Raw genomic sequence first — 56498 nt, 5'->3', positions numbered from 1 at the left:
TGCACCGTCCTCACCCAGCACCCGGCGCAGCCCCAACAGCCCGCCCAGCGCCGTGAGATGGGCCTGCCCGGCCGGATCGGTGACCGTCGCCGTACGCCGCTCGCCACTGCGCCCGCGCACATCGATCCGCAAGAGAGCGCTGCCGCCCTCACCCGGCGAGTACAGCATCGACCGCCGCGTGGACTCGAACCGATCCCCACGCCCCCACCGGAAGAACCCGGTCCGCTTGAGCGCCAGCAAGGTGGACGTCGACGAGTTGGCGCTGAAGCCGATCCGCGTGATCGCCGTATCCACCCCGAGCACCAACGGCAGGGTGAACTGCTCCGGCGTATCGATCCGCGCCACCTTGGTCCGATGCCCACCGATGCTGACCGTCCCGGCCCCGCTCAGCGGCATGATCATCCGCCGCTGCCCGCCCTCGGTCACCTCGTAATCGAGCCCGAGCCGGTCCATGAACTCCACCGAGTCCGTGCCCGCCCGGTCCTTGAGGTCATACCGAATGGCGATCTCCACCGCGGCCGCCCCACCGAGCTCACGCGCCAGCGCCGCGGCGACCAGCCCGGTCACCCCACCCATCCAGCTCGACGACAGCAGCACAGGAGCCGTGGGCGGCGTCACGGCCGCCACCGCGGTGGCCCGCTGCAGCCGCGCCGTCCATCGCGTGATGTCCACGTACGGGACACCGCCACGGATCGCGGCCAACAGCACCCGGTCATCAGGGTCGTTCACCGTACTGATCACGGCACGGACCTTCGCCGTGAAGGGCTCCGGATCACTCAGATCCCAGCGCTGGAGCGACGCACCCACCTCATCGGCGAGCGCACGTCCACGCTCCGGGGTACGCCCCGTGAGCAGCAAGGGCCACGAGGGCGCCGCGAGCCGGGTCAGATCTCCGCCGACGGTGCCATAACCGCCCACCACGAGCACCGGGCCTGTCAGATCAAGCTGGATGTCATCGTCCACACGAGGCAGACTAGGTCACGCGACCTAGAAACACAACGCCATCCCTCCCCACCACGTCACCAGCCCCACCCACCACCAACTCACCTGCGAAAACGAGGAATTGCCAGATGCTGATCGAGGCCGTCCTGCCCCCCGGCGCGCTGGGCGAAGACACCTTCGGCGACCCCGCCCCCACACCCGCCCTCTTCCCGACCGAGCAACAGGCCATCGCCCACGCCGGAGCCAAACGCCGCCACGAATTCACCACCACCCGCCACTGCGCCCACCGCGCCCTCGCCCGCCTCGGCCTCCCCCCGACCCCCCTCCCGCCGTCCCCCTCCGGCGCCCCCACCTGGCCCCCCGGCATCACCGGCAGCCTCACCCACTGCGCCGGCTACCGCGCAGCCGCCGTCGCCCACACCACCGACATCCCCCACCTAGGAGTCGACGCCGAACCCCACGCCCCCTTACCCCCCTCCGTACGCAACGGCATCACCTCCCCCACCGAACGCACCCACCTACGCCAACTCCACACCGCCCGCCCGGACATCCACTGGGACCGCCTCCTCTTCAGCGCCAAGGAATCCCTCTACAAGGCCTGCTCCCCCCTGGCCCCCCGCCCCCTTCACTTCGAGGACGCCGAAATCACCTTCACCCCCCACACCCACACCTTCACCGCCCACCTCCTCCCCCACCCCCAAACCCCCACCCCAACAACCACAACCACCCCCCTAACCGGCCACTGGCACACCTCCCACCACATCCTGGTAACCGCCGTAACCATCCCCCACACACCCACAACACGCCCCTTGACCTGGGAGACGCTGACAGCTCAAAGATGAGCCCCCGTGAACCACCTGACCGAAAGCCCCCACGGTGACGACGCACCCGGCATCACCCAAATGCAGCTGACTGCCTGGCTCCCGACCTATCCCAACGAGAAGGCGGAAATCGACGAAGCATGGATCCGCAACCAGCGCGGCACCGTCACCTCCGCCGAGGGAATCACCCAGCGGCAGGAATGCATCGCCGCTGCCGAGCGCCGACCCGATCAGTTCTTCTGCCGCCTTGTGCGCTCCCGGAACGAGATCGTCGGCCTCCTCTGCGGACGCCGCGAGGAACCGGTCCATTCCTACCGGCGCTACGGCTTCGAAGCCACAGGCGAGCGGCGACTATGGCGCGACAAGCTCCCGAACATGCGCATGGCCCGAGCCGGCGAGCCGCCTGGCAAAAACCCCTGAACGCAGAAAAGCCCCGCACCATAAGGTGCGGGGCTTCCCCACAATGATTGTTCGGCGGCGTCCTACTCTCCCACAGGGTCCCCCCTGCAGTACCATCGGCGCTGAAAGGCTTAGCTTCCGGGTTCGGAATGTAACCGGGCGTTTCCCTAACGCTATGACCACCGAAACACTATGAAGTTAACCAACCCGGCAAAGACACAGGTCATTACTTCAGAACCTACACAGTGGACGCGAGCAACTGAGGACAAGCCCTCGGCCTATTAGTACCAGTCAACTCCACACCTTACGGCGCTTCCATATCTGGCCTATCAACCCAGTCGTCTACTGGGAGCCTTAACCCCTCAAGGGGGTGGGAGCCCTCATCTCGAAGCAGGCTTCCCGCTTAGATGCTTTCAGCGGTTATCCTTTCCGAACGTAGCCAACCAGCCATGCCCTTGGCAGGACAACTGGCACACCAGAGGTTCGTCCGTCCCGGTCCTCTCGTACTAGGGACAGCCCTTCTCAAGACTCCTACGCGCACAGCGGATAGGGACCGAACTGTCTCACGACGTTCTAAACCCAGCTCGCGTACCGCTTTAATGGGCGAACAGCCCAACCCTTGGGACCGACTCCAGCCCCAGGATGCGACGAGCCGACATCGAGGTGCCAAACCATCCCGTCGATATGGACTCTTGGGGAAGATCAGCCTGTTATCCCCGGGGTACCTTTTATCCGTTGAGCGACGGCGCTTCCACAAGCCACCGCCGGATCACTAGTCCCTACTTTCGTACCTGCTCGACCCGTCAGTCTCACAGTCAAGCTCCCTTGTGCACTTACACTCAACACCTGATTGCCAACCAGGCTGAGGGAACCTTTGGGCGCCTCCGTTACTCTTTAGGAGGCAACCGCCCCAGTTAAACTACCCACCAGACACTGTCCCTGATCCGGATCACGGACCCAGGTTAGACATCCAGCACGACCAGAGTGGTATTTCAACAATGACTCCCCCTGAACTGGCGTCCAGAGTTCACAGTCTCCCACCTATCCTACACAAGCCGAACCGAACACCAATATCAAGCTATAGTAAAGGTCCCGGGGTCTTTCCGTCCTGCTGCGCGAAACGAGCATCTTTACTCGTAATGCAATTTCACCGGGCCTATGGTTGAGACAGTCGAGAAGTCGTTACGCCATTCGTGCAGGTCGGAACTTACCCGACAAGGAATTTCGCTACCTTAGGATGGTTATAGTTACCACCGCCGTTTACTGGCGCTTAAGTTCTCAGCTTCGCCAACCCGAAGATTGACTAACCGGTCCCCTTAACGTTCCAGCACCGGGCAGGCGTCAGTCCGTATACATCGCCTTACGGCTTCGCACGGACCTGTGTTTTTAGTAAACAGTCGCTTCTCGCTGGTCTCTGCGGCCACCCCCAGCTCAGAGAGCAAGTCTCATCACCGGAAATGGCCCCCCTTCTCCCGAAGTTACGGGGGCATTTTGCCGAGTTCCTTAACCATAGTTCACCCGAACGCCTCGGTATTCTCTACCTGACCACCTGAGTCGGTTTAGGGTACGGGCCGCCATGAAACTCGCTAGAGGCTTTTCTCGACAGCATAGGATCATCCACTTCACCACAATCGGCTCGGCATCAGGTCTCACCCTTAACGAGAGACGGATTTGCCTATCTCTCGGGCTACACCCTTACCCCGGGACAACCACCGCCCGGGCTGGACTACCTTCCTGCGTCACCCCATCGCTTACCTACTACAGATCCGGGTCACCGGCTCCACCACGTCCCTTTGTCCGAAGACTCCAGGCCGGCTTCACGGGCTTAGCATCGTCTGATTCGATATTGGGCGTTTCAAAGCGGGTACCGGAATATCAACCGGTTGTCCATCGACTACGCCTGTCGGCCTCGCCTTAGGTCCCGACTTACCCTGGGCAGATCAGCTTGACCCAGGAACCCTTAGTCAATCGGCGCACACGTTTCCCACGTGTGTATCGCTACTCATGCCTGCATTCTCACTCGTGAACCGTCCACAACTCGTTTCCACGGCTGCTTCACCCGGCACACGACGCTCCCCTACCCATCACAGCCTCCGTTAGGAGTATTGCTGCAATGACACGACTTCGGCGGTGTGCTTGAGCCCCGCTACATTGTCGGCGCGGAATCACTTGACCAGTGAGCTATTACGCACTCTTTCAAGGGTGGCTGCTTCTAAGCCAACCTCCTGGTTGTCTCTGCGACTCCACATCCTTTCCCACTTAGCACACGCTTAGGGGCCTTAGTCGATGCTCTGGGCTGTTTCCCTCTCGACCATGGAGCTTATCCCCCACAGTCTCACTGCCGCGCTCTCACTTACCGGCATTCGGAGTTTGGCTAAGGTCAGTAACCCGGTAGGGCCCATCGCCTATCCAGTGCTCTACCTCCGGCAAGAAACACACGACGCTGCACCTAAATGCATTTCGGGGAGAACCAGCTATCACGGAGTTTGATTGGCCTTTCACCCCTAACCACAGGTCATCCCCCAGGTTTTCAACCCTGGTGGGTTCGGTCCTCCACGAAGTCTTACCTCCGCTTCAACCTGCCCATGGCTAGATCACTCCGCTTCGGGTCTTGGGCACGCTACTCAACGCCCTATTCGGACTCGCTTTCGCTACGGCTTCCCCACACGGGTTAACCTCGCAACATACCGCAAACTCGCAGGCTCATTCTTCAAAAGGCACGCAGTCACGACGCACCGAGTAAACTCGATGCGCGACGCTCCCACGGCTTGTAGGCACACGGTTTCAGGTACTATTTCACTCCGCTCCCGCGGTACTTTTCACCATTCCCTCACGGTACTATCCGCTATCGGTCACCAGGGAATATTTAGGCTTAACGGGTGGTCCCGCCAGATTCACACGGGATTTCTCGGGCCCCGTGCTACTTGGGTGATTCTCAAACGAGCCGTCAATGTTTCAGCTACGGGGGTCTTACCCTCTACGCCGGACCTTTCGCATGTCCTTCGCCTACATCAACGGTTTCTGACTCGTCTCATCGCCGGCAGACGATGAAAGAGAACTCCCACGACCCCGCACTGGCAACCCCTGCCGGGTATCACACCAATACGGTTTAGCCTCATCCGGTTTCGCTCGCCACTACTCCCGGAATCACGGTTGTTTTCTCTTCCTGCGGGTACTGAGATGTTTCACTTCCCCGCGTTCCCTCCACACTGCCTATGTGTTCAGCAGCGGGTGACAGCCCATGACGACTGCCGGGTTTCCCCATTCGGACACCCCCGGATCAAAGCTTGGTTGACAGCTCCCCGGGGCCTATCGTGGCCTCCCACGTCCTTCATCGGTTCCTGGTGCCAAGGCATCCACCGTGCGCCCTTAAAAACTTGGCCACAGATGCTCGCGTCCACTGTGCAGTTCTCAAGCAACGACCAGCCACCCGTCACAACCCACCGAAGCAGATTTTCACCGGGGCCGGCATCGCGAAGGTTCAGACTCGAAAGCCCGCACCCTCAGATACCCAACAGCGTGCCCGACCCACTCAACCCCCAGATGCGTTCCACGCCGAAGCAGTACTAACGTCCAAGAATCAAGTGCGCCGAATAGTCAACGTTCCACCCATGAGCAACCAGCATCAGACATTCGCTGATGTACTGGCCTCTGACCAAGCCAGGCTTGGTAAGAAGTGCTCCTTAGAAAGGAGGTGATCCAGCCGCACCTTCCGGTACGGCTACCTTGTTACGACTTCGTCCCAATCGCCAGTCCCACCTTCGACGATTCCCTCCCACAAGGGGTTGGGCCACCGGCTTCGGGTGTTACCGACTTTCGTGACGTGACGGGCGGTGTGTACAAGGCCCGGGAACGTATTCACCGCAGCAATGCTGATCTGCGATTACTAGCAACTCCGACTTCATGGGGTCGAGTTGCAGACCCCAATCCGAACTGAGACCGGCTTTTTGAGATTCGCTCCACCTCGCGGTATCGCAGCTCATTGTACCGGCCATTGTAGCACGTGTGCAGCCCAAGACATAAGGGGCATGATGACTTGACGTCGTCCCCACCTTCCTCCGAGTTGACCCCGGCAGTCTCCTGTGAGTCCCCATCACCCCGAAGGGCATGCTGGCAACACAGAACAAGGGTTGCGCTCGTTGCGGGACTTAACCCAACATCTCACGACACGAGCTGACGACAGCCATGCACCACCTGTACACCGACCACAAGGGGGACCCTGTCTCCAGGGTTTTCCGGTGTATGTCAAGCCTTGGTAAGGTTCTTCGCGTTGCGTCGAATTAAGCCACATGCTCCGCTGCTTGTGCGGGCCCCCGTCAATTCCTTTGAGTTTTAGCCTTGCGGCCGTACTCCCCAGGCGGGGAACTTAATGCGTTAGCTGCGGCACGGACGACGTGGAATGTCGCCCACACCTAGTTCCCAACGTTTACGGCGTGGACTACCAGGGTATCTAATCCTGTTCGCTCCCCACGCTTTCGCTCCTCAGCGTCAGTATCGGCCCAGAGATCCGCCTTCGCCACCGGTGTTCCTCCTGATATCTGCGCATTTCACCGCTACACCAGGAATTCCGATCTCCCCTACCGAACTCTAGCCTGCCCGTATCGAATGCAGACCCGGGGTTAAGCCCCGGGCTTTCACATCCGACGTGACAAGCCGCCTACGAGCTCTTTACGCCCAATAATTCCGGACAACGCTTGCGCCCTACGTATTACCGCGGCTGCTGGCACGTAGTTAGCCGGCGCTTCTTCTGCAGGTACCGTCACTCTCGCTTCTTCCCTGCTGAAAGAGGTTTACAACCCGAAGGCCGTCATCCCTCACGCGGCGTCGCTGCATCAGGCTTTCGCCCATTGTGCAATATTCCCCACTGCTGCCTCCCGTAGGAGTCTGGGCCGTGTCTCAGTCCCAGTGTGGCCGGTCGCCCTCTCAGGCCGGCTACCCGTCGTCGCCTTGGTAGGCCATCACCCCACCAACAAGCTGATAGGCCGCGGGCTCATCCTTCACCGCCGGAGCTTTCCACACACAGACCATGCGGTCGTGTGTCATATCCGGTATTAGACCCCGTTTCCAGGGCTTGTCCCAGAGTGAAGGGCAGATTGCCCACGTGTTACTCACCCGTTCGCCACTAATCCACCCCGAAAGGCTTCATCGTTCGACTTGCATGTGTTAAGCACGCCGCCAGCGTTCGTCCTGAGCCAGGATCAAACTCTCCGTGAATGTTTTCCCGGCTGCGTTTAATTAAAAACTGCGGGTGACACTCGCGTTGAGCGGAACGAGTGGGCGGAATAAGCCCTCTCGTTCACAGCGTCCTCGCTGTGTGTTGCCTACCGGCACATAGTGTCGATAGGACTTTCAAAGGAACCTCATCCGCCGGATGCTTCCGGCTGGACGGGGTATCAACATATCTGGCGTTGACTTTTGGCACGCTGTTGAGTTCTCAAGGAACGGACGCTTCCTTTGTGCCTGTCTCACCAGGCTCTCCGGGCGCTTCCCTTCGGTCTTGCGTTTCCGACTCTATCAGATCCTTGCGGCTCCGATTTTCGCCGGTGCGATTCGGCCTTTCGGCTTCTTCGCGGTTCCAACCTTACCAGATCCGTTTCCGTCTCCGGCCCCCTGTTGGAGCGGGGTTGGCCGTTCGGCTTTCGCTTTTCGGCCTTTCCGACTGTATCAGATCCGATTTCGTTCCGTTTCCGGTCCGAATTCTTTTCCGATTCCCCGTCGGAGGGGGTTCCGCCGTGGTGCGGCTATTCAATCTGCCGCGCCTTTCGGCGTGATCACTACTTTAGCGGAATTCCTCGTTGACGCATAATCACGTCGCGGTCCGAATTTCGGCATGCCGAAATTGTTCCCGGTGAGGGGTCGTGCGGTAGTGGGGTGCCGCTGTCGCGGCGGGATGGTTGCTGGGGCCTGTCGGCTCCGTGGCAACTCGGAGAACACTACACGAGGGGGTGAGGTGCTTCAAACCCGTGCCGGGGCGGGGTTCTGCGGGTACTTTGGGGCCCATGACTACGCATGCGCCCGTACAGCAGTGGTGGCTCGCCTGACGGCGGCCGACCAGCAGCGCATGCATGACCACGGCCGCCGCTTCGGCGGCCGTTCGCGTATCTCCCTCTCGTAGCCGGCCGGCGAAGTCGGCGGTCTCGACGCGCACTCAACGGCAGTGCGGGAGAGAAGGACGGACGAGATGGCGATGACGGCGAGCGCGCGGACGCGGATCTTCAGCGGGGTGCAGCCGACGGGGCATCTGACGCTGGGGAACTACCTCGGGGCGATGCGGCGGTGGGCCGAGGAGGACCAGCATCGGGCGGAGGCACTGTTCTGTGTGGTGGATCTGCATGCGCTGACCGTGGAGCACGATCCGGCGCGGGTGCGGCGGCTCAGTCGGCAGGCGGCGACGTTGCTGCTGGCCGCGGGGCTGGATCCGGAGCTGTGCACCGTATTTGTGCAGAGTCAGGTGGATGAGCATCTGCGGCTGTCGTATCTGATGGAGTGCACGGCCTCCGACGGGGAGATGCGGCGCATGATCCAGTACAAGGAGAAGGCCGCGCGTGAGCAGGCGCGGGGCGGGAGCGTGCGGCTGTCGCTGCTGACGTATCCGGCGCTGATGGCGGCGGACATCCTGGCGTACGGGACGCATGAGGTGCCGGTCGGGGAGGACCAGGCCCAGCATGTGGAGCTGACGCGGGATCTGGCGGTGCGGTTCAACCAGCGGTACGGGGCGACGTTCGTGGTGCCGAAGGCCACGCATCCGGCGGTGGCGGCTCGGGTGATGGATCTGCAGGAGCCGACGTCGAAGATGGGGAAGTCGCACGTCAGGACGGCGGGGACCGTCTATCTGCTGGACGAGCCGGAGGTGGTGCGGAAGAAGGTGATGCGGGCGGTGACGGATGCGGGGAGCGAGGTGGTCTACGAGCGGGGTGAGCGGCCGGGGGTGGCGAATCTGCTGGATGTGCTGGCCGCTTGCTCGGGGGGCGATCCGGAGCGGCTGGCCGAGGGGTACTCCTCGTACGGGGCGTTGAAGAAGGACACCGCGGAGGCGGTGGTGGAGATGTTGCGGCCGGTGCGGGGGCGGCATGCGGAGCTGGCGGCGGAGCCGGCGTATGTGGATGAAGTGCTTCGGGCGGGGGCGGAGCGGGCGCGCGGGTTGGCCAGGCCGCGGGTGGATGCGGCGTTCCGGGCGATGGGGTTGCTGGGCCCGGGCTGATCCGAAAGACACGCCCTGGACCGGGCCGGGCGGGGGTGGCCGTTGAGGTTGCGGCGCCCCCGCCGTGGCGGGTCCCTGCCGTGGGGCTTGGTCAGCCGTTGCCGGAGGCCAGTTCGCGGCTGCGGTCGCGGGCGGCTTCCAGGGCGGCGATGAGGGCGGCGCGTACGCCGTGGTTTTCGAGTTCGCGGATGGCGTTGATGGTGGTGCCGGCCGGGGAGGTGACGTTCTCGCGGAGTTTGACGGGGTGTTCGCCGCTGTCGCGGAGCATCACGGCGGCGCCGATGGCGGCCTGGACGATGAGGTCGTGGGCCTTGTCGCGGGGCAGGCCGAGGAGGATGCCGGCGTCGGTCATGGCCTCGACGAGGAAGTAGAAGTACGCCGGGCCGGAGCCGGAGAGCGCGGTGCAGGCGTCCTGCTGGGACTCCGGGACGCGGAGGGTCTTGCCGACGCCGGAGAAGATCTCCTCGGCGCGGGTGAGGTGTTCGCCGGTGGCGTGGCTGCCGGCGGAGATGACGGACATCGCCTCGTCGACGAGGGCGGGGGTGTTCGTCATGACCCGTACGACCGGGGTGCCGGCGGCCAGGCGCTCCTCGAAGTAGGACGTGGGGATGCCGGCGGCGCCGCTGATCACCAGGCGGTCGGCGGGGACGTGCGGGGCGAGCTCCCGCAGGAGGGTGCCCATGTCCTGTGGCTTGACGGTGAGGATGAGGGTGTCGGCGGACTTGGCGGCCTCGGCGTTGCTGACCGCTTCGACGCCGTAGCGCTCATGGAGCTGTTCGGCGCGTTCCGGGCGGCGGGCGGTGACCAGGAGGTCGGCGGGTGCCCAGCCGCCTCGGATCATTCCGCTGAGCAGGGCTTCGCCGATTTTTCCGGTGCCGAGTACGGCGACCTTCTGGGTCATGCTGCGGTTCACCTCGCCGGTGGTGCCTGGTCGGTTACGCGGTCATCCTCGCACCTGGGCGGCGCGCGACGCGGGTGCGTTCCGAGGGCCGGGACGGCGTCACGCTGTACGGCGGCGGAGGGTGGCCGCGCCGAGGGCGAGCACGAGCAGGGCGCAGCCGGTGACGACGAGGGTGTCGCGGAGGAAGTTGCCGGTGATGTCGGGGTGTGTGAGGACCTCGTTCATGCCGTCGACGGCGTAGGACATCGGCAGGATGTCGGAGATCGCTTCGAGGGCCGGCTGCATGGTGTCGCGTGGGGTGAACAGGCCGCAGAGCAGGAGCTGGGGCATCAGGACGGCGGGCATGAACTGGACGGCCTGGAATTCGGAGGCGGCGAAGGCCGAGACGAACAGGCCGAGCGCGGTGCCGAGCAGTGCGTCGAGGACGGCCACCAGGAGCAGCAGCCAGGGCGAACCGATGACGTCCAGGCCGAGGAGCCAGACGGACAGGCCGGTGGCGAGGGCCGACTGCGCGATGGCGAGCAGGCCGAAGGCGAGGGCATAGCCGCTGATCAGGTCGGCCTTGCCGAGGGGCATGGCGAGCAGGCGCTCCAGGGTGCCCGAGGTGCGTTCGCGGAGGGTGGCGATGGAGGTCACCAGGAACATCGTGATCATCGGGAAGATGCCGAGGAGGGACGCGCCGATGGTGTTGAAGGTCTCCGGGCGGGCGTCGAAGACGTAGCGGAGCAGGGCGATCATCACGCAGGGGACGACGAGCATCAGCGCGATGGTGCGGGGGTCGTGGCGCAGCTGGCGCAGGACGCGGGCGGCGGTGGCCAGGGTGCGGGACGGGGAGCAGGGCGCGGTGCGGGCGGGCGGCGCGCCGGCGGCGAGCGGTGCGGTGGTCATCGCGCTGACTCCTCGGGGGTGGCGGTGGTGCGCGCCGGTTGCGGGGGTGGGCCGGCGGCCTCGGCCCGGTCGACCAGGTGGAGGAAGGCGGCCTCGACGGTGGTGGAGCCGGTGCGGTCACGGAGCGCGTCCGGGGCGTCGTCGGCGAGGATGCGGCCCTCGCGCATCAGGAGCAGCCGGTGGCAGCGCTCGGCCTCGTCCATGACGTGGGAGGAGACCAGGAGGGTGACGCCGCGGTCGGCGGCGAGGGTGTGGAAGAGGTTCCACAGGTCGCGGCGGAGGACGGGGTCCAGGCCGACGGTGGGTTCGTCGAGGACGAGGAGTTCCGGGGCGCCGAGCAGGGCGACCGCGAGAGAGACGCGGCTGCGCTGGCCGCCGGAGAGGTTGCCGGCGAGGGCGTCGGCGTGGCGGGTGAGGTCGACGTCCTCGATGGCGCGGGTGACGGTTTCGCGGCGTCGGGCGCGGGCGGCCCGGCCGGGGTGCAGGACGGCGGCGAAGTAGTCCAGGTTCTGGCGGACGGTGAGGTCGTCGTATACAGACGGGTCCTGGGTGACGTAGCCGATGCGGGGGCGCAGCCGGGGGTCGCCCGCGGGGTGGCCGAGGACGTCGAGGGTGCCGGTGACCTTGGCCTGGGTGCCGACGATGGCGCGCATCAGGGTGGATTTGCCGCAGCCGGAGGGGCCGAGGAGGCCGGTGATCCGGGCGCGCGGTACGTCGAAGGCGAGGGCGTCGAGGACGGTGCGGCCGCCTCGGGAGACGGTGAGGTCATGGGCGTGGACGGCGGGATCGCGGCCATAATTCATCATGCGATGAATACTGCTCGGGGCGGGGTGGGGCGTCAAGCAGGTGGGATGAGGTGCCTGGGATGAGGCGACTGGAGTGAGGTGGAGTGGCCTGATGGGCCATTGGGGTGACGATGTGGCGCAGTGGGGTGCGGGGCGGCGCGCGATGGAGCGAGGCGCGCGCCAGCGGGCGCCGTAGTGATCGGAACCATACGTTCCTGTTTGATAACTCCGCGTTTACACGGTGGTTACATATCGAGTTGCGGTCAGGCGCGTTCGGCTCGACACAATGGGGGGACCTGTCCAGCCGCGCCGGAAGGGGCGACGATGGCGAAGATCCGGGTCGGCCGCCTCGGCCGTCTCCTGTTGATCGTCGTGGCCGTCGTCCTGGCCCTGCCGACCGCCACCGAGGGCGTGTACGGAGAGATCGCGGCGGCCGCGGCGGCCATGAACCGCGCTTCCGGTACGGGTACTGGTTCCGGTACCGGCTCATCGGGTGTCGCCCCGATGGCGTCGGACGCCTCGGAGCACCCGGAGTCCGGCGCCGATCGCTGCCAGCCGCGCCGTGGCGGAGGTTCCACGGCCACGGTGACCGCGCCGACGCCGCCGGGCACGACCGTCTCGACGGCCGGTCCCGTGCGGACCGAGGGCGGGCTGCGGGTGACCGTCCCGCTGACCGGCCGGCAGGCCGTACCGCTGTCGAGATCAGGCGAACTGCCGGTCCATCACCGCGTTTTCCGCTGCTGAGAGCTGAGAGCTGCCCCCAGGGCCTCCCCCGGCCCGCGCATCCGACGGATCCAGCCGTCACCACTTTTCATGGCGTGCGCCGCACGGCGCTGCGCGGCAGCAGGTGTTCCCGGCTGCCCGCGTCGCTCTGCGTTCGCCCGTGCCCGTGCGTGCGCCACCGCATCTCGCACTCGCTGGAGGCATCCTCATGCGTAGGTTCCGTGTGCCCCGCCGCCGCCCGTCCCGGTCGTCCATACCCGCGCGGTTGTCCCCCTCGTCTCCCTCGTCTCCCTCGTCTCCCTCGTCCGCCTCGTCATCCGGCTCGTCCCGGGCGGGGTCCCCGTCCCGAGGTGCGCTGACGGTCTGGCGCGCCGATTTCACCGCGTCGCTCGTCGTCTTTCTCGTGGCCGTCCCGTTGTGTGTCGGGGTGGCCGTCGCATCCGGGGTGCCGGCCGAGCTGGGGCTGGTCACCGGCGTCGTCGGCGGGCTGCTCACCGGGCTGTTGCCGGGCAGCAGTCTGCAGGTCAGCGGGCCGGCCGCCGGTCTGACCGTGCTGGTCTACGAGGCCGTGGAGGAGTACGGGCTCGGCACGCTGGGTGCGCTGGTGCTGATCGCCGGTGTGCTGCAGCTGGCCATGGGGGCGCTGCGGCTGGGCCGCTGGTTCCGGGCCATCTCCGTGGCGGTCGTACAGGGGATGCTCGCGGGCATCGGGCTGGTGCTGATCGCCGGGCAGTTGTACGCCCTGGTGGACGCCAAGGCACCGGGCAGCGGGCCGGCGAATCTGGCCGGGCTGCCGGACCTCGCGGCGGACACCGCCGGGGCCGGTCCGGCGCTCGCGGCGCTGGCCGTGGGAGCGGGGACCATCGCGGTGCTGGTGCTCTGGCCGCGGTGGCGGCCGGCGGCGCGGGTGCTGCCGGCGCCGCTGGTGGCGGTGGCGCTGGCGACGGCCGTGGTGTCCGTACTGGATCTGCCGCTGGCGCGGGTCGAGGTGCAGGGCCTGCTGGAAGTCGTACAGCCGCCGGGCGGCGCGGACTTCGCGCAGCTGACGGAGGCGGCGGCGGTGGCCGGTGCGCTGGGCACCGTGCTCGCCTTCACCCTGATCGCGTCGGCGGAGTCGCTGTTCAGCGCGGCCGCGGTGGACCGGCTGCACGACGGGCCGCGGACCGATTACGACAAGGAGCTGATGGCCCAGGGCGCCGGCAACACGGTGTGCGGGCTGCTCGGGGCGCTGCCGATGACCGCGGTGATCGTCCGCAGCGCGGCGAATGTGCAGGCCGGGGCGCGAACAAAGGCCTCGCGGGTGCTGCACGGGGTGTGGCTGCTGCTCTTTGCCGCGGCGTTCCCGGCAGCGCTGGGTGTGGTGCCGATCGCGGCGCTGGCGGGCGTACTGGTGCATGCGGGCTGCAAGTTGCTCCCGGTGAAGGAGTGGCGTCCGCTGTGGCGGGAGCACCGGGGCGAGGCCGTGGTGCTGGCAACGACGTCGGTGGCGATCGTGGCCACCAACATGTTCGAGGGGGTCCTGCTGGGGCTGCTGATGGCGATTGCCAAGTCGGCGTGGGAGACCTCGCATGTGCACCTGGAGATCGTGGGGCTGGACGAGCCGGAGGCCGGGCCCGCGGCGAGCGGCGAGGCGGCCGACAGCGAGGCGGGGTGTCCGGGCGCCCGGCCCCCCATCCGCGTACGGGCCGTCGGCCATGCCACCTTCCTGCGCCTGCCGAAGCTGCTCGACCAACTGGAGGCGCTGCCCCGGGACCGGGAGATCGAGCTGGATCTGTCGGGGCTGCGGCATCTCGACCATGCCTGTGCGGCCGCGCTGGGCAGCTGGGAGGAGCAGCGCCGCGGTGGCCCGGACGGCACCGCCCGGCAGAAAGCGCCGTCGATCGCCCCGTAATGCAACCTAAGCGAAAGGGAGGGGCGTTGCGGCGGAAATGACCGTAGGGTCGGGGAACTTGTGATCACCGACCCGAGGAGTGCTGTGACCCGCCGGCCCCTTCGCTGTTGCGGTGCGACCGCCGCCCTGTCCGTCGCCCTGCTGCTGTCCTCCTGCACGAGCGGTGGCAGCGGGGCGGCGGGCAGCGGCGGGGTGGGCGACCCGCTCTTCCCGGCGCTCGGCAACGGCGGCTATCAGGTCCGCCATTACGGGCTCGACCTCGACTACGACGTGAAGAAGCAGCGGCTGGCCGCGACCGCCGAGATCACCGCCGAGGCCAAGCAGGATCTGCGGTCCTTCCAACTGGATCTGCAGGGGCTGCAGGTGTCCGGCGTCCAGGTCGACGGTAAGGACGCCGCCTTTACCCGTAAGGGACACAAGCTGACGGTCCTGCCGGCCGACGGGCTCAAGAAGGGCGCGGACTTCCGTACCACCGTCGACTACGGCGGGACCCCCGAGGAGATGACGGATCCGGACGGCTCGACGGAGGGGTGGGTCAGGACCGCCGACGGGGCGTTCGTGGCGGGTGAGCCCGCCGGGTCCATGACATGGTTCCCCGGGAACAACCACCCCGACGACAAGGCGACCTACGACTTCACGATCACGGTGCCGAAGCGCTATACGGCCGTCGCCAACGGGGAGCTGCGGTCGGAGAAGATCTCCAAGGGCAAGGCCACGTTCGTGTGGCACAACAGTCAGCCGATGGCGACGTATCTCGCCACCGCCACCATCGGGAAGTTCGATGTCCACACGTCCCGTACGTCCGACGGGCTGCCGCTGTATGTCGCGGTGGACCCGGCGGAGGCCGCGGCGAGCCGGAAGCCGCTGGAGCGGCTGCCGGAGATCCTGAAGTGGGAGAGCGGGCTGTTCGGCAGGTACCCCTTCTCGTCCGCGGGTGCGATCGTCGACGACACGCCGAAGAAGATCGACTGGGAGGCCCTGGAGACCCAGACCAAGCCGATCTACGCCGGCGCGCCGAAAACCGTGACCGTGGTGCACGAGATGGCCCACCAGTGGTTCGGCGACTCGGTGACGCCGAAGACCTGGCGGGACACCTGGCTCAACGAGGGCTTTGCGACCTACGCCGAGTGGCTGTGGGAGGAGCACGAGGGCGGCAAGACGCCTCAGCAGCAGTTCGACGCGCTTTACAAGGACGATGAGGACAACGAGCGCTGGGCCTTCCCGCCGGGCGACCCGGGCAAGGCGCAGAACGTCACCGGGACGCCCGTCTACGAGCGGGGCGCGATGGTGCTCCAGCAGCTGCGGAAGGCCGTCGGCGACAAGACGTTCTTCAAGATCCTCAAGGAGTGGCCCGCCAAGTACCGCTACTCCAACGCCGATTCGAAGGAATTCATCGCCTTCTGCCAGGAGCGCACGGACGAGGATCTGACCGACCTCTTCGACGACTGGCTGTACGGGAAGGGGAAGCCGGAGTGGGAGTACTGAGCGGGGCGTGGGCGTAAAGGCGACGGGCACGCGCTAGCCGACGCCGGGGATGAGGCGGATCGCGTCGGGGCGGCGGGCCGCCAGCTTCAGGAAGCGGACGGTGGAGCGGACCACCTGTTCCTTGACGCGGGCGGCCGGACGGCCGGTCAGCACCCGCTCGCGCGGCGTGTCGTCGGCCCGTACCGGCTGGATCAGACCGTCGTGCCGCCCCAGGCTCACGCACTGCACGAAGAAGCCGAACGACAGCGGCTCGGGCTCGGCGCCACGCGATTCGGCGATGATCGCGCCGGCCGCGTGGGCGCCGGTGGGCAGGGCGGTGGCGCAGGCCATCCGCAGGGCACCGGCGCGGGGCGCGCGGGCCGCGGCCGCATCGCCGGCGACATAGATGTCGGGGTGGCTGACCGAGCGGAGGGCCGCGTCGACCCGGATCCGGCCGGATGGGGGCACCCCCGTGCCCTTAAGGCATGGGGGAGGATCGGTGTCCAGGCCCGCGTCCCGGGCGAGCCCGTCGGTGGCCCGCAGGGCGGTCGTCCACACCACGGCGTCGGCGTCGACGCTGTCCGCGTCGGCGATCCGGCGGCCCTCCTCGACGCGTACGTGCAGCCGGTCGAGAACGGTACGGACATGGGCGCGGCCGCGGGCCGACAGTCCGCCGCCGATCTCGCCGCCGGTGAGCAGCCGGACCTCCCACTCCGGGTGGGATTCGGCGAGTTCAGCGGCCATCTCGATGCCGGTCAGGCCGCCGCCGACCACCGCCAGCGCACCCGGGCCGTCCAGCAGTCGCTTGTGGAGGGCGGGGGCGCTCTCGGCGGTGAAGGCCCTTCCCCATGCGGTGGGGGTGGGCCCGGCGGTCGCTGCGGGAGTGGCTCCGGGTGCGGCGCCGCGCGGGTCGGTGTGGCTGCCGAGGGCGTAGACGAGACGGTCGTAGAGGAGGGTGCGGCCGCAGTCGGTGTGGACGGCGCGGGCGGCCGGGTCGAGGGCGGTGGCGCGGGCGGCCAGATGCTCGATGCCGGTGCCGCGCAGCATCTGGGCCCGGGAGTGGCTCACTTCGGGGCGGCCAGCGGCGAGTTCGTGCAGCCGGACGCGCTCGGTGAACCGGTCGCTGGGATCGACCAGGGTCACCCGGGCGTACGGGGCCAGCCGGAGCGCCGCCATCATCCCCGCGTAGCCACCGCCGAGGACCACGACCTTCTGCCGCAACCGCTGCTTCGCCACGATCTTCATGCTGCCCTCCTGGAGGTTGGGCGCCGCGTCTGGTGTGCGGCGTCGGAAGGGGGACGAGACAGCGCGCCGGAGTGTGACAGCGTGCCCGCCCCTCCTTCCTGCCTGCCGGGTTACAGCCGGCCGAGGTCGAGATGGCCGAGCTTGTCCGGGTTGAGGACGGCGTCCACCTCCGTGATCCGCCCCTCGTGCACGGTAAACGCGAACACGCCCGCCTGACGGCCCGTCGCGTCGGTGAAGGCGAGCCCGGTGGCGCCGTTGACGTCCACCATCGCGACCCGCAGGTTCTGCTGCTCGGCGCCCCGGGCCACCAGGCCCCGCACAAAGCGGGCGACCTTCTCGCGGCCCAGCACCGGCCGGCGGGCCGCGCTCACCTTGCCGCCGCCGTCCGAACGCCAGACGACCTCGGGGTCGAGGACGGACAGCAGCGCGTCGAAATCGCCGCCCATGACGGCGCCGAGGAAGGCCTCGACGGTACGGCGGTGCTCCGCGCGGTCGACGGTGCGGCGCGGGGCCTCGGCCCGTACCCGTTTGCGGGCGCGGGAGGCCAACTGCCGTACGGAGTCGGGGGTTCGGCCGACCGCCTCGGCGATCTCCGGGAAGGGGACCGCGAAGACGTCGTGGAGGATGAAGGCGGTGCGCTCGGCCGGGGTGAGCCGTTCCAGGACGGTGAGCAGCGCCATCCCCACGGATTCGTCGAGGGTGACGCGGTCCTCGGGGCCGGAGCCGTCGGGCGCGACGGGCACGACGGGCAAAGTGCCCACGGCCCCGCCGAGCAGCGGCTCGGGCAGCCACGGCCCGACATACCTCTCGCGACGGGCCCGGGCCGAGCCCAGCAGGTCGTAACAGATGCGGCTCACGACGGTGGTCAGAAAGCCGCGCGGGCTGGCCACCGGTGGCTCGTCGGGCAGCGCCTGCCAGCGCAGCCAGGCCTCCTGTACGGCGTCGTCGGCGTCGGCGACCGTGCCCATGATCCGGTACGCGATGCCCCACAGCCGGCCGCGGTGCTCCTCGAACTGGGCCAGTCGGCCGTGGTCCTGCGCGCTTCCCGTGTCCGCCACCTGCTGGCTCCTCTGCTCCACTACATCCGCCGGCCCGCTGTCGGGCAGGTCTGTCCCCCTTAGGACGGCGTGGCCGGGCGGAGTGTGACAGTCAGGTCGAGTGCGTAGGCCTCCTCGACCACGCCGTCCGGGAAGACGTCCAGCAGGGCCGCCCGTTCGTCCTCCAGTACGGGGGCGGCGGCAGCGGGACCGATGGAGGCCAAGTAGGAGCGGCTGCCGAGCATGGCGAGATGGGTGTCGAGGGGGACTTTCCGGGTCCAGTGCAGGACGCGGGGGGCGGGGTGCAGGCCGAGGCCGAGGGCGCGGATCAGGTCGGGGGCTTCCGGTGCGACACCGTGGGCGTGGTAGCCGGGGAGCCGGCGGGCGAGGCGGGCCTCCTGTTCGGCGGCCCAGGCGACGTCCGGGTCGGGGATGTTCCACCACAGGGCGAGCGCGCCGCCGGGCCGCAGCACCCGCATCGCCTCCGGGACCGAGCGGGCGGGGTCGGTCCAGTGCCAGGCCTGGGCGTAGCCGACGAGGTCGAAGCCCGCGTCGTCGGAGAAGGGCAGCGCATCACCGAGGGCGCGGACGAGCGGGGTGCCGGGGAGCGCTGCGTGCGCTTCGGCGGCCATCGCGGCGCCCGGCTCCACGGCGGTGACGTGTGCGCCGCGTGCGGCGAGCAGTGCGGTGGCGATGCCGGTACCGGCTCCGACGTCCAGCACCCGCGCGCCGGCCAGCGGCCGGCCGGCCAGTTCTTCGATCGCGTCGAAGAGGGCCGGCGGATAGCCGGGGCGGGCCGCGGCGTACTGGGCGGCCACGGCGTCGAAGGAGCGGGCGAGGGTGGCGTGGGCCGGTGGCTGTGACGGGTGGGGCGGCGGCGTCTGCGGGGAGTGGGAGTGCGGGGGCATGGCGGTCATGGTGCCCAAGTTGGGGAGGGCGCGGCGGGACTCCCCAGAAATACGGACTCGGTTTTTTTTGGTCCGGGTTTGTTTTCAGCCTTGGTCTGGCACCCCGGACGGAGTCTGGGGGAGTGTTCCACACGAGGGCGGGCCGGTACGCGAAGCGCTGAACCGGGCCGCCATCCCGTCATGTCAAGCACGGTTGCCGTACTAGGGGGCCATGACCCCCGCGTGGGCGGTGGAGGCCAGCAGGGTGCCCGTGCCCGCGAACTTCGCGTCGTAGCCGCCGTTGGCGAGGACCAGGGGAAAGGTCAGGGTCTCGTCCAGCCGGGCGGTTCCCTGGGCGTTGGTGATCGCCGTGCCCAGGACCTGGCTGCCGGTGCTGAACGTGATGGTCTGGCCGGACACGGGCAGGCCGGTGACCAGGTCTTTCAGCGTGGCGGTCAGGAACGGGAAGTACACGTGCGGCGGGAACAGTTTCGCCAGTGCCGGGGTGGCGGTCAGCGAGGTGGCGTGGACGGGGAGGACGTAGGTGAAGCCGTTCACCAGGCTGGCGCAGCCGCCGTCGGTGGTGACGGTGACGGTCGCCGGGCCGAGCGCGCCGGCGGGGGTGGTGGCGGTGATCTGGGTGCCGGCGGGGTTGACGCTGATGCCGGTGGCGGGGTTGCCGCCGATGGTGACGGCGGCGCCGGTGAGGTTGGTGCCGGTGAGGGTCACCGGAGTTCCGCCGGTGGTGGGCCCCTGGTTGGGGCTGATGCTGGTCAGCGTGGGGAACGGCGGGATGACGCTCACGTCGTCCGACGTCTGGTTGGTGACGTAGATCTTGCCGTTGGGTGCGACCGCCACCCCGAACGGCTGGGAGCCGACGGGGATGGGGGTGCATACGACGGTGTTGGTGGCGGTGTCGATCACCGCAACGTCGTTCGACCCGAAGTTGACCACGTAGGCCTTGCCGTTGGGGGCGACCGCCACACCGGTCGGCTGAGTGGCGACGGGGATGGGGGCGCCCACGACGGTATTGGTGGTGGTGTTGATCACCGTCACGTTGTTCGACGCGATGGCGGACACATAGGCGTTGCCGTTGGGGGCGATCGCCACCCCGAATGGGCCGGCGCCGACGGGGATGCTGGGGACGAGGACGGTATTGCTGGCGGTGTCGATCACCGTCACGTTGCCGGAGCTAGAGTTGGCGACGTAGGCGTTGCCGTTGGGAGCGACCGCCACCGCGGCAGGGCCGGCGCCGACGAGGATGGGCACGCCCACGACGGTGTCCGTGGCGGTGCTGATCACCGTCACGGTGTTGGAATTCTGGTTGGTGACGTAGGCGTTGCCAATGGGGGCGACCGCCACGCTGGCCGGGGTGAGGCCGACGGGGATGCTGGGGACGAGGACGGTGTTGCTGGCGGTGTCGATCACCGTCACGTCGTTCGAGCCACCGTTGACGACGTAGGCCTTGCCATTGGGGGCGACCGCCACCCCGTTCGGGCCGGTGCCGACGGGGAGGCTGGGGACGAGGACGGTGTCCGTGGCGGTGTTGATCACGGTCACATCGTTGGAGTTCGCGTTGGCCACGTAGGCGTTGCCATTGGCGGCGACCGCCACTGCGACCGGCTGACTGCCCACCAGGATCGTCGTCAGTGCCAGCAGCCTGATCGGCGCTGCCGTCCGAGTCGCGGGGAGGGCGGTGGCCGAAAGCAGCCCCGGCAGCCCCGGCTGAATGTTCGTACTCATGCTGACCCCTTCAAGTAGGGGCCACCCTTGGCCTGCCAGGCCGGCCGGGGCGTCGGCACAGGCCCGCAGATCCTCTCCGGGGCATCACGGCAGCAGAACACGCCGTCAAACACAGCGGGCTGTCCACCCCGAGGAGGGTTGGGCAGCCCGTCGGTTTCGTTCACCCCTGCGATGCCCGCCCCGCACGCCGACGAAACACCCACCGCATTTGCCGTACTAGCGGCGCTTCTTGGGCCTGGGCTTCTTCGCGGCCGGGTTGCCGGTGCGGGCGCCGCGGCGGCGCTCGTACCGCTCGCGGGCGGCGGCGTACTCGGCGCGGTGCAGCTTCTCGCCGGGGGCCTCGATCAGGCTGCGGCAGAAGTAGGCGAGCAGCGAGCCGATGAAGCCGATGAGCATCAGGCTCTGTGCGGACTTGTCGGCGGCGCTCTGCGCGGAAGCGTCGGGGCGCCGCACGAAGCCGTCCCAGGTGCGGCGGAAGGCCAGGGCACTGCAGATGGCGAAGCCGGCGACGACGAGGATGGAGACGAACGAGCCGACCGCGGCGATCTCCAGGCCCTGGAAGGCGAAGCGCAGGACGGCCGCGCCGGCCGCGGCGAGCGCGAGCGAGCCCACCGCGACGCCGGCCCGGCGCAGGCCGTAGCCGCCGTCGTGGTGGAGCCAGGTGGTGCCGAAGAACCGGATCTCCTCCGGCTGCGGGCCGCCGGACGGGCTTCCGGGTTCCGCGCTCCCGGGGGGCGTCTGCTCATCGCTCATGGCATCGATTATCCCCGCGGCGGGCCCGTGGCACCGCGGTCTGCGGCGCGGCGGCTCAGCCCATGCAGGGCGGTGCGACCATGCCGCTGCTGCCCGTCCGGACATACGTGTCGGAGACGTACTGGCCGGGAGCGATGTTGTCCCAGATGTCCGAGGTGCCGTACGGGCCGCTGACCTGCTGGCCGTGCCGCTGGCAACGGATCTCGATCCGTGCGCCCTCCGCGAGCTGGCGGACGACCGAGAAGTCGGTGCCGGGGCCGCTGCGGACCTTGACGCGGTAGCCGGGCGCGACCGGGAAGGTGAGGCCGCCGGTGGCGGCGAGCGTCTGGTCGCCGGCCGGTTCCAGGGAGGCCTGATGGTCCTGTGTGGTCATTTCGTGTTCCCCCGTTGATCGTGTTCGTTTCGGTTCTGCCACGCGCACGCTAGCAAGCCTCATTCATCTCGTACGTGCTATCGACTAGGCTCCGCGCGTCGCACCTGCGACCGAATGGCAGGGGAAAGACACGGGGGTGGAACCATGCCGTCGCTGCGCGATTCCGGGGTCGGCCCGGAAGCGGAGCATCCGGAATACGCCGGCCAATACCGCCTTGAGGCACGGCTCGGCGCCGGCGGCATGGGCGTGGTCCACCTCGCCCGTTCGTCCTCCGGACTGCTGCTGGCGGTCAAGGTCATCCATGCCGAATTCGCCCAGGACCCGGAATTCCGGGGGCGGTTCCGGCAGGAGGTGGCGGCCGCGCGGCGGGTCAGCGGGGCCTTCACGGCGCCCGTCGTGGACGCCGATCCGGATGCCGAGCGGCCCTGGATGGCGACCCTGCACATTCCCGGCCCGACCCTCTCCGAACATGTGAAGCGGAACGGCCCGCTGGCGCCCGGCGAGGTGCGGCGGCTGGCGGCGGGACTGGCCGAGGCGCTGCGTGACATCCATCGCGCGGGGGTGGTGCACCGCGATCTCAAGCCGGGAAATGTGCTGCTGGCCGCCGATGGCGCGAAAGTCATCGACTTCGGGATCTCACGCCCTTCCGACAGCGAAATGCGGACCGAGACCGGAAAATTGATCGGTACGCCGCCGTTCATGGCGCCGGAGCAGTTCCAGCGCCCGCGCGAGGTGGGGCCCGCGGCGGATGTCTTCGCGCTGGGTTCGGTGCTGGTGCATGCCGCCACCGGGCGCGGGCCGTTCGACTCGGAGAGTCCGTACATCGTCGCGTACCAGGTGGTGCACGACGATGCCGATCTGGCGGGCGTACCCGAGGAGTTGGCGCCGCTGATCGAGAGCTGTCTGGCGAAGGATCCGGCGGACCGGCCGACGCCGGATGCGCTGATGGAGCTGCTGCGGACGGATGCGCCGGCGGAGGTGCCCACGGAGGTGCCGCAGGGCTGCACGGCGTCGGCGGTGCGGATACCGGAGCAGCGGCAGCCGGTACGGGCCGAGGCCGCGCCGCCGCGGGCCGAGACGACGCATGTGCGGGCGCCCGCGCCCGTCGAGACCCCCGCCGGCCCCTCTCGCCCCGCCCGCCCGCGCTCCCGCCGCCGGCCGCTCTGGGCCGCCCTCGCCCTGGTGGTGGCCGGAGCCGGGACGTTCGCCGGCGTCCGGGCGCTGTCCGGCGGGGAGGACGGTCAGGACCCGGCGCTGCAGACGCATCCGTCGCGCGCCGGCCAGGCCGACTTCCACCCCTGGCGCACCACGCTCCTCCAGCGTCCCAAGGGCTACGCCGCGGAGATGCCGTACTGCACGGCCGGCTCCGACGCCGTCTTCTGCGGTCAGCCCGGCGTCCTTGCCGCCCGGCTCGATCCGGACAGCGGCCATGTGGCGTGGCGGCGTACGGGCGCTTCCGCCGGCAAGGACGCCTCGTCGCCGACCGCGCCGGTGCTGTCGGGCGGGCTGCTGTACGTCTTCTCCGCCGACGGCAAGCGGCTGATGGCGCTCGACCCGTCGGCCGACGGCAAGGGCGCCACCCGTTGGAGCAAGGACGTCTCCGGGTACGAGGGCGGGGCCCGGGTCGTCGGGGACCGCGTACTGCTGACGGCCGGGGACGGCACGGTCACCGCGCTGGACAGTGCGAGCCACCGGCAGCGGTGGCACAAGCGCTTCCCGGGGCATGCGCTCCCGAGCTTCGCCACGTTCGGCGACGCGGGTACCGCCTATGCGGCCGAGGGCACCGCCGACGGGACGGGCACCCAGGTCACCGCCATCGATCCGGCCGACGGCTCGGTCCGCTGGTCCCGGCAGCTGCCCGGGATACTCACCGTGGCCGGGACAGGAACGTCCGGGGCGCTCTATCTCACCGTCGGCGACCCGGAGTTGTCGTACCGCACCACCGCCGTCGTCCGCTACGACCCGGCCACCGGGCACAGCCGGCGGCTGCCGCTGGCCGCACCGTTGAACCAGGCGGCCGCGGTGGTGGGCGGTGAGACGGTGTATCTGCTGGCCGAGGGCGGTGCGCTACAGGCCGTCGGCGAGCGGAAGTGGAGCACCGAGACGTCGGTCAGCCGGGGTTCGGCGCCGGTGGTGAGCGGCGACCGGCTGTATTTCAGCGCGGCGGACGGGCGGCTGATCGCGGTCGACGCCCGGTCCGGCGGGCTGCTCGGGCAGACTGCGCCGCAGCTGGCGGCCGGCCGGCGCAACGGCTTTCTGGAGATGCTGCCGGCTCCGCGGGCGGACGGCCCCCGGGGCCGGATCTACGCGGCCGCCCCGAACGGGACGGTCTTCGCCGCGGCAACCGAAGACCCGGCAGGCTGGTGACGGCCGGGCCCGCCGCCCTCGTGGCAGGGACAGGCGCAGCCTTCGCGCCGGACGCCAGGGACCGTCGTCGTCTCGATGGTGCCCTTGTCGCACCTCGCGTGCTCCCCGATGTGGCACGCCGGGGAGATGTACGTGGGCTGTCGGGCGGGCATCTCAGGCCACCGCCGAGCGGACCCAACGGGGTGCTGCCGTTGTTGCCCGGTACCGCGGGTTGTCCGGGCGCGTACGGGACCGGCTGAGCACGTAGGGGCGTACGGAGTTCAGCGGGTCCACGAACGGCCGGTGCTCGGCTGCGTCGTGGGCGTAGCGGCTCTTGTGCCGCGGCAGCGGAGTGTGAGAGAGAGGCGGGCCCGGGGCGGGGGACGGTTGCGGCGTGGCGGCGGCGCGGTGCTTCCCGTATGCGGGGAAGAGCAGCGCGAGGAGCCGCATGAGCGCCGCAATCACCGGGCCGCCCTGTTGAGCGCGGCGATGAGCCGGTGCGTCGTCTCAAGGTTGCAGCGCCCCAACTCGACCAGGGGGCGCGGCTGTGCGTAGCCGTACGACACCGGGTCCACACCGAGCGACGGCAGCACGATGCCCGTCCGCTTGAGCGCGGCGGCCAGCTCGTCGCAGGCCGCTTCGGCCTCTGCCCTCGTGTCGGCCGCCGCCGGTCGTTCGTCCGTCGTCATGGGTGCCGCTCCGATCTGCCGTTTCCCTGTCTGGAGGACCGGAGCGCAACTACCGTGTGTGTTCCGGTCATTACGAGAATGGACCCGGAAACGGGCGCGAACGCCGCTTGCGGGCCGTACTTCGCCGCCCCGCACCGTTAGTTCCACACCTTCCACAAAGGAGGGCGCCATGCCGCCGAGACGAGCGGTCACCGGACGGAGTCAGGAGCCGCGCCAACGGTTCGTGGAGGAACTGCGATTACTGCGCTCGCAGAAGGGCGACAGCCTGCGGCAGCTGGGCGAGGTACTGGGCTGGGACTGGTCCCTGTTCGGCAAGATGGAGAGCGGTCAGACGCTGGGGAGCCCGGAGGTGGTACAGGCGCTGGACCAGCATTACGGGACGCCTGGGCTGCTGCTGACGCTTTGGGAGTTGGCGGCGGGGGATCCCACGCAGTTCCGCGAGCGGTACCGGCGGTACATGACGCTCGAAGCGGAAGCGTTGAGCATGTGGCACTACGGGGTCAGCACTATTCACGGGCTGCTCCAGACGGCGAGTTACGCACACGAACTGCTATCGGCCGGTGGCCTCAGTGGCGAACAACTGACGCGGCAGGTCGAAGCACGCAAAGGACGTCGGATACTGCTGGAAGGTGATGACACGCCACGGTTCCGCACGATCCTTTCCGAGGCTGTGCTACGCACACCGTTGGAAGATGCTGCGGAGTGGCGGAAGCAGCTTGAACTCCTCCTGGACATGGGCGAGCGACCGAACGTCATGGTTCAGGTCGTTCGCCACGCAGTCGGACTCCATGCCCTGTCGAACACCGACACCACGTTCCTACGACTCCCGGACGGACGCACCGTGGCATGGGTGGAGACCGGATATTCGGGCGAACTTGTCGAGGAAACGGCAGCAACCGAACGACTTCAGCTCAGCTACGATCTGGTCCGTGACTTAGCCCTATCCCCGGTTGAATCACGGAAGTTCATCAGGCTGATGTTGGAGGAAGTCTCGTGCGAGTCATCGACCTGAGCGCCCTCACCTGGCGCAAGAGCTCATACAGCAACCAGGACGGCGGCGAGTGCATTGAAGTTTCCGACGACCTCCTGACCGCCGTCACCTGGCGCAAGTCCAGCTACAGCAACTCCGACGGCGGTCAGTGCATCGAGGTCTCCGACGACCTCCTGAGCGCTGCCGCATGGCGCAAGAGCTCATACAGCAACCAGGACGGCGGCGCCTGCATCGAGGTCTCCGACGACTTCCCCGCCGTCGTCCCCGTACGCGACAGCAAGCACCCCCACGGCCCCGCGCTCACCTTCGATGCGGCGGCCTGGTCGTCGTTCGTCACCGCCGTGAAGGGTGGAGCGCTGTCCGGCATCTGACGTCCGGACAGGCGCATCACAGGACGGCCCCCGTCGCATACGACGGGGGCCGCTGCCGTGGTGAGGCCGCCCCGTAGTAAGACCGCTTGATAACGTTTCGCGCAGACTTACGGGGAGGAAACGTTCGATGTCCAGCAAAATGTCGGTCCAGCCCGGCGAATTACGCGCGTCGGCGCACGCCCAGAGCGGTATCGCCGACGACATCAAGAAACCCAGCGACAAGGCCATATCCGAGACCGGCACGGCTGCGGATTCCGCCAAGGGGTGGACCGTTGCCCCGGCGCTGCACATGATCAGTGAGACCTGGAAGCCTGCTCTCGACGGCCTGCACAAACGCCTGTTGCAGGGCGCCGGCAACCTCCGCGAAACCGCCGACAACCATGGGTGGAACGAGGACATGGTTGATCAGAACTTCGAGGACTTCAACGGGGACGGTGTGGGCGTGATCGCGTCGGCCCCCGCCTATGGGGGCGGGCCCGACTCCACGGGGTACGCCGGACTGCCGCACACCGGTGCGCCCGGCACCGACCCGGTACGCGAGGCCGTCGGCGAGTACCAGCCGCCGCCACCCGGCACGCCGTCGCCGAGCACGGACGACATGCTGCGCGCCAGGCCTGCGATGCCCGTGTACGACCCGGGCGAGGCCCTCACGGAACCTGGCCGGGGCGCCACTCCCCGGCACATCGACGGCAACCCCTTTGGATGAGTCATGGCTTCCGACTACGCACGTCTGCTGAAGCAGGACTTCGCGGACATGACGGCCGCCGCCGACTCCTGGCAGCGGGTTTCGCGGGACATGGACGGCGCGTTCGACCAGCACCGTACGAAGGTGACCGGTCCGCTGCACGCCTCCTGGGAAGGGGACGACGCCAAGGCCGCCCTGTCGTTCCTTGAGGACATCGAGATGCGCATCAATGTGGTCCGCACCGAGTCGATGACCATCTCGAAGGCGATCGACACGGTTCGATTCCGTATGGAGCAGGCACAGACAGACTTACGCAACGCCGTGCGGAGCGCGGAGTCCGAGGGCTTTGTCGTCGACGACTCCGGCTCCGTGGGAGAGGCTTCCTGCGAAGTGGATGAGTCGCCGGACGAAGCGCAGAGCAAGCTGGACCGGATGAAGCATTTCCAGGAGGAGATCGACACCGCGGTCAAGGACGCCCGGAAGGCTAGCGCCGACGGCCACCAAGCGCTGTCGGAACTCCGTGGCGAGATCCTGGACCGCACCAACAAACACATGGCCGCCGAGTCCGCGGCCGACACCCAGCAGGCCATGAAGGACCTGGGCGTGAAGGGGCCGCAGATCCCCAAGGACCCCAAGGACGCCGCCGCCTGGTGGAAGGGCCTGGACGAAGCGTCGCGCCAGGAGTACGCCACCATGTACCCGGAGCAGATCGGCAAGACGAACGGCCTTCCCAGCACCGTCCGCGACGATGCGAACCGGCTCGCGCTGGACCAGAACCTCAACTACGTCAGTGGCAGCGACCAGGGCGTCCCCGGCATCCCGGAACACCGTCACAACCTTGAGGTCCTGAAGGCCGAACTCGACAAGCGTGACGGCACAACGGGAAACAAGAAGCTCTACCTCCTGGATTTCAACGGCGCCGAGGACGGTAAGGCCGTCATCGCGATGGGGAATCCGGACACCGCGGACAATGTCGGTGTGCAAGTACCGGGCACCGCAACGGACATGGACTCGACCGGCGGCCAGCTGTCGCGGATCGAAAAACTGCAGAGGTCGGCCGAGCGGGCCGATCCGTCGGCGAACACCTCGATGGTCTACTGGCTCGGTTACGACGCTCCGGAAATTCCCAGTGACGATGCCCCGAATCTCGCCGTCGCCGGCACCACCCGGGCCGACGACGCGGCTCCGGACCTGCGGAATTTCACCCACGGCCTGCGCGCCTCGCATGAGGGGGCGGACCGTGCGCACATGACAGTGCTGGGGCACAGCTATGGCGCCACGGTGGTCGGCGACGCGGACGCCGGCGGCAAGGGCCTCGACGCCGACAGCATCGCCGTCGTCGGGAGCCCGGGGGAGACAGTGGCCCACGCATCCGATCTCCATGTCGGCGCAGACCACTTCTACACGGGAATCGCCGACGACGACTTCATCAGCAACGCGCAGGATATGACGCTCGGACCCGACCCCAACACCGCAGACTTCGGCGGCACCCGGTTCGTCACCGACACCCATGGACACAGCGGCTACTGGAAAGACAAAAGCGAAAGCCTCGCCAATCAGGGACGGATCATTGCAGGTCGTAAGCCTGATGAGGCGCCGCCTACGCCCGTCGACCTATAAGGACAGTCCCTTGGCGAAATATCGCTCCGAGGCAACGACCAAGCTTTTGAGGCGAACCCGCCTGATCGTATTGGCCGCCTCGGTCATCCTTTCCACCGGAGCCTGCATGTCTCACCAATCCAACGACCGCAACGAGGCACTACCGCGCAAGAGCCGCGAGGACTCTTTGGCCTGGGCTAAGCACTACACCTCAACCATGGCGCATTACGCCGGTGTCAAGGTGGGCAATAAATACGGCCCTTTCACGGATTTTGAGGACTGCATCGGCGAGAATGACGAGGTGGCGGACGACGGCCGGTACACCCTGACCTACACCGTGTACGCCAGCCTCCCGCGGGAAGAGCACATTCCAGCGGTCCGCAAACTCCGGGCGGCGCTCAAGCAGCAGGGGGGCGTGGACGTCTCCTCGTACCAAGAAAGCCCGCAGTCCCACGAGGTCATTCTCGACGGTTACCACGAGAAAGAGGAGTTCTCTCTCATCGCCGACACCGCCAAACCCCCCAACACCCTCCGCCTGTCCGTCAGCACCCCCTGCTTCCTGCCCCCAGGGGCCAAACAGCAGAAATTCTGAGTAAAGGTAAACGAGCAGAGAAAGGCCCCCGTCGCATGACGGGGGCCTTTCTCACTGCCGTCGGTACAGCTCAGCCGAGCTTGCTCACATCGCACACCGCGCCCTTGTCCGCGCTGGTTGCCATCGCCGCGTACGCGCGCAGCGCCTGCGAGACCTTGCGCTCGCGCTGCTTGGGCGCGTAGACGCCGCCGAGGGCCTCGCGGCGGGCCGCCAACTCCTCCTCGCCGACGAGGAGTTCGATCGAGCGGTTGGGGATGTCGATGCGGATCCGGTCGCCGTCCTCGACGATGTTGCCCTTGAGGACCGCGAGGCCGCCGTCCTTGGAGTAGGCGTGCTCGACGGAGCGGATGCAGCCGCCCTCGGCGTCCACGTCGAGCGACTCCCAGCGCTCGGACTGCGAGAAGGCGGTGGCCGAGCGCTTGCAGCCGGGGGCCGCGTGCCACAGCTCGACAGCCTCGGCGGAGGGCGAACCGCCGCGCACGTCCCAGGTCTTGAGGTGCTCCGCATGCGGATGTTGGAGGAAGTACCGTGCGAGCCATCGACCTGAGCAACATCACCTGGCGCAAGAGCACGTACAGCAACCCGGACGGCGGCCAGTGCATCGAGGTCTCCGACGACCTCCTGAGCGCTGCCGCATGGCGCAAGAGCTCATACAGCAACCAGGACGGCGGCGCCTGCATCGAGGTCTCCGACGACTTCCCCGCCGTCGTCCCCGTACGCGACAGCAAGGACCCCCACGGCCCGACCCTCCTCTTCGAAGCCTCGGCCTGGTCGGCCTTCGTCACCGCCGTACAGGGCGGGCAGCTGCCCGGCGCCTGACGCCCCGCGCCCCAAGAACCAGGCCCCCGTCGTCCGCGACGGGGGCCTCGGCCAAAGGCTGTGAGGGGCCCGGGCCTTTGGGGAGCAACGAGAGATCATTACTGTCGCCCGGCGCTCCGGGCGGCCCGGCTCTGCCGCCACTGCTCCATGGCCTTCTGGAGGGACTCGCTCACGAGGAGAAGGAATTCGCCGGTGGACTCGAAGCGGGCGCCGGCCGGGGTTGCGGCCCCGAGAATCTCGGTTGCGCGCTGCGATGCGGCCGCCAGGGCCTCGTTCATCTGCAGAGCTGCAAGGGTGGACCGGAGCCAGATCTCGTCGTCGATGGCATAGCGTTCGCGGCGCACGCCGGGAACTCGTTCCCGCCTGAGCATTCCCTGCTGTTCGAGGAAGGTGACGGCGTGCGAGATGGACGCCGGGCTGACGCGAAGCCGCTGGACCAGGTCAGCGGCGGTGAGGGTGCCGGAGTCGGTGACGAGCAGGCAGACCAGCACCCTGGCCATCATCCGGGGCAGCCCCTGCTGTTCGAGGAGAGTGGTGAAGGACTCCGTGAGGTCCTGGACCGCTTGGGGGTCACGCCCATGGCTGCTGTCGGGGACCGGCGGCGCCGGAGGCTGAGCCTGCTTGTGTCGGCGCGCACGATGCCGTGTGGCCTCGTGGGCCCGGTCCGCCCCGTAATCGTCGGGTCCGCCGTTGCGGGTGACCTCTCGCATGATGGTCGAGGCGGGCCGCCCCAGACGCTGGCCGATCTCTGTGTATCCGAGTCCCTCGGCCAGCCCCGCAGCGATGTGCTGACGCTCCTCATTGGTGAGTCTGCCTCCGGGCATCGGTGCTCGTCTCCTGTCTGCCGACATGCGCGGAGCTCGGCGCCCGCACCTGCAAAGTATGCGTTCACACGCAGCCCATTGCAATCCCAACGCTGATCACCCATTGCATTCAGCGTCATCATCATTGCAATATCAACACCATGTGCCGTGTGAAGCCTGCAAAATTAGCCCTCTTTGGCCTTTGACGAATCAGTGAACGCAATATACAGTCGCAGACGTTCAGCGATTGCTGAACGTTGGTGCGCGGTACGCAGGGGGATTCATGATGGGAAAGAGCAACAGCGGCTTCTCCGAAACAGGGCTGCGCAGACTGCGCGAGGTGCTGGCACGGCATGTCGAGTCCGGGAAGATTCCGGGGCTCGTCGCCCTGGTCGGCCGGGGCGGTGAGACGCACGTCGAAGCGATCGGGACGATGCGCCATGACGGTGGCGCGCCGATGCGCCGGGACACGATCTTCCGGATGGCGTCCACGTCCAAGCCGGTCGCGATGGCGGCGGCGATGGTCCTGCTCGACGAGTGCAGGCTGCGGCTGGACGACCTGGTAGAGACCTGGCTGCCGGAACTCGCCGACCGACGGGTGCTGAAGCGGATCGACGGCCCGCTGGACGACACCGTGCCGGCGCAGCGGCCGATCACCGTACGGGACCTGCTGACCTCCACGTTCGGGCTCGGCATGGATATGACGTCGCTGGGCACTCCGATCATGGGCGCGGTCTTCGAGCAGGGGCTCACGCCCGATCTGCCGGAGCCGATGCCCGAGCCGGATGAGTGGATGCGCCGCCTGGGCACGCTTCCACTGATGTACCAGCCCGGAGAGCGCTGGCAGTACCACATCAGCCACGATCTGCTCGGCGTGCTCGTCGCCAGGGTCACGGGCCAGTCGTTCGAGACGTTCCTGCGCGAACGCATCTTCGACCCCCTGGGCATGAAGGACACCGGTTTCCACGTGCCCGCCGACAAGATCGACCGGCTGCCGCCCCTCTACGCCCCCGACCCGCAGACCGGAGAGTTCATCGTGTGGGACGAGGCCAAGGGGGGACGCCACAGCCAGCCTCCGGCGTTCCAGGGCGGCGGCGGTGGACTTTCCTCCACCGTCGACGACTACCACGCCTACTTCCGGATGCTGCTGAATCACGGGATGCACGGGGGCGAACGGATCCTGTCCCGGCCCGCCGTCCAGCTGATGACCACCAACCGCCTCACGCCCGAGCAGAACGCCGCCCGCAACGCCATGGCCACCAACAACGTCCATGTGTCATTCGGCCAAGGGCAGCATGGCGGCTGGGGCATGGGGATGGCGGTGCGCACCTACCGCGGCGACTACGCGCCCGTCGGCCAGTTCGGCTGGGACGGCGGAAGCGGCACCTCGACCTACGCCGACCCGGACAACCAGCTCACCGGAATCCTGCTCACCCAGGTCGGGATGTCCACCCCGGACTCGGCGCGGCTCATCCACGACTTCTGGACCACGCTCTACCAGGCGATCGACGACTGACACCGAGCCCGCGCCCGGTACACCCGTGCCCGGTACACCCGCGCCTGGTACGCCCGCCCTCAGCCCACGACACCTGACGGGCAGCCCTCTGGCGGGCGGAACCGTCGACGTTTCCGCCGGGGTCGGGTCTTGGCCCTGTCTGCCTGAGGCCGGGGCCGGGGCCGGGGCCGGGGCCGGGGCCGGGGCCGGGGCCGCCCGAGGGTGCGATCCCCTCGGGCGGCCCGACCTGAGCAATCGAGATACCCCGGACACCGGCAGGACCGCATTCCACCATGCCCGTTCGATCGACTTTCATCACAGATCCAAAGGAGCACACCGCCATGTCCATCACCCTTACCGACCAGGACAAGCTCACCCTGCGGACCGCCGCGTACGGCGCCGTCTCGCTGCTGTCCGCCGCTGACGCCGCCGGCTCGCCCCACAAGGTCGCCACCGACGGCTCCATCGCCCTGGCCTCCGCGACCGGCCCGGTCGGGCATGTGCTCGCCGAGAAGACGAAGGGCGCGAAGCTGAGCAGCAAGTCCGTAGCCGGAATCGCCGACCAGGTGCTGCCGGCCCTGACCGCAGCGATGAGCCTGCTCAAGAAGCAGGATCCGGCAGAGGCCGACAACTTCCGCAGCATCGTCATCGTCGCCGTCGAAGCAGCCACCCGGGCCCACAAGGGCGAGCCCAGCCCCACCATGGCTGAGATGACCCGCAAGATCACCGGAGCCCTCGACGCCGCTTGACGGGATGGGGGGCCGGGACCATCCGGCCGGCCCCCGCGATCGAGATCCTGTCCACAGCTGCGGCGCTCATGCGGCACGACGCCGATCGGATCCCGGTCGACGTCGTCCAGGAAGAGGAACCGCTCCAGCTCAGGTCTGGTCGGCCCATCAGCGAACTTCCCGTACGCCTCGGCCCGTTCATCAGTCAGGAACTCCGCCGGCACGGCCGGACCGTAGCCGGCATCCGGGCCGGCCCGGCGGCGAAGAGCGGCCTGCTGAGTCGATCGCTATCGGGGGAAGCGGCGGGCAGGCCGGAAACGCAGCGGTGCGGCGCCCCTGAGGACGCCGCACCGCTGCCGTACCGAGCCGCTCAGCCGAGCTTGCTCACATCGCGCACCGCGCCCTTGTCCGCGCTGGTTGCCATCGCCGCGTACGCGCGCAGCGCCTGCGAGACCTTGCGCTCGCGCTGCTTGGGCGCGTAGACGCCGCCGAGGGCCTCGCGGCGGGCCGCCAACTCCTCCTCGCCGACGAGGAGTTCGATCGAGCGGTTGGGGATGTCGATACGGATCCGGTCGCCGTCCTCGACGAGGGCGATGGTGCCGCCGGACGCCGCCTCGGGCGAGGCATGGCCGATGGAGAGGCCGGACGTGCCGCCGGAGAAGCGGCCGTCGGTGACCAGTGCGCAGGCCTTGCCCAGGCCGCGGCCCTTGAGGAAGGACGTCGGGTAGAGCATCTCCTGCATGCCGGGGCCGCCCTTGGGGCCCTCGTAGCGGATGACGACGACGTCGCCCTCCTTGACCTGCTTGGTGAGGATCTTGTCGACGGCCTCTTCCTGGGATTCGCAGACCACGGCCGGGCCCTCGAAGGTCCAGATGGACTCGTCGACGCCCGCGGTCTTCACGACGCAGCCGTCCTCGGCGATGTTGCCCTTGAGGACCGCGAGGCCGCCGTCCTTGGAGTAGGCGTGCTCGACGGAGCGGATGCAGCCGCCCTCGGCGTCCACGTCCAGCGACTCCCAGCGCTCGGACTGCGAGAAGGCGGTGGCCGAGCGCTTGCAGCCGGGGGCCGCGTGCCACAGCTCGACGGCCTCGGCGGACGGTGAACCGCCGCGCACGTCCCAGGTCTTGAGGTGCTCCGCGAGCGAGGTGGAGTGGACGGAGTGCACGTCCTCGTTGAGCAGTCCGCCGCGGTAGAGCTCGCCGAGGATGGCGGGGATGCCACCGGCGCGGTGCACGTCCTCCATGTAGTACGTGCCGCCGGGGGCCACGTTCGGGGCGACCTTGGCCAGGCAGGGGACCCGGCGCGAGATCGCGTCCATGTCCCGGAGGCCGTAGTCGAGCTCGGCCTCCTGGGCGGCGGCGAGCAGATGCAGGATGGTGTTGGTGGAGCCGCCCATCGCGATGTCGAGCGCCATGGCGTTCTCGAAGGCGGCGTGGGTGGCGATGTTGCGCGGCAGGACGGACTCGTCGCCGTCCTCGTAGTAGCGCTTGGTGATCTCCACGACCGTACGGCCGGCGTTCTCGTACAGGGCGCGGCGGGCGGTGTGGGTGGCGAGCACCGAGCCGTTGCCCGGCAGGGACAGGCCGATGGCCTCGGTGAGGCAGTTCATCGAGTTGGCGGTGAACATGCCGGAGCAGGAACCGCAGGTGGGGCAGGCGTTCTCCTCGATGCGGAGGACGTCCTCGTCGGAGACGTTGTCGTTGACGGAGTCGACGATGGCGTTGATCAGGTCCAGCTTGCGGACCGTGCCGTCCACGAGGGTGGCCTGGCCGGCCTCCATCGGGCCGCCGGAGACGAAGACGACCGGGATGTTGAGGCGCATCGCGGCCATCAGCATGCCGGGGGTGATCTTGTCGCAGTTGGAGATACAGATCAGCGCGTCGGCGCAGTGCGCCTCGACCATGTACTCGACCGAGTCCGCGATCAGGTCGCGGGAGGGGAGCGAGTAGAGCATGCCGCCGTGGCCCATGGCGATGCCGTCGTCGACCGCGATGGTGTTGAACTCGCGCGGTACGGCGCCGGCGTCCCGGATGGCGTCGGAGACGATCCGGCCGACCGGGGCGAGGTGGGTGTGCCCGGGCACGAACTCGGTGAAGGAGTTGGCCACCGCGATGATCGGCTTACCGATGTCCTCGCTCGCTACACCCGAGGCCCGCATAAGGGCGCGGGCGCCCGCCATGTTGCGGCCATGGGTAACGGTGCGAGACCTCAGATCGGGCACGATGGTCACTCCCTCGGGGTTCGTACGTACGACCGCCGGTCACGGTAGGTGAACCTGCCACGTACCGGGTGGCGTCATAGAGCAGCTGAAGCCGAGATTACGCTCTTGATCCAAGATCCGGACACTGGCGCCGGAATGTGAGATGGCTGACCGGAGTACGGACAGCACGGGGTACGGACGGCACCGGCAGCGTCGGTACTGTCCGTAGCGGCCGTCACGCAGGGCGGACAGGGTGCCGCAGGATGGTGCGCATCTTCGCCGGATCGCTCTCGCGCACGTCGGAGAGGTAGATCTCATGGTGCAGACCGGCGCGCACCAGGCCCAGCTCCGTCATGTACGCGTCCATGCGTGCCAGAGAGGCGGGCTCGTCGGCGTAGGCGCCGTGGTGGGTCATCTGTACGCACCGGCCCTCGGTGAAGGTGACCAGCTGCACCCGGTCGACCGCGGCGCCCGACGGCCGGGCGGTCTCGCGTGCCCGGTCGGCCAGGGCCGGGTCCAGATCGTCGGGCAGGCGCAGGAACAGGTGCCAGCGCCACTGCGCGCGCGGCACGTCCAGCGGCGGACGCGGGTCCTCGACCCACCAGCGCCCTTCCAGCGGCGCCGCATGGGGCACCGGCAGCGCGCCCGCGACGACATACAGGGCCTGGACGCAGACGCCGTACTCGTCGCCGTCCGGTGCGCCCTGCCCGGTCACGCCCAGGCCGCGGACCGGCCCGAATTCCGCCAGTTCGGGCTCGTCGGCGGCGGTGTACCAGGGGTGCGCGGTGTCGTTCACGGTGCCTTTCGCGCTGTCTTTCGCGGTCTCGTTCACGGTCTCGTTCACGGTGTCTCCTCCAAGGGGATCAGCAGCTCGGTGAGCAGTCGTTCGGGTGGCGTGGTGGCGGGATCGTTGAGATAGACCTCCCGGAAGGGCCCGGTGAGGCGGTGGCCACGCTCGGCGCACCAGGCCAGCAGGGCATGGGCGGTCAACGCGATGTGGCCATAGGGGCCGGTATGGGTCGCGCAGGCGAACAGGCCGCCGGGCAGCAGATCCCCGGTGGCCCCCGCCGGTACGGGACGTCCGTCGGGCAGCGCGGCGGCGATGGTGACGGGGATGTGGCCGTCCAGTTCGACGGGGAACAGCCCGGTCAGCCGGACGGCCCGGTCGTGCTCCAGCAGGGGCAGCAGCCCGGCCACGCACCCCCCGGTGACCCGGCCGATGTCCTGCGGCGAACGCGCCGTGTCCCGGAGCACGGCCACCCGCTGGGGTTCCTCGTGCCGGAGGGTGACCTCGGCGCTGGGCAGCCCCTTTGCCAGCACCTGCTCCAGTGCGGCGAGGGTCTGGCGGCGCCGGGCCAGCTCGTCGTCGAGCCGGTCGCGTACCTCGGCCAGGACACGGGCGGCGTCCGGCCCGCGGAGCACCTCCCCGATGGCGGCCAGCGGCACATCCAGCGAGCGCAGCAGGCCGATGGACAAGGCGTCCCGCGCCTGGTCCGCGCGGCAGGAGCGGTATCCGGTGCCGGGGTCCACCCGGGCGGGCGGCAGCAGGCCGAGGTCGGCGTAGTGGCGCAGTTGTTTGACGCTGAGCCGCGCCAGACGGGCGAACTGGCCGATGGACAGGAGGCGTTCGTCGTTCACGGGGCCAGCATGGTGTCTCCGTCAGGGGGAGAGTCCAGCCCGTGGGAGAGTCCAGCCCGTGGGAGAGTCCAGCCCGTGGGAGAGTCCAGCCCGTGGGAGAGTCCAGTCAGTGGGAGGGTCCAGCCGGTGGGGGGGTCCAGCCGGTGGGAGGGCCCAGCCCGTGGGAGGGTCCGGCCCGCCCACGTCCCGGAGTGTCAGGCCTGGGTCAGATACCGCTGAAGCGTCGGCGCCACCATCGCGACGATCTCTTCCAGATCCGCGGACGCCATCGGCTCCATCTTGATGACGTAACGGAGCATGGCGATCCCGATCAGATGGCTCGCGGCCAGCTGGGCCCGGAACTCCGGGTCGGGTACGTGCAGTTCGCCCGCCACCCGCTGGAGCAGGCGGCGCTCGACCAGGCCGCGCAGTACGGCCGCCGCGGTCTCGTTGGTCAGCGCCGAGCGCATGATCGCCAGCAGCGGCTGACGGCTGACCGGGTTCTCCCAGACGCCGAACATGAAGCGGGCCATCCGCTCGCCCGCCCCGGCTTCGCCACCGCCCGCGATCGCGTCCGGCATGGTCAGCGCGGGCGCGAAGGACAGCTCGATGGCCGCCGCGAAGACCTGCTCCTTGGTGCCGAAGTAGTGGTGCACCAGGGCCGCGTCCACCCCGGCCGCCTTGGCGATACCGCGTACCGAGGTCTTGTCGTAGCCGCGCTCGGCGAATTCCGTACGGGCCGCGGCGAGGATCCGCTCGCGGGCGCCGGGCCCTTCGGCGGCCTCGGCGCGGGCCGGGCGGCCGCGGCGCCGGGCCGGCTTGGCGGGCTCCTTTGAAGGCTCCCCGCTCACGACCCCGGCACCCAGGTGGGCGAGGCCAGATGCAGCCGGGTGAAGGCCAGCGCCTCGGCCAGGTCGGCCTCGCGTTCGGCGGCGGACATCGCCCGGCGGGTGTTGACCTCGACGACCACATGTCCGTCGAAGCCGGTGGCGGCCAGCCGCTCCAGCACCTCGGCGCAGGGCTGGCTGCCGCGGCCCGGCACCAGGTGCTCGTCCTTGGCGGAGCCGTTGCCGTCGGCGAGGTGCACATGCGCCAGCCGGTCGCCCATCCGCTCCACCATCTCCAGCGCGTCGTTGCGCGCGGTGGAGGTGTGCGACAGATCGACGGTGAAGTGCCGGTAGTCGTCGTTGGTGGGGTCCCAGTCCGGGGCGTACGCCAGCATCTCGCGGTCCCGGTAGCGCCACGGGTACATGTTCTCGACGGCGAACTTCACCTCCGTCTCGTGCTCCATCCGCCACACCCCGCGGACGAATTCCCGCGCATAGCTGCGCTGCCAGCGGAACGGCGGGTGCACGACCACCGTGGAGGCGCCCAGCTTCTCCGCGGCGTTGCGGGCGCGCTGCAGCTTGACCCACGGGTCGGTGGACCACACCCGCTGGGTGATCAGCAGACAGGGCGCGTGCACGGCCAGGACCGGCACACCGTGGTAGTCGGAGAGCCGGCGCAGCGCGTCGATGTCCTGGCTGACCGGGTCGGTCCACACCATGACCTCGACGCCGTCGTAGCCCAGGCGCGCGGCGATCTCGAAGGCCGTCGCCGTCGACTCCGGATACACCGAGGCCGTGGACAGGGCGACCTTCGCATCCGGGATGCGCACCACTGGCTCTGTCACGAGGGACAGCGTACGGGCCGGGATGGGGCACAGGGCAGGAGGTCCGGACACCCACCGCCCCCTGTCGGCGGGGGGCCCTCCGCTCCGTGAGAGCCGTGAGGAGGGCGGGACAGGGGGTACGGGGGTGGCGCGGGCATCCGGGAGGCGTGACGAGTCTCACGAAGGCCGGGCGGACGCGGGTGTCCTTACGGCAGGTGATCCAGCCCGTCGCGGAATTACGGCAGGTGATCCAGTCGCCGCAGAATGACGCCCTCACGCAGCGCCCACGGGCAGATGTCCAGCGTCTCGACCCCGAACAGGTCCATCGAGGCCTCGGCGACCAGCGCCCCGGCGAGCAGCTGCCGTGCACGCCCCTCGGACACGCCGGGCAGCGCGGCGCGCTCCTGCACGGTCATCCCGGCCAGCCGCGGCACCCACTCCTCCAGCTTCTTGTGGGTCAGCTCACGCTGGACGTACAGCCCCTCGGCCGAGCGCGCCGCGCCCGCGATCCGGGCCAGCTGCTTGAAGGTCTTGGACGTGGCGACGATCCGGTCGGGCGTGCCGTAGCGGCGGAATTCGCTCACCACCCGGGCGATCTCGGCCCGTACGCGGCGGCGCAGGTTCCGTACGTCGTCGGGGTCCGGCGGGTCGCCCGGCAGATCGGCCGCGGTCAGCCGGCCGGCGCCCAGCGGCAGCGAGACCGCCACGTCCGGGTCCTCGTCGAGGCCGTAGGCGATCTCCAGCGAGCCGCCGCCGATGTCGACCACCAGCAGCCGGCCGGCGGACCAGCCCAGCCACCGGCGGGCGGCGAGGAAGGTGAGCCGCGCCTCGTCCTCGCCGGAGAGCACCTGGAGCTCGACGCCGGTCTCCAGGGCGACCCGGCGCAGGACGTCCTCGCCGTTGGAGGCCTCGCGGACCGCGGAGGTGGCGAACGGCAGCACGCTCTCGACGCCCTTGTCCTCGGCCACCTGCAACGCCTCCAGGACGGTGGCCACCAGCCGCTCCACCCCGGCATCGCTTATGGCGCCGTCCTCGTCGAGGAGTTCGGCAAGGCGCAGCTCCGCCTTGTGCGAATAGGCGGGCAGCGGGCGTGCGCCCGGGTGTGCGTCCACCACCAGCAGATGGACCGTATTCGAACCCACATCGAGGACACCGAGTCTCATACGGGGAAACCTACTGCGCGCGCCGCCCACTCTTGTCGGCGCGGTGCGTCCCGCCGCTCGCCGTAGGCTGGTCCTGTGGCAAAGACGAAAAAGGCGAAGCACGAAAAAGCGCTCAAGAAGGAAGAAAAGCGTCGCACCCAGGTGGCTGAAGGGGCGCAGTCCCGGCGCGGGGCCCCGGCCGACGAGGTCGGCCTCGACTTCGCCCGCGCCTGGGTCACGTTCCCCGACCCGGCCGACGACGAGCAGCTCTTCCGCTGTGACCTGACCTGGCTGACCTCCCGCTGGACCTGCATCTTCGGCAGCGGCTGCCAGGGCATCCAGGCCGGCCGGGCGGACGACGGCTGCTGCACGCTCGGCGCGCACTTCTCGGACGATGACGACGAGAAGCGGGTGGCCGGGCATGTGGCGCGGCTCACGCCCGACCTGTGGCAGTTCCACGACGTGGGCACCGAGACCGGCTGGGTCGAGGTGGACGAGGACGGTGAGCGGCAGACCCGCCGCTGGGACGGCTCGTGCATCTTCCAGAACCGCCCCGGCTTCCCGGCCGGCGCGGGCTGCTCGCTGCACATCCTGGCGCTGCGCGAGGGCCGCGAGCCGCTGGAGACCAAGCCGGACGTCTGCTGGCAGCTGCCGATCCGGCGCACGTACGACTGGATCGACCGGCCGGACGACACCCAGGTGCTCCAGGTGACGATCGGCGAGTACGACCGGCGCGGCTGGGGCCCGGGCGGCCACGACCTGCACTGGTGGTGCACGTCCGCGACCTCGGCACACGGCGCGGGCGAGCCCGTCTACGTCTCGTACAAGCCGGAGCTGACCGAGCTGATGGGCAAGAAGGGCTACGCCAAGCTCGCCGAGCTGTGCGAGGAGCGGCTGGCGGCGACGCTGCCGATGGCGCCGCATCCGGCGGACCCGAAGCCGCCGCAGAAGCCGAAGCAGAAGTAGCGGCAGAGGCACGCGCGCCGGGGCCGCCTCCGCAGGCGGCCCCGGTGGTGTCGGCTGCGCTCAGCGGGCGGGGTGGGTCGTGTTCGACGGCTTCGAGACGGGTGTGGTGCCGCTCGGGGCGGTGTCGGTCGGTGTGGGAGTCGGCGTCGGGGTCGGGGTCGGAGCCGTGGGGGTGGGCGTCGGCGTCGGTGTGGGGGTCGGCGTCGGGTCCGCGGGGGTCGGCGTCGGATGTGTGGGCCTGGGGTCCTGGGGGCCGGGGTGCGGGGCACTCGCGCCGTAGCCCTCCATCGTGACGGCGGTGCCGCCGGGCTCGATGGCGACCCTGGCCTGCCAGTGGCCCCCGGGCTCCCGGTCGTGATCGACATAGACCGTGATCGTCGTGGACTGCCCCGGCCGCAGATAGCCCGCCGTATGGCTCATCTGCAGCCAGGACGCGCCCGCCGACGCGGACCAGCGCACCGGTGTGTCGCCCGAGGCGTTGATCGTGATGAGTGTCGTCCCGCCGCTCGGCCACGCGGCGACCGTCAGCCGGCCGGGGCCCCACGCCTTGCGGTCGCCCGGCCGCAGCGGGGTACCGTCCGCGCCGATCACCTCGACCGACACATCGGGCGTGCCGTGACCTGCGGAGAAGGCGGGCTCGGGCGTCGTCCTGGCGTTTCCGGCGTTCTCGTACGGGCGGCCGGCCAGCCGCGCCCCGGCCTCCGTTTCGCTGGCCGTCACCGAGGGCGAGGCGTCCGCCGCCTCGCCGGTGGCGGGGGCGCCGCGGTAGGCCGCCCACAGGGCCAGCACCGGCGCCGCCACCACCGTGGCGACCACGGCGGTCGTCAGCGCCCGGCTGCGCAGCCTGCGGCGACGGGCGGCCCGGTCCGTGGGTCCTACGGGGAAACCGCTGCGGTCGTAGCGAGGAGAACCGTTTGCCCCACTCGACCGGCCACCGCGTCCCGACCGGGCACGCCGGGCCGCCGCCAACGCGCCGAGCACGGCCTCCCGCTCCGCGGTGACCAGCGGCAGCGCGCCCCGGGCCACCGGCGCGGTACCCGGCCACGGCCCCGGCGCGGTGGCCCGCTCGGCGGTCCGCCGGCACTCGGCGCAGTCGTCGACATGGCGCACCAGCTCCCGGCTCAGCGCCGCGCCCAGCAGCATCTGGGTGTCGCCCGCCAGCTGCGCGACATCGCGACATCGGCCGGACTCGACGACGGCCAGCGCCGCCCGGGTCCGTTCGACCTCGCAGGACGCGGTGGCCAGCAGCGCGCGGGTGGCGATCGGGTCGGCGCCGAGCACCGCGGCGACCTCGTCGGCCGAGAGCTGATGGCGCACCGACAGCTCCAGCGCCTCGCGCTGCTCGGGGGTGGTGCCGGCGGCCTCCGGCCAGGCCAGCGCGGCGAGTTCCCGCTGCCGGCGCTCGGCGTCGCGGGCGGCTGCTTTGGTGGCCGGTTTCTTGGTCGCCGGTTTCTTGGCGGCCGGTTTCTTGGCGGCCGGCCCGGTCCGCTCGGCGAGCCGGCCCAGACAGGCCCAGCGGGCCAGGGCGTAGAGCCAGGAGCGGTACAGCGCCGGGTCGGCGGGGCGCCGGTTCCGGTGCCGCTCGGCGAGCGCGAGCATCTCGCCGAGCACCGCGGTCGCCGTGTCGTGCTCGCACAGGACGGACAGGCAGTAGGTGAACAGCCCGTCCAGATAGGGCTCGTAGCCGTCGCAGCGCTCGTCCGCGGCGGGCTGGTCGGGGCGTTCGGAGGGCTGTGGCCGGCTCCGGCGATGGGCGTCGCCGCGCGACCGGTGTGCGCCGGTGGAGTGCGTGGGGTGCTCGGGCCTGCTGCTCATCACCCCGGCGACGGTAGGCGGATGATGCAGCCAGGCCTGCTCGCCTTGGACACTTTTAACCCTTACGGGTGACCTTCTCCCTCAAAAGAGGACACGAATCGGCCATTGCGGCCGGGGCACGCTCCGCGTACGCCACCCTGTCGGCGCAACCGGCGGCGCTGCGGGCCCCCTGCTCCTCACGAGCGCGGAGGGAGCGTTGTCAGACCCCGCCGATACGGTGACCTCATGGCAACCCGAAAATCGTCGGCCAAGGAGCGCCCCTCCTATCGCTGCACCGAATGCGGCTGGACCACCGCGAAGTGGCTCGGCCGCTGCCCCGAGTGCCAGGCGTGGGGCACGGTCGAGGAGTTCGGCGGCGCCCCCGCGGTGCGCACGACCGCGCCCGGCCGGGTCACCACCGCCGCGGTGCCCATCGGCCAGGTCGACGGCAGGCAGGCCGCCGCCCGCTCGACCGGCGTGCCCGAGCTGGACCGCGTCCTGGGCGGCGGGCTGGTGCCCGGCGCGGTCGCGCTGCTGGCGGGCGAGCCCGGCGTCGGCAAGTCCACCCTCCTCCTGGACGTCGCCGCCAAGGCCGCCTCGGACGATCACCGCACGCTGTATGTCACGGGCGAGGAGTCCGCGAGCCAGGTGCGGCTGCGCGCCGACCGCATCGGCGCCATCGACGACCATCTGTATCTGGCGGCCGAAACCGATCTGTCCGCCGTGCTCGGTCATCTGGACACGGTCAAGCCGTCGCTGCTGATCCTGGACTCGGTGCAGACCGTCGCCTCCCCCGAGATCGACGGTGCGCCCGGCGGGATGGCCCAGGTCCGTGAGGTGGCCGGCGCCCTGATCCGCGCCTCCAAGGAGCGCGGTATGTCCACGCTCCTGGTCGGCCATGTCACCAAGGACGGTGCGATCGCCGGGCCGCGCCTGCTGGAGCATCTCGTCGATGTCGTCCTGCACTTCGAGGGCGACCGCCATGCCCGCCTCCGGCTCGTACGCGGCGTGAAGAACCGCTACGGCACCACCGACGAGGTCGGCTGCTTCGAGCTGCACGACGAAGGCATCATCGGCCTCGCCGACCCCTCGGGCCTGTTCTTGACCCGTCGCGCCGAGCCGGTGCCCGGTACGTGTCTGACCGTGACGCTGGAGGGCCGCCGCCCGCTGGTCGCCGAGGTCCAGGCGCTGACCGTCGACTCCCAGATCCCCTCCCCCCGGCGTACGACCTCCGGCCTGGAGACCTCCCGGGTCTCGATGATGCTCGCCGTCCTGGAGCAGCGCGGCCGGATCAGCGCCCTGGGCAAACGCGACATCTACAGCGCGACGGTCGGCGGTGTGAAGCTGACCGAGCCCGCCGCGGACCTCGCCGTGGCCCTCGCGCTGGCCAGTGCGGCGAGCGACACCCCGCTGCCGAAGAATCTGGTCGCCATCGGCGAGGTGGGGCTCGCGGGCGAGGTCAGACGGGTCACCGGCGTCCAGCGCCGACTGTCCGAGGCGGCCCGGCTCGGCTTCACGCACGCCCTGGTCCCCTCCGACCCCGGCAAGATCCCCGACGGAATGCGGGTGCTGGAAGTCGCCGACGTCGGGGCGGCGCTGAGCGTCCTGCCCAAGCGGGTGCGGCGGGAGGCCCCACAGGAAGAGGGCGCACGCCGGTAGACTTTGCCCTGGTCTCGCCCGTCACCGCAGAATTGCCTGTCGGCCACGTACGCTCCGCTGGTACGTCAACACAGCATGGACCGGGCGGCCTGCGGACCGACAGACCTTGCGACGGAGGAGTGCAGTGGCAGCCAACGACCGGGCATCGACTGCCGGCAGGTCCGGTGGGGGATCCGGTACCGAGAGCCTGATGCGCGCCTCGCTGAGCGCCGTCGCGCCCGGTACGGCCCTGCGCGACGGACTCGAGCGCATCCTCCGCGGCAATACGGGCGGACTGATAGTGCTGGGCTTCGACAAGACCGTCGAGTCCATGTGTACCGGCGGTTTCGTCCTCGATGTCGAGTTCACCGCGACCCGGCTGCGCGAGCTGTGCAAGCTCGACGGCGCCCTGGTGCTCGACAAGGACATCACCAAGATCCTGCGGGCCGGTGTGCAGCTGGTCCCGGACGCCTCCATCCCCACGGAGGAGACCGGCACCCGCCACCGCACCGCTCAGCGCGTCTCGATCCAGGCCGGTTTCCCCGTCGTCTCGGTCAGCCAGTCCATGCGGCTGATCGCGCTGTACGTCGACGGCGAGCGCCGCGTCCTGGAGGAGTCGGCCGCGATCCTCTCCCGTGCCAATCAGGCGCTGGCCACCCTGGAGCGCTACAAGCTCCGCCTGGACGAGGTCGCCGGCACCCTCTCCGCCCTGGAGATCGAGGACTTGGTGACGGTCCGCGATGTCACCGCTGTCGCCCAGCGGCTGGAGATGGTCCGCCGGATCGCCACCGAGATCGCCGAGTACGTCGTCGAACTCGGCACGGACGGCCGGCTGCTCACCCTCCAGCTGGAGGAACTGATCGCCGGCGTCGAGCCGGAACGCGAGCTGGTCGTCCGCGACTATGTCCCCGAGCCGACCGCCAAGCGCTCCCGTACGGTCGCCGAGGCGCTCGCCGAGCTGGACGCGCTCAGCCACACCGAACTCCTCGAACTCCCCATCGTGGCCCGCGCGTTGGGCTACAGCGGGGCACCCGAGACGCTGGACTCCGCGGTCTCGCCGCGCGGCTTCCGGCTGCTGGCGAAGGTCCCCCGGCTGCCGGGCACGGTCATCGACCGCCTCGTCGACCACTTCGGCGGCCTCCAGAAGCTGCTCGCGGCCAGCGTCGACGACCTCCAGGCGGTCGACGGCGTCGGCGAGGCCCGCGCCCGCTCGGTCCGCGAGGGACTGTCGCGGCTGGCGGAGTCGTCGATCTTGGAGCGGTACGTCTGACGACGGGGTGCCGCCGTACGCGGTGGTGACCGGTATCGGTCTTCCCGCCGGACCCTCGCCCACCGCGGCGAGGGTCCGGCGGTGTTCACGACGGCGGCCGCCGACGCTTTACCCCAACGCCGCCGCCTCCTTGTCCGCCGCCAGCCCCACCACCGGCCGGTCCGGGCGCTGGGGCGCCACTCCGCCGATGGTCCGCAGCCAGGCCCATGTGTCGGCGACGGTTTCGGCGACCGGGCGGCACCGCAGCCCCGCCGCCACCGCCTTGGAGACATCGGCGCCGTAGAACGCGTCCCGCATCTCGCCGGGCGCCAGCCAGATCGGCAATTCGGTCCACGGCTCGATACCGGCGGCGAGTACGTCCTCCGGTGCGGTCCAGCGCAGCTCCGCGTCCGAGCCGGTGACCTTCACACAGCTCTCCAGCAGATCGCCCATCGTCGCGTGCCCGGCCTCGCTCAGCAGGTTGTACGCCCCGCCGAGCCCGGCCTGCACCGCGTCCAGCGTCCACTCCGCCAGGTCACGGGCGTCGACGTACTGCAGCGCCAGCTCGCGCGGGCCCGGTGCGAGGACCGGGCCACCGCGGGCGATCCGGCCCAGCCACCACGGCAGCCGCCCGATGTTCTCGTACGGCCCGAGGATCAGCCCGGCGCGGACCAGCAGCGCCCGGTCCCCGAAGGCGTCGATCGCGGCCAGCTCACCGCCCCGCTTGGCCGCCGCGTAGTCCGCCCACTCCGTGTCGTCGGCGGAACCCGCCACCAGCGGGCCCTCCTCGTCGATCCCGTACGCCGCCGGGTACTCGTACACCGACCGGCTGGAGATGTACGCATATGTCCCGGCCCGGCCGGCCAGCAGCCGCGCGCTGTCGCGCACCGCTGACGGCGCACCGGTCCAGGTGTCGACGACGGCGTCCCACTCACCCTGCTCCAGCACCGCGAGCCCCTCGGCGTCCGTACGGTCGCCGTGCAGCGCCGTCGCGCCCTCCGGGGGCGCGTGGTTCCCGCGATGGAACACCGTCACCTGCCAACCCCGCGCCAGCGCCGCCTCGGTGACCGCGCGGCCCACGAACTCCGTACCACCCAGCATCAATAGCTTCATGACGGCGACTGTGCCGGACGGTGGTGGCCGGGGCCAGCGGTGCACGCTCTCAGCGGATTCCCTACGGGCGGAACTAATGGAGGCCGACCCTCCGGGAGGGCTCGGCAGGCGTATCCGCCGCCCGTGCGCTCAGTGCTTGGCGAGGACGAAGGACGTACGGGCCGTGGTCAGGCCCGGCACCTTGGCCTCGATCAGATACTTGCCGGCCGGCACCACGGCCGAGCTCGGCGTCGCGCACTGCGGGCCGCTGGCCCGTCGGTCCCATTCGACGATGCGCTGCACGGAAGCCTTGGCCGGCACCTTCAGCAGCGCCGGCGCGGTGCCCGACGGGCAGTCGTTCGAGGCCCACACCGGGTCGTCGCCCGCGGTGTCGGTGATGGTGAGCACCGCGGCCTTCTGGCCGAGGTCCACCTTGCAGGCCGCGCCGGCCGAGTTCTTGACCGTCAGCTCGAACTTCGGCTTCACGCCCGGCGCGTAGGAGCTCTTGACGCTGCGCAGGACCAACTCGGCACCGTCGGATGTGCAGTTGGGGAGCGAGGGGGCGGCCACCACGGCGTTCTTGCCGGAGCCCTGGCCGATCGGCCCACCGCCACCGCTGCCGCCGGAACCGCCGCTGCCGCCCGAAGAACCCGAGCCGCCGCCGGAACCGGAGTCCGATCCGGATTCCCCGCCGGCGTCCGACTCATCGCGCCCGCCCGGCTTTTGACTGACCGCCGGTCCGGTGCCGGACGGCCCGGGCGTGATGGAGGTGGCGGGTCCCGACCCGTTCGACCCCTTGCCCTCGTCGCTGCTCTTGGCGCCGTCCCCGCCCCAGTTGAGGGCCCACACGACCAGGAGGGCGAGCAGTACGACGACGGCCAGCGCAACGGCCCTCCGCCGCCAGTAGATGGAGGAGGGGAGCGGCCCGATCGGATTGCGCAGTGATCCCACGCGGAAACTCTACGAGAGATCGGTAGCCACACCGGCCACTACCCGCCGCATCAGGCTGCAACTTTTCCCATGATCGGCCCGGAGACGGCTTCGCGGCCACGTTTCCCGCCGTAACGGGCCTGATGCCCCGTTAGGGCCGGGTCTGCTCCCCTCCGACCTTACTTTCGTCAGTTCCGCCCCCTGGCGTTCGTCGGATGTGGTGCGGCCGGGACGGTCCGTACGGTTGATGATCATGAACAGCACCGATCTTTACCGTGAACTCACCGACGCGGCGTACGACGCTCCCCACTGGCTCCGCACCCTGGCCGACATCGGCACCGAGGGCGGGATCCTGCTTCTGATGGCCGTGGCGGTGCTCGGGTGGTGGCGGGCCCGCAGCGGTACGGCGCACCAAGTCGCGCTCGCCGTGCTGGTGCCGATAGCCACCGCCGTCGCCTACGTCCTGAGTGAGCTCGTCAAGAGCGTGGTGGACGAGGAGCGGCCGTGCCGGGCGGTGGCGGGGGCGGCCGCCTCGATCGCGGCGTGCCCGCCCGAAGGCGACTGGTCCTTCCCCAGCAACCACTCGACGATCGCCGCGGCGCTGGCCGTCGGTATCGCCGTCGCCTGGCGGGCCGCGCTGTGGCCGGCGCTGCCGGTCGCCCTGCTGACCGGCCTCTCCCGGGTGTTCATCGGCGTCCACTATCCGCACGATGTGGCGGCCGGCCTCGCGCTGGGGGCGGCGGTGGCGGCACTCTGCGCGGCGCTGCTCGGCCGCCCGGTGACCGGCCTGGTGCTGCGGATGCGGGCCGGGCGGTGGCGGGTGCTGGTCGAGGCATAGGGCCTTGTCGCGACAGGGCCCGGCTCACGGTCCGGCCGGCCGGCGGATCTACACCGAGCGCCACTCCTCCTTGTGGCCGAAGCCCTGCCCGTTGTCGATCAGCCGCAGCCAGTCGGGGCGCAGCTCCCACAGCGCGGTCCGCTCCAGGGCGGCGCGGAGCCGGTCGTCCGCCGCGACGAAGGGGAAGCGCTCGGTGTAGATCCGCCAGCCGGCCGCCCGCTCGTCCCCGGTCAGGGTGCGGCAGCCGCCCCGGCCCTGAAGCCCCGTCAGCCCGCTCCACTCCTGGCCGTCCCGCTGCGCCGTGAACGCGACCCGCGCGCCGGGCTCGGCGAGGGCCCGGCCGTGCCGGGTGGTGGTCGCGGTGACGAAGTACAGCGCGGGCCCGGCGCCGGCCGCCGCGCCGGGCTCCGCCGCGTCGGTCGCGTACAGCACGGCGCACGCCTGCGGTCCGTCCTCGTCCACATACGCCAGCGTCATCGTCGTATGCCCGGCCAGCGCCCGCCGGATCGCCTCCGGGCAGAGCGCACCGTCCGCGTCCGCCACGCCCGCCGCATCCGTGTCTTCGGTACCGCTTGTCTCCGCCATGACCGCATCCTCGCCCGCCGCGGCCGGCGCCGGCGCATCGGCCCGCCTCCAGGGCCGCCGCGTACCGCCGGTAGCCGCCACCCGTGCGTCCCCGCCGTCCTGCGTGCGGGTGGGCGCGCGGCGGGGCGGGCCCGGTACGTTTCCCGGGTGCCCCTGGACGTGCCAGGATCGGCAGTGCCATGACTTCGACGCCTGTCACCACCGCTGCCCCGACCGCCGCCGCCGACACCGCCCCCGCCGCCGCTCCGGCCGCGGGGACCGCAGACGGGACCGCGCTCCACGCTCCGGTCACCGCCTGGTTCGACGAGCACGCCCGCGATCTGCCCTGGCGCCGCCCCGAGGCGGGCGCCTGGGGTGTGATGGTGAGCGAGTTCATGCTGCAGCAGACCCCGGTCAGCAGAGTGCTGCCGGTGTACGAGCAGTGGCTGGCCCGCTGGCCGCGCCCCGCCGACCTGGCCGCCGAGGCGCCGGGCGAGGCGGTGCGGGCCTGGGGCCGGCTCGGCTATCCACGGCGCGCGCTGCGCCTGCATGCCGCCGCGTCCGCCATACAGGAGCGGCACGGCGGTGACGTACCGCGCGAGCACGGCCAGTTGCTGGCGCTGCCCGGTGTGGGCGAGTACACCGCCGCGGCGGTGGCGTCCTTCGCGTACGGGCAGCGGCACGCGGTGCTGGACACCAATGTGCGCCGGGTGTTCGCCCGCGCGGTGGCCGGCCGCCAGTACCCGCCGAACGCCACCACCGCGGCGGAGCGCAAGCTCGCCCGCCAGTTGCTGCCCGAGGACGAAAAGCTGGCGGCGCGTTGGGCGGCCGCCACCATGGAGTTGGGCGCGCTGCTGTGCACGGCGCGCACCCCGGAGTGCGGACGCTGCCCGATCGCCGCGCAGTGCGCCTGGCGGCAGGCCGGGTCCCCGGCACACGACGGTCCGCCGCGGCGCACCCAGGCGTACGCCGGTACCGACCGGCAGGTGCGCGGCAAGCTGCTGGCCGTACTGCGCGAGGCGGTCTCGCCGGTGCCGCAGGTGGCACTGGACGCGGTGTGGGACGAGCCGGTGCAGCGGGCCCGGGCGCTGGACGGCCTGGTCTCGGACGGCCTGGTGGAGCCACTGGGCGGCGGCCGCTACCGCCTGCCACTGACGTGAGGCCGCTGTCACCTACGTATATGCAGCCCTCGCGTTCGCATACCCAGCCCTTACGCACAGCCGTCACAGAGCGAGGCCGCGCCGGCGGCCCGCTCCCGACTCCGGCCGAAAAGCGTCCCTATGCGACCGAATACCGCCCCTCCCACCCCCGGCTGCCACCTCGAAACGCCCAATAGGCCTTCAGGTAGGGGTGCTTCTCCCCCCGGAGTATGACGCGCGTAACCCCGTCGTACGTCCGAGGTATGACCCCCGGCGGGCTGTTACACAACCGAGGGTTTTCCGTGCACTCGCTGTGGGGCCGACGCACATTGCGCCGCAACACCCCCTCCGTAGCGTCTTCCTCGTGCTGGAGATGACCGCCAGCACGGTCAACGTGGGGAATCGCAAGCGGATCGGAGGCGTCGAAATGGCGACCAGCGGCGGCAAGGTACTGGACTTCGAAGAGTACGTGCGTACGCGGCAGGAGGCACTGCTGCGCAGCGCCCGGCGTCTGGTACCCGACCCGGTCGACGCCCAGGACCTGCTGCAGACGGCTCTGGTCCGCACGTACGGCCGCTGGGACGGCATCGCGGACAAGTCGCTGGCCGACGCCTACCTCCGCCGCGTCATGATCAACACGCGGACGGAGTGGTGGCGGGCCCGCAAGCTGGAGGAGGTGCCGACCGAGCAGCTCCCGGACGCGAGCGTGGACGACGGCACCGAGCAGCGCGCCGACCGTGCCCTCCTGATGGACATCCTCGGAGTGCTGGCGCCCAAGCAGCGCAGCGTCGTCGTGCTGCGACACTGGGAGCAGATGAGCACCGAGGAGACCGCGGCGGCGCTCGGCATGTCCACGGGTACCGTCAAGAGCACGCTGCACCGCGCACTGGCCCGGCTGCGGCAGGAGCTGCAGATGCGTGACATCGACGCCCGGATGCTGGAGCGTGGCGAGCGGGAGCGGGAGCGGTGCGCGGCCTGACCCGCGGCCCACGGCACCCGGCGCGGAGCGGGACGACGCACAGCGCGGCATTACGTGCGGCGGCATCGCATGTGGCTGACTTGCATGTGAGTGCGGTCACGCCCGCAGGCGCCCTACGGCTCACAGCTCGACGCGCGACAATCACATCAGGAACAGCAGCGGGATCGGCAGCTGTGCGAGCAGCACGGTGAGCGGGAGCGGATTGTCCAGGAACAGGTTGACCAGGTCCGGGTTGACCAAAGGCGGCGCAGCCACGGCAGGAGTGGCCGCCGTCGGCCTTTTGCTGGCCGGATGCAATCCGGGGGGCGAGGGCGTGCGCAGCGAGGGCTCGGCCAGCAGCACCCCCGCGCCCAAGGGCGCGGTGAGCAACGCGCCCAGCCCCACCTCGACCGCCGGCTACAAGAAGATCGACGCCGTCCAGCTGATGAAGGACGATCCCAAGGTCGGCGCGGATGTGAAGAAGTCCCTCTACAAGCCCTGCGCCGCCGACGAGTACCCGGTCGAGGTGACCTATGCGTCGCTGACCGGCAGCAAGTCCCCCGATGTCATCGTCAACGTCATGACCTGCGCGGATTCCGTGGGGATCGGCAGTTACGTCTATCGCAAGCGCAGCGGTGCGAAGCACGGGTATGACAACGTGTACGCCAACGAGCAGCCGTCGGTCTACGCCGGGGTCAACAAGGGCGAGCTGGAGGTCTCCAAGCAGACCTATGCCACCGGCGACAAGGTGTGCTGCCCTTCCGGTGAGGACGTGCTGACCTACCGTTGGAGGAGCGGTCACTTCACCCAGTACGACAGCTATCACACCGACTACAGCAAGACCACCGTCGACGGCCCCAAGCCGACCGACGGCACGGGATCGGAGGATTGAGAGAACCGCATGGCCGAGACCCATGTGCTCTTCGTCGAGGACGACGACGTCATCCGCGAGGCCACCCAGCTCGCACTGGAGCGGGACGGCTTCGTGGTCACCGCGATGCCCGACGGGCTCGCGGGCCTGGAGGCGTTCCGCGCCAACCGTCCCGACATCGCGCTGCTCGATGTGATGGTGCCGGGGCTGGACGGCGTCAGCCTCTGCCGCCGGATCCGCGATGAGTCGACGGTCCCCGTGATCATGCTCTCCGCGCGCGCCGACTCCATCGATGTGGTGCTCGGCCTGGAGGCCGGCGCCGACGACTATGTCACCAAGCCGTTCGACGGTGCGGTGCTGGTCGCCCGGATCCGTGCCGTACTGCGCCGCTTCGGCCACGCCAGCGGCCCGGAAGGCGCCAGGCCCGCCGCGGCGGCGGAGGACGATCCCTCCGATCCGCTGCTGCGCTTCGGCGATCTCGAGGTCGACACCGAGGGCATGGAGGTGCGCAAGGGCGGCACGAATGTCGCGCTGACGCCCACCGAGATGCGGCTGCTGCTGGAGTTCTCCAACGCACCGGGTACGGTCCTCTCGCGCGACCGGCTGCTGGAGCGGGTGTGGGACTACGGCTGGGGTGGTGACACCCGGGTGGTGGACGTCCATGTCCAGCGGTTGCGCGGCAAGATCGGCCAGGACCGGATCGAGACGGTCCGCGGCTTCGGATACAAGCTGAGAGGCTGACACCTCCGGTGGTCAGGCTGGCCCTGCGGACGGGGCTGAGATGGAAGCTCAGCGCCGCGATCGCGCTTGTCGGAGCGCTGGTCGCGGTCGCGCTGAGCCTTGTCGTGCACAACGCCGCCCGCCACTCCATGCTCGACAACAGCCGGGATGTGCAGGTCGAGCGGCTCAACTTCACGCAGAAGATCTTCGAGTCCACCAACCGGCTGCAGTTCGGCGCGAAGATCGACGATCCGGCGCTGCCGCCGGCGCTGCGCAAAGAGGTCGCCGAGGGCGAGCGCGCCACCTACCTTCAGGACACCGGGGAGACCGCACCCGAGGTGTGGGCGGCCTCGCCGCTCAGCAACGGCCGGGTGCTGTCCGTCCACGACCGCTTCCCCGACCGCTTCGCCGTCCTCGACGATCTGGACCAGGCGCTGGTCATCGGCTCGACCGCGGTCGTGGTCGGCGGCTGCGCGCTGGGGGTGCTGGTCGGCGGGGGGCTGTCCAAGCGGCTGCGCAAGGCGGCCGCGGCGGCGGGCAAGCTCGCCGACGGCGACACCTCGGTCCGTATCCGCGACGAGGTCGGCGGCCGGGTGCGCGACGAGACCGACGATCTGGCCTGGGCGGTGGACGCCATGTCGGACGCCCTCCAGGAGCGCATCGAGGCCGAGCGCCGGGTCACCGCCGATATCGCGCACGAGCTGCGCACCCCGGTCACCGGTCTGCTGACCGCCGCCGAGCTGCTGCCGCCGGGCCGCCCCTCCGAGCTGGTCCGCGACCGGGCGCAGGCGCTGCGCACCCTCGTCGAGGACGTACTGGAGGTGGCCCGGCTCGACGGTCATGCGGAGCGCGCCGAGTTGCAGGACGTGGCGCTCGGCGAGTTCGTCGCCCGCCGGGTACGCGCCCTGGACCCGGAGATCACCATCGACGTCGTACGCGATGCCGAGGTCACCACCGATCCGCGCCGTCTGGAGCGGATCCTCGGCAACCTCATCGCCAACGCCGCCCGGCACGGCAAGCCGCCGATCGAGGTCACCGTCGAGGGCCGGGTGCTGCGGGTCCGCGACCACGGTGTGGGCTTCCCGGAGGCGCTGCTGCGCGAGGGCCCGAGCCGCTTCCGCACCGGCAGCAGCGACCGCGCCGGCCGCGGTCACGGCCTGGGCCTGACCATCGCGGCCGGCCAGGCGCGGGTGCTCGGCGCCCGCCTCACCTTCCGTAACGCCGATGAACTCACCGACGGCTCGACCGGCGCGGTCTCGCTCCTCTGGCTCCCGGAGAACGCCCCGACCAACACCGGCAGCTTCCCGGTCATCCATCTCCCCGACCGCTGACCGCTGACGGGGGCGGCGACACTGCCCGCCCGGTACACGACGAGCGGCACACGACGAGCGGCCCCCGGCAGATGCGCCGGGGGCCGCTCGTCGGCCGAGAAACGGGTCGGTCAGACGGTCTCCGCAACCGCCACCCGGTCCACCGGAGCGTCCCCACCCTCCGGGCTCTCGGCAGGCTTGGCCGGGCCGCCGCGCAGCGGCACCTCCTTGAGGAACCAGGCCGCGGCGAAGCCGATGATGCTGACGGCCGCGCCCCACAGGAAGACATGGTGGGTGCCGGTGGCGACCGCGTGGTCGTAGGCGTCCCTGATCATCGGCGGCAGCTTGGCAAGGCCCTTCGGGTCCATCTGGGCCCCGCCGCTGGTCATCTTCTCGCCGGCCTTGCCGATCCGCTCGACCATGGTGGACTGCACCTGGTTGGTGAAGATCGCGCCGAAGATCGCGACGCCGAAGGAGCCGCCGATCGTACGGAAGAGGGTGGCGGACGACGAGCCGACGCCCATGTCCTTCATCTCGACACTGTTCTGCGCGATCAGCATCGTGGTCTGCATCAGGAAGCCCATACCGGCACCGAGCACCGCCATATAGACGCCGGAGGTGAAGCGCGTGGTGTCGGTGTCCATCAGGGACAGCAGCGCAAGGCCCACGGTGATGCAGGCGCCACCGACCACGACGAAGATCTTGTACTTACCGGTCTGGGTGGTGACCCGGCCGGCGAACAGCGACACGACCATCATCGCCAGCAGCATCGGCAGCAGCAGCAGACCGGAGTTGGTGGCCGAGGCGCCCTGCACGGTCTGCTGGAACAGCGGCAGGAAGGTCATCGACCCGAACATCACAAAGCCGACCAGGAAGCCGATGAGCGTGACGAGCGAGAAGTTGCCGTTACGGAAGATGTGCAGCGGCAGCACCGGCTCGCTGACCTTGCGCTCCACCAGGAGGAAGGCGACGAGCGCGACCACACCGAGGATCCCGAGGCCGATGATCTGGCCGGACAGCCAGTCGTACTCGGTGCCGCCCCAGGTGGTGATCAGTACCAGCGAGGTGATGCCGATGGTGAGCAGCGCGGCGCCGACGTAGTCGATACGGGTCTGCGCCCGCTTCTTCGGCAGATGCAGCACCGCGGTCACCATGATCAGCGCGATCGCACCGAGCGGCAGGTTGATGTAGAAGCTCCAGCGCCAGCCGAGGTGGTCGGTGATGGTGCCGCCGACCAGCGGCCCGCCGATCATCGCGACGGCCATGACGCCGGCCATCATGCCCTGGTACTTGCCGCGCTCCCGCGGCGGAATCAGATCACCGATGATCGCCATGACGCCGACCATCAGACCGCCCGCGCCCAGGCCCTGTACCGCGCGGAAGCCGATCAGCTGCCCCATGTCCTGCGCCATGCCGGACAGTACGGAGCCGATCAGGAAGATCACGATGGACGTCAGGAAGACGCCCTTGCGTCCGTACATGTCGCCGAGCTTGCCCCAGATCGGCGTCGAGGCGGCGGTCGCGAGCGTGTACGCGGTGACGACCCAGGACAGATGCTCAAGTCCGCCCAGTTCGCCGACGATGGTCGGCATCGCGGTGCCGACGATCATGTTGTCCAGCATCGCCAGCAGCATCGCGATCATCAGCGCGAAGAGCACCATGCGCACACTGGCCGGCTGCTTGCCCGCGCTCGGCGCGGACGGCGGTCCGTCTCCCGCCTCCGTTATCCGTCCGTCCCCCGTCGGGGTCGCATTCTGCGACTTCCCCATCACTCACTCCCACTTACTTGCCGCCCGGCTAGTTCAGTACAGTGATGAAGGTAGGCGGGCAACTAGCCGGGCGTCAAGTAAGTTTCCTTGACGCCCCCCTGGGCAGCCCTCTGACCAGTACCGACAACGCAGGAGAGCACCATGAGCACACCGCAGGCGCGCAGGGGGAACACCCGTCAGCGCATTCAGGACGTCGCTCTGGAGCTGTTCTCCGCGCAGGGCTACGACAAGACCTCACTGCGCGAGATCGCCGAAAAGCTCGAGGTCACCAAGGCGGCGCTGTACTACCACTTCAAGACCAAGGAAGACATCGTCATCAGCCTGTTCCAGGATCTGGCCAAGCCGATCGACGACCTGATCGCCTGGGCGCAGACGCAGCCGCGCACCCTGGAAACCAAGAAGGAGCTCATCCGCCGCTACAGCGAATCGCTGCGCGCCGGCGAGCCCCTCTTCCGCTTCATGCAGGAGAACCAGCCCGCGGTACGCGAGCTGAGCATCGGCGAGAGCTTCAAAGCGCGCATGCTGACCCTCTTCGGCCTCCTGAAGGAGCCCGACGCCGAGCTGACGGATCAGGTGCGCTGCATCACGGCGCTGTTCTCCATGCATGCGGGCATGTTCGCGATGCAGAACGTGGAGGGCGACCCCGAGGAGAAGCGCAAGGCCATCCTCGAGGTCGCCACAGAACTGGTCACGGCGGCAAACCCGCCGAACCGCCGGCCAGCCCGGCCGGATTCAGCTCAGACGGCGTCGCCGTGAGCCCGCAGGAATCCGGTCGGCTCGATGCCCGTCCCGTAGTTGGGACCGGTGCGGACCTCGAAGTGCAGGTGGGGGCCGGTCGAGTTACCGGTGCTGCCGGACAGACCGATCTGCTCGCCGGTG

Annotated in this window: 50 protein-coding genes, 3 rRNA genes and 2 pseudogenes (2 of these 55 running past the window's edge); 26 read left to right on the top strand and 29 right to left on the bottom strand. The window is 69.5% G+C overall.

Going from position 1 to position 56498, the window contains the following annotated elements; genetic code table 11:
• A protein-coding gene (locus KI385_RS26165; protein WP_238574614.1) for a saccharopine dehydrogenase family protein crosses the window boundary here: on the bottom strand, nucleotides 1-963 show its 5' portion. Its footprint begins 99 nt before the window's first position; the window shows 963 of its 1062 coding nt (coding positions 1-963); it begins with the start codon at nucleotides 961-963; its stop codon lies off the left edge, out of view.
• A 107-nt stretch (nucleotides 964-1070) separates the two neighbouring features.
• On the opposite strand from KI385_RS26165, the gene KI385_RS26160 reads away from it, so the two are divergent.
• Nucleotides 1071-1784: a 4'-phosphopantetheinyl transferase family protein gene (locus KI385_RS26160; RefSeq protein WP_281066904.1), complete on the top strand. Its 714-nt coding sequence runs from the start codon at nucleotides 1071-1073 to the stop codon at nucleotides 1782-1784.
• 6 nt (nucleotides 1785-1790) lie between these two features.
• Nucleotides 1791-2183, top strand: a complete 393-nt coding sequence (locus KI385_RS26155) for a hypothetical protein (protein ID WP_238574613.1) — start codon at nucleotides 1791-1793, stop codon at nucleotides 2181-2183.
• A gap of 49 nt (nucleotides 2184-2232) precedes the next feature.
• Here KI385_RS26155 and rrf read toward each other — a convergent pair.
• The 3 genes from rrf to KI385_RS26140 all read right to left on the bottom strand — a co-directional run bounded on the left by rrf (nucleotide 2233) and on the right by KI385_RS26140 (nucleotide 7376).
• Nucleotides 2233-2349 (bottom strand): 5S ribosomal RNA (gene rrf, locus KI385_RS26150).
• Nucleotides 2350-2423: 74 nt separating this feature from the next.
• A 23S ribosomal RNA gene (locus KI385_RS26145) occupies nucleotides 2424-5545 on the bottom strand.
• Nucleotides 5546-5849: 304 nt separating this feature from the next.
• Nucleotides 5850-7376, bottom strand: a 16S ribosomal RNA gene (locus tag KI385_RS26140).
• Together the 16S, 23S and 5S rRNA genes form the textbook arrangement of a ribosomal RNA operon.
• A 967-nt stretch (nucleotides 7377-8343) precedes the next feature.
• Here KI385_RS26140 and trpS point away from each other — a divergent pair.
• Nucleotides 8344-9363, top strand: coding sequence for a tryptophan--tRNA ligase (gene trpS, locus KI385_RS26135; protein ID WP_238574612.1), 1020 nt, complete (start codon nucleotides 8344-8346; stop codon nucleotides 9361-9363).
• Between the two features lie 91 nt (nucleotides 9364-9454).
• Here trpS and proC read toward each other — a convergent pair whose 3' ends face one another.
• From proC to KI385_RS26120, 3 genes are all read right to left on the bottom strand, one after another.
• The gene (gene proC / locus KI385_RS26130) at nucleotides 9455-10264 is read right to left on the bottom strand and encodes a pyrroline-5-carboxylate reductase (RefSeq protein ID WP_238574611.1); all 810 of its coding nucleotides are present in this window, start codon (nucleotides 10262-10264) and stop codon (nucleotides 9455-9457) included.
• Nucleotides 10265-10363: 99 nt separating this feature from the next.
• Complete coding sequence (locus tag KI385_RS26125) at nucleotides 10364-11152, bottom strand: ABC transporter permease (RefSeq protein WP_238574610.1); 789 nt, start codon at nucleotides 11150-11152, stop codon at nucleotides 10364-10366.
• On the bottom strand, nucleotides 11149-11958 hold the full coding sequence (locus KI385_RS26120; protein WP_238574609.1) for an ABC transporter ATP-binding protein: 810 nt from the start codon (nucleotides 11956-11958) through the stop codon (nucleotides 11149-11151). Before KI385_RS26120 ends, KI385_RS26125 begins: the two co-directional genes overlap by 4 nt.
• Before the next feature lie 303 nt (nucleotides 11959-12261).
• Between KI385_RS26120 and KI385_RS26115 the strand changes: the two genes are divergently transcribed.
• The 3 genes from KI385_RS26115 (at nucleotide 12262) to KI385_RS26105 (ending at nucleotide 16036) form a co-directional block, all read left to right on the top strand.
• The gene (locus tag KI385_RS26115) at nucleotides 12262-12681 is read left to right on the top strand and encodes a hypothetical protein (RefSeq protein WP_238574608.1); all 420 of its coding nucleotides are present in this window, start codon (nucleotides 12262-12264) and stop codon (nucleotides 12679-12681) included.
• A 187-nt stretch (nucleotides 12682-12868) separates the two neighbouring features.
• Complete coding sequence (locus KI385_RS26110) at nucleotides 12869-14551, top strand: SulP family inorganic anion transporter (protein ID WP_238574607.1); 1683 nt, start codon at nucleotides 12869-12871, stop codon at nucleotides 14549-14551.
• Between the two features lie 84 nt (nucleotides 14552-14635).
• Nucleotides 14636-16036 (top strand): M1 family metallopeptidase, encoded by a 1401-nt coding sequence (locus KI385_RS26105; protein ID WP_238574606.1) that lies wholly within the window; start codon nucleotides 14636-14638, stop codon nucleotides 16034-16036.
• 33 nt (nucleotides 16037-16069) lie between these two features.
• On the opposite strand, the gene KI385_RS26100 is transcribed toward KI385_RS26105, so the two are convergent.
• From KI385_RS26100 to KI385_RS26075, 6 genes are all read right to left on the bottom strand, one after another.
• Nucleotides 16070-17260, bottom strand: coding sequence for an NAD(P)/FAD-dependent oxidoreductase (locus KI385_RS26100; RefSeq protein ID WP_238574605.1), 1191 nt, complete (start codon nucleotides 17258-17260; stop codon nucleotides 16070-16072).
• 110 nt (nucleotides 17261-17370) lie between these two features.
• Nucleotides 17371-18318 carry an RNA polymerase sigma factor SigJ gene (sigJ, locus tag KI385_RS26095; RefSeq protein ID WP_238574604.1) on the bottom strand — a complete coding sequence of 316 codons (948 nt, stop codon included), beginning with the start codon at nucleotides 18316-18318 and terminating at the stop codon, nucleotides 17371-17373.
• A gap of 59 nt (nucleotides 18319-18377) precedes the next feature.
• Nucleotides 18378-19205 (bottom strand): class I SAM-dependent methyltransferase, encoded by an 828-nt coding sequence (locus KI385_RS26090; protein ID WP_238577841.1) that lies wholly within the window; start codon nucleotides 19203-19205, stop codon nucleotides 18378-18380.
• Between the two features lie 201 nt (nucleotides 19206-19406).
• Nucleotides 19407-20927, bottom strand: a complete 1521-nt coding sequence (locus tag KI385_RS26085) for a YncE family protein (protein WP_238574603.1) — start codon at nucleotides 20925-20927, stop codon at nucleotides 19407-19409.
• A gap of 216 nt (nucleotides 20928-21143) precedes the next feature.
• The gene (locus KI385_RS26080; protein WP_238574602.1) at nucleotides 21144-21680 is read right to left on the bottom strand and encodes a hypothetical protein; all 537 of its coding nucleotides are present in this window, start codon (nucleotides 21678-21680) and stop codon (nucleotides 21144-21146) included.
• A gap of 55 nt (nucleotides 21681-21735) precedes the next feature.
• Nucleotides 21736-22053 (bottom strand): peptidase, encoded by a 318-nt coding sequence (locus KI385_RS26075; RefSeq protein ID WP_238574601.1) that lies wholly within the window; start codon nucleotides 22051-22053, stop codon nucleotides 21736-21738.
• Nucleotides 22054-22197: 144 nt separating this feature from the next.
• On the opposite strand from KI385_RS26075, the gene KI385_RS26070 reads away from it, so the two are divergent.
• Nucleotides 22198-24420, top strand: a complete 2223-nt coding sequence (locus KI385_RS26070; protein ID WP_238574600.1) for a protein kinase domain-containing protein — start codon at nucleotides 22198-22200, stop codon at nucleotides 24418-24420.
• A 153-nt stretch (nucleotides 24421-24573) separates the two neighbouring features.
• Here KI385_RS26070 and KI385_RS26065 read toward each other — a convergent pair whose 3' ends face one another.
• Together KI385_RS26065 and KI385_RS26060 are read right to left on the bottom strand one after the other, a co-directional pair.
• Nucleotides 24574-24864 (bottom strand): hypothetical protein, encoded by a 291-nt coding sequence (locus tag KI385_RS26065; protein WP_238574599.1) that lies wholly within the window; start codon nucleotides 24862-24864, stop codon nucleotides 24574-24576.
• A complete protein-coding gene (locus KI385_RS26060) occupies nucleotides 24861-25088 on the bottom strand; it encodes a hypothetical protein (RefSeq protein ID WP_238574598.1) in 228 nt (75 codons plus the stop codon). The genes KI385_RS26065 and KI385_RS26060 overlap by 4 nt, the downstream gene beginning before the upstream one ends.
• A gap of 169 nt (nucleotides 25089-25257) precedes the next feature.
• On the opposite strand from KI385_RS26060, the gene KI385_RS26055 reads away from it, so the two are divergent.
• From KI385_RS26055 to KI385_RS26035, 6 genes and pseudogenes are all read left to right on the top strand, one after another.
• Complete coding sequence (locus KI385_RS26055) at nucleotides 25258-26100, top strand: helix-turn-helix domain-containing protein (protein WP_238574597.1); 843 nt, start codon at nucleotides 25258-25260, stop codon at nucleotides 26098-26100.
• Nucleotides 26082-26162, top strand: a pseudogene (locus tag KI385_RS44645) (DUF397 domain-containing protein); the annotation flags it as partial. The gene KI385_RS26055 and the pseudogene KI385_RS44645, both read left to right, overlap by 19 nt.
• Before the next feature lie 12 nt (nucleotides 26163-26174).
• A complete protein-coding gene (locus tag KI385_RS26050) occupies nucleotides 26175-26450 on the top strand; it encodes a DUF397 domain-containing protein (RefSeq protein ID WP_425357096.1) in 276 nt (91 codons plus the stop codon).
• Between the two features lie 127 nt (nucleotides 26451-26577).
• Nucleotides 26578-27156, top strand: a complete 579-nt coding sequence (locus KI385_RS26045; protein WP_238574595.1) for a hypothetical protein — start codon at nucleotides 26578-26580, stop codon at nucleotides 27154-27156.
• 3 nt (nucleotides 27157-27159) lie between these two features.
• Entirely contained in the window at nucleotides 27160-28755 is a 1596-nt protein-coding gene (locus KI385_RS26040) for an alpha/beta hydrolase (RefSeq protein WP_238574594.1), read from the top strand.
• A 10-nt stretch (nucleotides 28756-28765) separates the two neighbouring features.
• Complete coding sequence (locus tag KI385_RS26035) at nucleotides 28766-29326, top strand: hypothetical protein (protein WP_238574593.1); 561 nt, start codon at nucleotides 28766-28768, stop codon at nucleotides 29324-29326.
• A 70-nt stretch (nucleotides 29327-29396) separates the two neighbouring features.
• On the opposite strand, the pseudogene KI385_RS26030 reads toward KI385_RS26035, so the two are convergent.
• Nucleotides 29397-29831 (bottom strand): annotated as a pseudogene (locus KI385_RS26030) (hypothetical protein); the annotation flags it as partial.
• Between the two features lie 23 nt (nucleotides 29832-29854).
• On the opposite strand from KI385_RS26030, the gene KI385_RS26025 reads away from it, so the two are divergent.
• On the top strand, nucleotides 29855-30145 hold the full coding sequence (locus tag KI385_RS26025) for a DUF397 domain-containing protein (protein WP_238574592.1): 291 nt from the start codon (nucleotides 29855-29857) through the stop codon (nucleotides 30143-30145).
• 98 nt (nucleotides 30146-30243) lie between these two features.
• Here the strand turns inward: KI385_RS26025 and KI385_RS26020 are convergent, their stop codons facing one another.
• Nucleotides 30244-30969, bottom strand: a complete 726-nt coding sequence (locus KI385_RS26020; protein WP_238574591.1) for a GbsR/MarR family transcriptional regulator — start codon at nucleotides 30967-30969, stop codon at nucleotides 30244-30246.
• Nucleotides 30970-31234: 265 nt separating this feature from the next.
• Here KI385_RS26020 and KI385_RS26015 point away from each other — a divergent pair, with 265 nt between their 5' ends.
• Nucleotides 31235-32464: a serine hydrolase domain-containing protein gene (locus KI385_RS26015; RefSeq protein ID WP_238577840.1), complete on the top strand. Its 1230-nt coding sequence runs from the start codon at nucleotides 31235-31237 to the stop codon at nucleotides 32462-32464.
• 320 nt (nucleotides 32465-32784) lie between these two features.
• A complete protein-coding gene (locus KI385_RS26010; protein WP_238574590.1) occupies nucleotides 32785-33192 on the top strand; it encodes a hypothetical protein in 408 nt (135 codons plus the stop codon).
• Nucleotides 33193-33541: 349 nt separating this feature from the next.
• On the opposite strand, the gene ilvD is transcribed toward KI385_RS26010, so the two are convergent.
• The 6 genes from ilvD to KI385_RS25980 form a co-directional block, all read right to left on the bottom strand.
• Complete coding sequence (ilvD, locus tag KI385_RS26005) at nucleotides 33542-35392, bottom strand: dihydroxy-acid dehydratase (RefSeq protein WP_238574589.1); 1851 nt, start codon at nucleotides 35390-35392, stop codon at nucleotides 33542-33544.
• A gap of 214 nt (nucleotides 35393-35606) precedes the next feature.
• A complete protein-coding gene (locus KI385_RS26000) occupies nucleotides 35607-36215 on the bottom strand; it encodes a GyrI-like domain-containing protein (protein ID WP_238574588.1) in 609 nt (202 codons plus the stop codon).
• Nucleotides 36212-37009, bottom strand: coding sequence for a MerR family transcriptional regulator (locus KI385_RS25995; RefSeq protein ID WP_238574587.1), 798 nt, complete (start codon nucleotides 37007-37009; stop codon nucleotides 36212-36214). The genes KI385_RS26000 and KI385_RS25995 overlap by 4 nt, the downstream gene beginning before the upstream one ends.
• Before the next feature lie 194 nt (nucleotides 37010-37203).
• On the bottom strand, nucleotides 37204-37839 hold the full coding sequence (locus KI385_RS25990; protein ID WP_238574586.1) for a TetR/AcrR family transcriptional regulator: 636 nt from the start codon (nucleotides 37837-37839) through the stop codon (nucleotides 37204-37206).
• Nucleotides 37836-38660 (bottom strand): sugar phosphate isomerase/epimerase family protein, encoded by an 825-nt coding sequence (locus KI385_RS25985; RefSeq protein ID WP_238574585.1) that lies wholly within the window; start codon nucleotides 38658-38660, stop codon nucleotides 37836-37838. The genes KI385_RS25990 and KI385_RS25985 overlap by 4 nt, the downstream gene beginning before the upstream one ends.
• Before the next feature lie 215 nt (nucleotides 38661-38875).
• A complete protein-coding gene (locus tag KI385_RS25980; RefSeq protein ID WP_238574584.1) occupies nucleotides 38876-39802 on the bottom strand; it encodes a Ppx/GppA family phosphatase in 927 nt (308 codons plus the stop codon).
• Nucleotides 39803-39877: 75 nt separating this feature from the next.
• On the opposite strand from KI385_RS25980, the gene KI385_RS25975 reads away from it, so the two are divergent.
• A complete protein-coding gene (locus KI385_RS25975) occupies nucleotides 39878-40747 on the top strand; it encodes a DUF3109 family protein (RefSeq protein ID WP_238574583.1) in 870 nt (289 codons plus the stop codon).
• A gap of 60 nt (nucleotides 40748-40807) precedes the next feature.
• On the opposite strand, the gene KI385_RS25970 is transcribed toward KI385_RS25975, so the two are convergent.
• Complete coding sequence (locus KI385_RS25970) at nucleotides 40808-42562, bottom strand: BACON domain-containing protein (protein WP_238574582.1); 1755 nt, start codon at nucleotides 42560-42562, stop codon at nucleotides 40808-40810.
• A 225-nt stretch (nucleotides 42563-42787) separates the two neighbouring features.
• Between KI385_RS25970 and radA the strand changes: the two genes are divergently transcribed.
• Both radA and disA read left to right on the top strand, forming a co-directional pair.
• Nucleotides 42788-44200 (top strand): DNA repair protein RadA, encoded by a 1413-nt coding sequence (gene radA, locus KI385_RS25965; RefSeq protein ID WP_238574581.1) that lies wholly within the window; start codon nucleotides 42788-42790, stop codon nucleotides 44198-44200.
• Between the two features lie 124 nt (nucleotides 44201-44324).
• Complete coding sequence (disA, locus tag KI385_RS25960) at nucleotides 44325-45449, top strand: DNA integrity scanning diadenylate cyclase DisA (RefSeq protein WP_128511465.1); 1125 nt, start codon at nucleotides 44325-44327, stop codon at nucleotides 45447-45449.
• A 108-nt stretch (nucleotides 45450-45557) separates the two neighbouring features.
• Here the strand turns inward: disA and KI385_RS25955 are convergent, their stop codons facing one another.
• Nucleotides 45558-46541, bottom strand: coding sequence for an NAD-dependent epimerase/dehydratase family protein (locus tag KI385_RS25955; protein WP_238574580.1), 984 nt, complete (start codon nucleotides 46539-46541; stop codon nucleotides 45558-45560).
• 129 nt (nucleotides 46542-46670) lie between these two features.
• On the bottom strand, nucleotides 46671-47471 hold the full coding sequence (locus KI385_RS25950) for a hypothetical protein (protein ID WP_238574579.1): 801 nt from the start codon (nucleotides 47469-47471) through the stop codon (nucleotides 46671-46673).
• 232 nt (nucleotides 47472-47703) lie between these two features.
• On the opposite strand from KI385_RS25950, the gene KI385_RS25945 reads away from it, so the two are divergent.
• A complete protein-coding gene (locus KI385_RS25945; RefSeq protein ID WP_238574578.1) occupies nucleotides 47704-48288 on the top strand; it encodes a phosphatase PAP2 family protein in 585 nt (194 codons plus the stop codon).
• A 48-nt stretch (nucleotides 48289-48336) separates the two neighbouring features.
• Here KI385_RS25945 and KI385_RS25940 read toward each other — a convergent pair whose 3' ends face one another.
• Entirely contained in the window at nucleotides 48337-48873 is a 537-nt protein-coding gene (locus tag KI385_RS25940) for a pyridoxamine 5'-phosphate oxidase family protein (protein WP_238574577.1), read from the bottom strand.
• A gap of 179 nt (nucleotides 48874-49052) precedes the next feature.
• Here KI385_RS25940 and KI385_RS25935 point away from each other — a divergent pair, with 179 nt between their 5' ends.
• The 5 genes from KI385_RS25935 to cseC all read left to right on the top strand — a co-directional run bounded on the left by KI385_RS25935 (nucleotide 49053) and on the right by cseC (nucleotide 53871).
• On the top strand, nucleotides 49053-50012 hold the full coding sequence (locus KI385_RS25935) for an HhH-GPD family protein (RefSeq protein ID WP_238574576.1): 960 nt from the start codon (nucleotides 49053-49055) through the stop codon (nucleotides 50010-50012).
• A 352-nt stretch (nucleotides 50013-50364) separates the two neighbouring features.
• Nucleotides 50365-50970: a SigE family RNA polymerase sigma factor gene (locus KI385_RS25930; protein ID WP_425357095.1), complete on the top strand. Its 606-nt coding sequence runs from the start codon at nucleotides 50365-50367 to the stop codon at nucleotides 50968-50970.
• Nucleotides 50971-51202: 232 nt separating this feature from the next.
• Nucleotides 51203-51841 carry a hypothetical protein gene (locus KI385_RS25925; protein WP_238574575.1) on the top strand — a complete coding sequence of 213 codons (639 nt, stop codon included), beginning with the start codon at nucleotides 51203-51205 and terminating at the stop codon, nucleotides 51839-51841.
• Between the two features lie 9 nt (nucleotides 51842-51850).
• A complete protein-coding gene (cseB, locus tag KI385_RS25920; RefSeq protein WP_238574574.1) occupies nucleotides 51851-52561 on the top strand; it encodes a two-component system response regulator CseB in 711 nt (236 codons plus the stop codon).
• A gap of 8 nt (nucleotides 52562-52569) precedes the next feature.
• Nucleotides 52570-53871 (top strand): two-component system sensor histidine kinase CseC, encoded by a 1302-nt coding sequence (cseC, locus tag KI385_RS25915; RefSeq protein ID WP_238574573.1) that lies wholly within the window; start codon nucleotides 52570-52572, stop codon nucleotides 53869-53871.
• Between the two features lie 110 nt (nucleotides 53872-53981).
• Here cseC and KI385_RS25910 read toward each other — a convergent pair whose 3' ends face one another.
• Nucleotides 53982-55619 carry an MDR family MFS transporter gene (locus KI385_RS25910; RefSeq protein ID WP_425356953.1) on the bottom strand — a complete coding sequence of 546 codons (1638 nt, stop codon included), beginning with the start codon at nucleotides 55617-55619 and terminating at the stop codon, nucleotides 53982-53984.
• 141 nt (nucleotides 55620-55760) lie between these two features.
• On the opposite strand from KI385_RS25910, the gene KI385_RS25905 reads away from it, so the two are divergent.
• A complete protein-coding gene (locus tag KI385_RS25905) occupies nucleotides 55761-56375 on the top strand; it encodes a TetR/AcrR family transcriptional regulator (RefSeq protein WP_238574572.1) in 615 nt (204 codons plus the stop codon).
• On the opposite strand, the gene KI385_RS25900 is transcribed toward KI385_RS25905, so the two are convergent.
• Nucleotides 56357-56498, bottom strand: the final stretch of a protein-coding gene (locus KI385_RS25900; protein ID WP_238574571.1) for a M23 family metallopeptidase. It continues 551 nt past the right edge of the window; 142 of the gene's 693 nt are visible here — the last part of the coding sequence; its start codon lies off the right edge, out of view — the gene reads right to left on this strand; it ends in the stop codon at nucleotides 56357-56359. The two genes, KI385_RS25905 and KI385_RS25900, sit on opposite strands and share 19 nt — an antisense overlap.

It is taken from the genome of Streptomyces inhibens (assembly GCF_022221585.1).
GTDB lineage: Bacteria > Actinomycetota > Actinomycetes > Streptomycetales > Streptomycetaceae > Streptomyces > Streptomyces inhibens.
Note: the sequence above shows the minus strand (reverse complement) of the source record. Positions and strands in the feature narration are given on the sequence as shown.

What these genes read in the sequence shown, in the direction of transcription:
- KI385_RS26160 (WP_281066904.1), top strand. Translation starts at nt 1,071, where the DNA reads ATGCTGATCGAGGCCGTCCTGCCCCCCGGCGCGCTGGGCGAAGACACC.
- trpS (WP_238574612.1), top strand. Translation starts at nt 8,344, where the DNA reads ATGGCGATGACGGCGAGCGCGCGGACGCGGATCTTCAGCGGGGTGCAG.
- proC (WP_238574611.1), bottom strand. Translation starts at nt 10,264, where the DNA reads ATGACCCAGAAGGTCGCCGTACTCGGCACCGGAAAAATCGGCGAAGCC.
- KI385_RS26125 (WP_238574610.1), bottom strand. Translation starts at nt 11,152, where the DNA reads ATGACCACCGCACCGCTCGCCGCCGGCGCGCCGCCCGCCCGCACCGCG.
- KI385_RS26120 (WP_238574609.1), bottom strand. Translation starts at nt 11,958, where the DNA reads ATGATGAATTATGGCCGCGATCCCGCCGTCCACGCCCATGACCTCACC.
- KI385_RS26115 (WP_238574608.1), top strand. Translation starts at nt 12,262, where the DNA reads ATGGCGAAGATCCGGGTCGGCCGCCTCGGCCGTCTCCTGTTGATCGTC.
- KI385_RS26110 (WP_238574607.1), top strand. Translation starts at nt 12,869, where the DNA reads ATGCGTAGGTTCCGTGTGCCCCGCCGCCGCCCGTCCCGGTCGTCCATA.
- KI385_RS26100 (WP_238574605.1), bottom strand. Translation starts at nt 17,260, where the DNA reads ATGAAGATCGTGGCGAAGCAGCGGTTGCGGCAGAAGGTCGTGGTCCTC.
- KI385_RS26090 (WP_238577841.1), bottom strand. Translation starts at nt 19,205, where the DNA reads ATGCCCCCGCACTCCCACTCCCCGCAGACGCCGCCGCCCCACCCGTCA.
- KI385_RS26085 (WP_238574603.1), bottom strand. Translation starts at nt 20,927, where the DNA reads ATGAGTACGAACATTCAGCCGGGGCTGCCGGGGCTGCTTTCGGCCACC.
- KI385_RS26080 (WP_238574602.1), bottom strand. Translation starts at nt 21,680, where the DNA reads ATGAGCGATGAGCAGACGCCCCCCGGGAGCGCGGAACCCGGAAGCCCG.
- KI385_RS26075 (WP_238574601.1), bottom strand. Translation starts at nt 22,053, where the DNA reads ATGACCACACAGGACCATCAGGCCTCCCTGGAACCGGCCGGCGACCAG.
- KI385_RS26070 (WP_238574600.1), top strand. Translation starts at nt 22,198, where the DNA reads ATGCCGTCGCTGCGCGATTCCGGGGTCGGCCCGGAAGCGGAGCATCCG.
- KI385_RS26060 (WP_238574598.1), bottom strand. Translation starts at nt 25,088, where the DNA reads ATGACGACGGACGAACGACCGGCGGCGGCCGACACGAGGGCAGAGGCC.
- KI385_RS26055 (WP_238574597.1), top strand. Translation starts at nt 25,258, where the DNA reads ATGCCGCCGAGACGAGCGGTCACCGGACGGAGTCAGGAGCCGCGCCAA.
- KI385_RS26045 (WP_238574595.1), top strand. Translation starts at nt 26,578, where the DNA reads ATGTCCAGCAAAATGTCGGTCCAGCCCGGCGAATTACGCGCGTCGGCG.
- KI385_RS26040 (WP_238574594.1), top strand. Translation starts at nt 27,160, where the DNA reads ATGGCTTCCGACTACGCACGTCTGCTGAAGCAGGACTTCGCGGACATG.
- KI385_RS26020 (WP_238574591.1), bottom strand. Translation starts at nt 30,969, where the DNA reads ATGCCCGGAGGCAGACTCACCAATGAGGAGCGTCAGCACATCGCTGCG.
- KI385_RS26015 (WP_238577840.1), top strand. Translation starts at nt 31,235, where the DNA reads ATGGGAAAGAGCAACAGCGGCTTCTCCGAAACAGGGCTGCGCAGACTG.
- KI385_RS26010 (WP_238574590.1), top strand. Translation starts at nt 32,785, where the DNA reads ATGTCCATCACCCTTACCGACCAGGACAAGCTCACCCTGCGGACCGCC.
- KI385_RS25980 (WP_238574584.1), bottom strand. Translation starts at nt 39,802, where the DNA reads ATGAGACTCGGTGTCCTCGATGTGGGTTCGAATACGGTCCATCTGCTG.
- KI385_RS25970 (WP_238574582.1), bottom strand. Translation starts at nt 42,562, where the DNA reads ATGAGCAGCAGGCCCGAGCACCCCACGCACTCCACCGGCGCACACCGG.
- radA (WP_238574581.1), top strand. Translation starts at nt 42,788, where the DNA reads ATGGCAACCCGAAAATCGTCGGCCAAGGAGCGCCCCTCCTATCGCTGC.
- KI385_RS25955 (WP_238574580.1), bottom strand. Translation starts at nt 46,541, where the DNA reads ATGAAGCTATTGATGCTGGGTGGTACGGAGTTCGTGGGCCGCGCGGTC.
- KI385_RS25945 (WP_238574578.1), top strand. Translation starts at nt 47,704, where the DNA reads ATGAACAGCACCGATCTTTACCGTGAACTCACCGACGCGGCGTACGAC.
- KI385_RS25940 (WP_238574577.1), bottom strand. Translation starts at nt 48,873, where the DNA reads ATGGCGGAGACAAGCGGTACCGAAGACACGGATGCGGCGGGCGTGGCG.
- KI385_RS25935 (WP_238574576.1), top strand. Translation starts at nt 49,053, where the DNA reads ATGACTTCGACGCCTGTCACCACCGCTGCCCCGACCGCCGCCGCCGAC.
- KI385_RS25930 (WP_425357095.1), top strand. Translation starts at nt 50,365, where the DNA reads ATGACCGCCAGCACGGTCAACGTGGGGAATCGCAAGCGGATCGGAGGC.
- cseB (WP_238574574.1), top strand. Translation starts at nt 51,851, where the DNA reads ATGGCCGAGACCCATGTGCTCTTCGTCGAGGACGACGACGTCATCCGC.
- KI385_RS25910 (WP_425356953.1), bottom strand. Translation starts at nt 55,619, where the DNA reads ATGGGGAAGTCGCAGAATGCGACCCCGACGGGGGACGGACGGATAACG.
- KI385_RS25905 (WP_238574572.1), top strand. Translation starts at nt 55,761, where the DNA reads ATGAGCACACCGCAGGCGCGCAGGGGGAACACCCGTCAGCGCATTCAG.